We start from the raw sequence: 57,671 nt of genomic DNA, 5'->3' as shown, positions 1-57,671 counted from the left end.
CTCTGGAATCCGCTGACGGAATTCCATGTCGAAGAGCACGATGACCGGCTTGTCACGACCATCGAGGACAGCGCGCTGCCGGAAGATCTGCGGGCGTTTATCGTCGACCGCGATCTGGGCATCTCCATCAGCTTCATGCGCGATCTCATCGGCACCACGCTGCCGGCGGTCAGCGTGGCGCTGCGTCGCCCCCAACCGGCCGACACCCGGCCTTACGAGGATATCTTCGGCTTGACGCCGGTTTTCGGGGCCGCGCAGAACAGGGTTGTGCGAAACGCGGCAGGGTATCTCGACCGGCCCCTGCCTGGCGCCAATACCGAAGTGGTTCGCCAGTGCGAGGCACAGTGCCAGGCCTTGCTCGCGAGATGGCCGGCGCGGGAGGGCCTGGCAGTCCAGTTGCGCAACAGGCTGGTCGCCCGGCCGGGCGCGTTGCCTGGCATGGAAACGCTGGCCGAGGAGTTCCACATGAGCCTGCGCACGCTGCGCCGCCGCCTTGCCGACGAAGGCACCAGTTTCCGGCAGTTGCAGGACGAGGTGCGCGAAGCCCTGGCCGGAGAGCTGCTCGCCGAAGGGCTGAAGCTGGAGCACGTGGCCGATACCCTGGGCTATGGGGAAGTGTCGAACTTCATCCGTGCATACCGGCGCTGGAAGGGCGTGACACCGCACGACGATCGCGGGCGGCTCAGATTGCATATCAGCTCGCACTAAAGGCATCGGCCGGCATCGCCCGGCTTCGACCCCGCCGCCAATACAGTCCATGTATCGGCCAACATATCGAAAGTATTTTCCAGCTTGTCATCCTTGCTCGTAGCATCGGGTGGCCTTGGCGCAGCCACGGCACCGGCTGGGACTCCGCTGTACCCATCCACGCGTTCCAGCTTGCCAGGGTCGCCCGTAAGCGCGAGCGCTTCAAGGCAGCCGGCATCCTGGTGGATTGCGCTCCCGGGAAGCCCGAAATACAAAGGATCACAATGGAACAGGAAGTCAGGAAGGGGCCGCTTGCGGGCATCCGCATCATCGAACTGGCCGGCATCGGCCCCGGCCCGCTGGCGGGCATGATGCTGGCCGACATGGGCGCCGAGGTGCTGCGCATCGAGCGCCCCGGCGAGACCGACCTCGGCGTGAAACGCGAGCGCCGGCATGACCTGATGCTGCGCGGCCGCAAGCCGATCACGCTCGACCTGAAGGATCCGCAGGCCGTGGCAGTGGTGCTGGATCTGGTTGCCTCGGCCGACGCGCTGATCGAAGGCTATCGGCCCGGCGTCACCGAACGCCTGGGCCTCGGCCCGGATATCTGCCTGGCGCGCAACCCGCGCCTGGTCTATGGCCGGATCACCGGCTGGGGACAGACCGGGCCGCTGGCGCATACCGCCGGCCACGACATCAACTACATCTCGCTCACCGGCGCGCTCAACGCCATCGGCCGGCGCGGCCAGCCGCCGTCGGTGCCGCTGGCCTACCTGGGCGATTTCGCGGGCGGCGGCATGTTTCTGCTTGCGGGCGTGCTCGCCGCGCTGCTCGAGGCGGGCAAGTCCGGCAAGGGACAGGTGGTGGACGCCGCCATCGTGGACGGCGTTGCCGCGCTCGGCAGCGTGTTCCACGGCATGGTCGCCGCCGGCCAGTGGCGCGCCGAGCGCGGCACCAACGTACTGGACTCGGGCGCGCACTACTACGACGTGTACCAGTGCAAGGATGGCGGCTGGATCTCGGTGGGCCCGATCGAGGCGCGCTTCTATCGCGACCTGCTTGCCCGCCTCGACATCGACCCGGCCTGCCTCGGCGAACAGGGTGACCAGACCGGATGGGAAGCCGCGGGCGAGCGCCTGGCCGAGGTTTTCCGCACACGCACGCGCGGCGAATGGTGCGATCTGCTCGAAGGCACCGACGTCTGCTTCGCCCCGGTGCTCAGCTACGAGGACGCGCCGCACCACCCGCACCTGAAGGCCCGCGGGACCTTCGTGGAGATCGACGGTGTCATGCAGCCCGCGCCCGCGCCGCGCTTCTGCCGCACGCCGTCGGCACTGCCCGCATCGCCGCGCAATGCCGATGTGCGCGACTACGAGCAGACCCTGGCTGGCTGGCTGCCGCCGGAGCGGATCGAGGCTGTCCGCGCCCTGTCCGAGCGGGCGGCTTCGGCAACGGCGAGCGGCCTCGCTGCTCCACCTCGTTGAGCATTCGGCATACCTGAACACGCAGAGGCCTGCCGGGGAGTAATACCGCCTGAGTCTGACGACGGCTGGCGCCTCACCTATTGCACAAGTCGGAAGGAATGGGGACAAGCGCGGACCCGACGCTGTCCCCGACCCGCTTCTGCACACTGGCGGCCGCGACATCCTTGCCGGTCACCGGCGCTCGCATAAGGACCGGCAGCCATAAGCCCCTCCGTGGTTTACCCTCTCCCACCCATTCCCTCCGTTGCGCGCGCGCTGACCGCAGACAAATAATGGTGCGCAGTCATTTGGACACGAATCACAGGGACACCATGAAGCGTTCATCACGCGGGCATCGCAACTGCGATCCAGAGACCCTTCGCATCGCATGACGTCCAGCCGCTGAGCGGCACGCGCACGGATACCGCTGCGCGCCACCACCAATTCCGACGTATCGGAAAAGTTCCAGACAGGCACACCCTGCGTGCGGGACCGCGTTCGTCCCTGCTGCGCGGAGATCTGCTGCACCAGTACCGCATTCCAACACCTCAAGAGGAGACAGCAAGATGGGCACATCCCCGAATATCAACCCGAATATCGACGTGAAGCAGTTCATTGACGAACAGCGCTTTTCCCCCTACCAGTGGTGCATCCTTGTGGTCTGTTTCGTGGTGATCGCCATCGACGCCTACGATGCCCTGACCGTCGGATTCGTGGTGCCGGCGCTGATGCAGGCATGGCATATGGACAAGGCCGTGTTCGGCCCGGTCATGAGCGCTTCGATCGTTGGCATGGCCGTCGGCGCGATGATCTCGGGCCCGTTGTACGACCGCTCCACGCCGAAGACCGTGATGGTCGTCTCCATGATCATGTTCGGCCTGTGCAGCCTCGGCAGCATCTTCTCTGAAACACCGCTGTCGCTCGGCATCTGGCGGCTGCTGACCGGCCTCGGCATCGGTGCGGCGGTGCCCGGCGTCAACACGCTGATGTACGAATATGCGCCTTCGCGGCGCAGCTCGCTGGTGATCAACACGATCGCCTGCGGCGGGATGCTCGGCGCCGCGGCCTGCGGTGTCGCGGCCGGGCTGCTGGTGCCACAGTATGGCTGGAAGTGCCTGTTCGTCGTAGGCGCGGTGCTGCCGATCATGCTGGCGCTCGTGGTGCACTTCGCCATGCCCGAACCGCTGCGCTTCATGGTCATGCGCAACTGGCCGGCCGAGCGGATCACCGCGGTGCTGCGCCGCGTCGCCCCGAAGCACGACTTCAATGGCGCCCGCTTCGTCGTCGCCGAAGAACAGGCCGAGGACCGCAAGTCAGGCATGGGCGTCTTGCTTTCCCGTCGCCTGCGCACCGGCACCCTGATGCTCTGGCTCGCCTACTTCAGCGGCACCTTCGCCTATTACCTGCTGATGGGCTGGTTGCCCACGCTGCTTCAGGAAGCCGGCGCATCGCTGCGCCACGCCACGCTAGCCACCAGTGTGCTCTCCGTGGGCGGCATCGCCGGCGCACTCTGCTTCGGCTGGCTGATGGACCGCTTCGACCGCAATACCGTGATCGCACTGGCCTTCGCCGCGGGCGGCGCGTCGATCTGGACGCTCGGACACCAGGCCGGCAATCCGGAACTGCTGCCGGTCATCCTCTTCATCGCCGGCGCCGGCCTCAGCGGTGCGATGTTCTCACTGCCCGGCCTGGCGGCCGCGTACTACCCGACCAACGGCCGTTCGGCGGGCATCGCCTGGATGTATGGCGTCGGACGCCTCGGCGGCATCCTGGGGCCCGTCGCGGGCGGCATGCTGCTGCATACCAGCGGCGGGGCCGCCACGTTCTACGCGGTCGTTACCGCGACCATCCTGGTGCCGGGATTCGCGCTGTGGATCAAGCGGCGAGCCACTTCGCGCAATGCGGACGTCGAGGGTGTCGGTGTCATGCGCGACGCTTGAGAAGTCATAGCGCCCGCTCAAGTTGAGGAGGACAGAAAATCCGGGCGCGTTGCCCGGGCCCTCCCCCGATCGTTATCAAGCTTCGATTCCTAAGGACATTCACGATGAAACTCATTCTGGCTTGCACGCTCTCAGTCCTCAGCGCTGCGGCAGCCGTCATGCCCGCCCACGCCCAGAGCAATGCGCCCATCTCTCACGCGGCTCCGATGCTCGCCGTCACGCTGGACAACTACATCCGCGCGGAGAGCGACAGGAGCCTTGAGTCCGTGGTGCGGCGGGGCGGGTTCGGTAAATTCTTCCACCAGCGCGAGCTCGCGCCGATCGACCGGCAGGTTGTGGTGCGCCCCAATCGCGATACGCTCTATTCGCTGGGGGTTGTCGACCTTGACGCAGGCCCGGTAACCATCACGATGCCGGATGCAGGCAAGCGCTTTATGTCGCTACAGGTGATCGACGAAGACCACTACACGCATGCCGATATCTATGGCGCTGGTACCTATACCTTCACGCGCGATCGCATCGGGACGCGCTATGCGCTGATGGCTGTCCGGACACTGCTCGATCCGGATAGCCCCAGCGATGTGGCGCAGGCTCATGCGCTGCAGGATGCGCTGAGGCTGACACAGAAGCATCCTGGCAGCTTCGAGATCCCCAACTGGGACCAGGCTCAGCTGACGAAGCTGCGCGAGGCCCTGCTTGTGCTGGGGACCACCGTCCAGGACACGAGGGGCATGTTTGGCGGCCCGCGCCAGGTAGATCCGGTGCGCCGTCTGGTTGGCACCGCACTGGCCTGGGGAGGCAGCCCTGAGAAGGACGCCTATTACCTGCCGATCACGCCGGCGAAGAACGACGGCGCGACCATCTACAAGCTCAGCATTGGAGAGGTGCCGGTCGATGGCTTCTGGTCGGTCAGCGTCTACAACGCCAAAGGCCTGTTCGAGCCGAATAAGCTCGGCTCGTATTCGCTCAACAATCTCACGGCGAAGAAGAATGCCAACGGCGAGGTGATGATCCAGTTCGGCGGCTGCGACTCCAATACGGTGAACTGCCTGCCAACCATGCCGGGCTGGAACTACCTGGTACGACTCTATCGCGCGCACCCGGACGTCCTGAGTGGCAAGTGGAAGTTCCCGCAGGCGCAGGCCGTCAACTAGGAATCGGCTTCTCAATGAGGCAGGGGCGCACGGATCCAGCCGATGCGCCCCTTCTACCCGAACTCGCTCCTGCGGAGCGACGACGGACTACTGACGCACCAGATCCGGCAGCTTCCAGGTCCTGTCAGTCAGGGCCTTGTCCGGCCCGTAGAAGCGGAACGCTGCAAACCAGTCCTTGCCAGGCGTTGTGTAGATCCACTTTGCCTCCTTGCCCGCCGGTGCCTTCGGACCGAAATAGATATCGACCGAGCCGTCAGCGTTGCGCTGCATGTCGTGGCTGTAGGAATCCAGGTTGATCCGCGGCGAGCCGCGCATGAAGCCACCCGTCTCGACGTCATAGATCGTCACCGCCCAGAACTGCCTGGCCGGAACGTTGGGCGGAACGTGCAGGACATAGCTGTGGTTGCCGCCCAAGGCCTCCCCGGTGGCGTCGTACCACGACGTCAGATAGGCGGTCGCCTTGCCGAGCCTGGCAGGGGGAGCATAGGCGAGGAAATAGAAGACGCCGCGGGCATCCGTCTCCAGGTGGCCGTCCGTCCGGAAGCTGAACCCTGTCTTTGCACCAACCGTGCTTGGCAGATTGCCCCCCCAGCGCGAACCCGGCCACCAGGGTCTGGCACCAGCGCGCCAGGTACTGATAAACGCTGCATGGGCTTGCTGTACGCCGGCGCGCAAGGCCGCGCGCGTGGCCGGATCGGGATCGAAAGGCTTGCCGCGCCCGATGCCCAGCCCGCTGATGCGGGCCGTGATTGCGGCGTCCCCTGGCGACTCCGGCTCCTCACTCACCATCCTTGCCAGGCGCGCATAGAAGCTCTCATCGTACCTGACGATGCCATCGAAGACTTTGCCGTCCATATCGATAAATCGCTGACGTGGTGGCTTGCCGGCGTGCGCAAGCGGATAGAGCCGGAGTCGCTTCAGCAGTCCGATGGTCCTGGCAACATCAGCTGCAGACGACGAGGCTGGCGAGAAGCGCAGCAGCGCGTAGCCGTTGTACGTCGAGGACGGGATTGCGATATAGCCCGGGGGAGCGTCGCCCTTGAAGCCTGGCGGCAATAGCAGGTACTTTCCCCCCTTCCCCTCATCCTCCCCGGCCGGGCCGACATCGGCCAGTGGCACCTGCGATGCGTCGAGCACGCTGCCGAAGATGCCGGCGCCTTCGGCAGCCGGCAGATCGAGCGCCACCGGCCCGTCCTTCAGATTGAAGTTGAAGTAGACGTACAGGGACGACGAATTTGGCGTCGTGGTCTGGTTCTTCCAGTCGGCCGGCCTGGACCAGAACACGATGTCGTTGTATGCCGCTCCCGCGTCGCGGAAGAACGCCTCGCGCATCGCATCCACGCTGACAATCGGCATGCCCCAGACGGCCGCTTCGGCCGCGAGCTGTTGCCGTGAATCGACGGTGGCCCCGGCAGGCAGGGTGGCGGCACTGGCCGCGGCTGGCGCTGTGATGAAACTTCCCGCCGCGAAGAGATGGCCGACGATGAGGACGACAGCGGTGAGCCCCGTATTGCATCGTTTCATATCAATCCTGTGTGTTGGTTTGACCGTCCCTTGCCGACAGGAGATGGCATCGGCATCCGGGGTCATGCAGATGGTGACCGCCGCGGCATCTGTTGTCGCTTCTCCTCGCTGCTGCAGAGGGACATGCCCCGGGGCGGAGCTCATACTGGTCTCGGCCCGCGGTCCTGTCGCCTCCCCATCTTGGGGGCCGAGCCCTGCCGTGTCGCGCGAAGAGCCCGAGGCAGCCTCTTAAGCTCCGGTATGCCTGCCAGGAATACCCCGGAAAAATAGGAATTGGACATCGTCAAACCGAGCGGGGGATCATCCACGACACACGCTTTACCCCTGAATCCAGGAGAGCACGATGAAGCTCAGCAAGAAGGTAGCGATTGTCACCGGCGGCGGAAGTGGCATTGGCGAAGCCACCGTACGGAGGTTCGTGGCCGAAGGCGCGAAGGTCGTGGTGGCGGATATCACTGATCGTGGCGCGGCACTTTGTGGCGAGTTGAACGAGGCGGGACACGAAGCGCTGTTCTGCAGAGCCGATGTCGCGCAGGAAGGCGACATCCGTCACCTGATCGAGCAGACCGTCAGCCGCTTCGGCCGGCTGGACATCGTCGTCGCCAATGCAGGGATCGGGCAAGCAGCGGTTCCGTTGGAGCAGACCGAACTGGATAGCTGGCAACAGATGATCGATACCAATCTGACCGGCGTATTCCTGACCAACAAGCACGCGATCGTGCAGATGAAGCGACAACAGTCCGGGGGAGCCGTGGTGAACGTCGCCTCGATCCTGGGGCATGTCGGCATGGCCGGCGCCACGGCTTACAACGCCGCCAAGGGCGGCGTGGCGAATCTAACCCGTTCGATCGGGGTGGCTTGCGCCCAGGACGGGATACGTGTCAACGCGGTATGTCCGGGATTTGTCGACACCCCGATTCTCGATGCCGCAGGCGAGGAGAAGAAGGCGCGGATCGCAGCGATGCACCCGATCGGCCGTCTCGGGCGGAGTGAGGAGATTGCCGCTGCGATCCTCTTCCTGGCCAGCGATGACGCCTCCTTCATGGTTGGCGCCAATCTGATCGTCGATGGCGGTTATACCGCGCAATAGGATTAGCCGGATGGACGGTGTACCCGTCTCACAGAGATCTGGAGGTGAAGACATGCGTATGCAGGACAAGGTCGTGCTCATCACGGGCAGTGGCACGGGAATCGGCAAAGCGACGGCGTTGCGCCTTGCGCGCGAAGGCGCAACGATCGTGGCAACGGATATCGACCCCGCAGGCGCCAGGGCCACTGCCCAGGCTGTGGAGGCGCTGGGTGCCAGGGCCATGGCGTTGCCGCTCGATGTCACCAGTGAAGCCCAATGGAAGCAGGTCGTCGAGGCAACACTCGCGGCCTTCGGCCGCTTCGATGTCCTGTTCAACAATGCAGGCATCTGGATCATCAAGGCCCTGGCCGACACCACGCTGGAGGAATGGAACCGGCTTATGTCGATCAACGTGACGGGGACCTTCCTCGGCATGAAGCACGTGATGCCGCAGATGGCCAGGCAAGGCAAGGGCTCCGTCATCAATGCCTCGTCGGTCGCCGGCCTGGTCGGGGCCGCGGGCAACGCACTCTATGGCGCCAGCAAGGGCGCCGTCCGCTTGCTGACCAAGGATGCGGCAATCGAGTACGCGAGCCGTGGCGTGCGTGCCAACTCGATCCATCCTGGCCTGATCCAGACCGCCATGGCCGACTACGCGTCGGTGACCATGGGAGCGAGCCAGGAAGAGCTCGGGCAGCGGCTTGCCCCGATGGGCCGCGTCGGTAAGGCCGAAGAAGTCAGTGACCTGGTTCTGTTCCTGGCGTCGGATGAGTCGTCCTATATCACCGGTGCCGAGCTGGTCGTGGACGGCGGCCTGACTGCACGATAAGACCTTGCTGCCACGTTCCAGAGCACCGCGCGCATGGAATGGGCACCGTCAGGTCATGGCATGAGTTCACGGAATACCCCGGAGAACATTGAATTGGACAGTCCGGACAGTGCGAGCGAGCATTAAGAAAACAGAAGCAAGCGCGATCCGACAGAGGTGCCTCGCCCCCGTCGGCCGGATCCCATCAAGATGGCAAGGAGACATATGAAAGCCGCAGTGCTATACCAGACCAATTCCCCGTTTGTCATCGAAGACATCGGCATCTCGAAGCCGGGGCCGCATGAGGTCCTGGTGCGGACCGCCGCGGTCGGGGTGTGCCATTCCGACCTTCACTTCGTTGAGGGATCGCTGCCGTTCCCCCTGCCCGCGGTGCTGGGGCACGAGGCAGCCGGCATCGTCGAGCAGGTGGGCAGCGAGGTGCGCACGGTCAAGCCGGGCGATCACGTCATCAGCTGCCTGTCCGCCTATTGCGGGCATTGCGACCATTGCCTGACCGGGCATCTGTCACTGTGCATGTCGCCGGACACGAAGCGCCGCGATGACGAGGAGCCGCGCCTGCTCGCCAGGACCGGCAAGGCCATGCCGCAGTACATGAACCTGTCGGCGTTCGCCGAGCAGATGCTGGTCCACGAGCATGCGCTGGTGGCGGTCCGGCGCGACATGCCGATGGACCGTGCAGCCCTGATCGGCTGCGGGGTGGTGACGGGGGTCGGCGCGGTCATGCATACCGCAAAGGTGCAGCCGGGCGAGATCGTCGCCGTGATCGGCTGCGGTGGCATCGGGCTTGCCGCCATCAACGGCGCCGCGATTGCCGGGGCCGGCCGCATCATCGCCATCGACCGCCTGCCGGGCAAGCTGGAACTGGCGCGCAAGTTCGGGGCCACGGACGTGATCGATGCCAGCAGCACCGACCCCGTGCAGGCGGTGCGGGAACTGACCAGCGGCGGCGTCCATCATGCCCTCGAGGCCATCGGACTCAAGCAGACCGCGGAGCAGGCCTTCGGCATGCTGCGCCGTGGCGGCACCGCGACCGTGGTGGGCGTTGTCCCGCCCGGCGTCGAGATCGGCATCAAGGGCTTCGAGCTGATGGAAGAGAAGCGCCTGCAGGGCTGCCGCATGGGCTCGAACCGCTTCCCCGTCGACATGCCGCGCCTGGTGGACTTCTATCTGTCCGGCAAGCTCAAGCTGGACGACATGATCTCGCGGCGCATGCCTCTGGAGGGCATCAACGAGGCATTCGACGAACTGCGCCGTGGCGAACTGGCCCGCTCGGTGCTGATGTTCGAGCAGTAAGCCATCGCGCCTGCCGCCCGTGCGACGCGGGCATCTCCAACGATCAATGCGACCCGTGCCGCTGTCCCGCAAGGGGAAACGTTTGCCCTGCACCGGTACCGCCGCGCCCACAACAGGTGGTTCACATGGAAAGATTCGATGCAATCGTGGTGGGTGCGGGCTTCTCCGGCCTGTACATGCTGCACAAGCTGCGCGAGCAGCGCATGAGCGCCCGCGTCTATGAAGCCGGCGACAACGTCGGCGGCGTCTGGTACTGGAACCGCTATCCCGGTGCCAAGTGCGACGTCGAGAGCATCTACTACAACTACACGTTCTCTGAAGAGCTCTACAAGGAATGGACGTGGACCAGCCGGTATCCGGACCAGCCGTCTATCCTGCGCTATCTGAACCACGTAGCGGACCGGTTCGACCTGCGCCGCGACATCCAGTTCAAGACGCGCGTCACCGCTGCCCACTACGACGAGAAGGCGCGCGAATGGCGGGTGAAAACCGACGACGGCAAGACCGTGGCCGCCCGCTATTTCATCTCGGGCGCCGGCTGCCTGTCTGCGGCCAACCGGCCGGACATCAAGGGCCTCGAGAGCTTTCGCGGCGAAGTCTTCCACACCGGCACCTGGCCGCACCAGCCAGTGGAGTTCACCGGCAAGCGCGTCGGCGTGATCGGCACCGGCTCCAGCGGCATCCAGGCCATTCCGGTCATTGCCGGGCAGGCTGACCAACTCTACGTCTTCCAGCGCACGCCACAGTACAGTACGCCGGCGGCGGACCGTCCCTACGATGCCGAGCACATCCGCGAGGTCAAGGAAAACCTCGGCGAGATCCGGACCCGCGTGCGCAACTCCTGGTCCGGCGTGCCACGTTCGCCGATCGCGATGGAGCGCAGCGCGCTGGCCGAGCCCCCCTTGCAGCGCAGGCAGACCTACGAGGCCGCCTGGCAGCACGGCGGCTGGATCCATTCGTCGTATAGCGACCTGATCACCGACGCACAGGCCAACGAGAGCGTGGCGCAGTTCGTGCGCGACAAGATCCGCAGTATCGTGAAAGACCCGCAGGTTGCAGACAAGCTGACGCCGGGTTATCTCTTCGGCACCAAGCGCCCTGTCATCGACACAGACTACTTCCAGACCTACAACCGCGACAACGTCACGCTGGTCGACATCAGGCAGGATCCGATCACCGAGATCACGCCGGACGGCGTGCGCACGGCGCGCACCGGCTATGCGCTGGACGCGCTTGTGCTGGCCACCGGCTACGACGCCATCACGGGGCCGCTGTTCCGCATCGACATCCGCGGCAAGGACGGCATGTCTCTGCAGGACAAATGGGGGGGCGGCAAGGAGATCCACACCTACCTGGGCCTGGCCAACGCGGGCTTCCCCAACTTCTTCACGATCACCGGCCCGCAAAGTCCGTCTGTGCTCAGCAACATGGTGTGCTCCATCGAACAGCACGTCGAGTGGATCGCCGACTGCCTACGCCACCTGCGCGACCAGGGACTGGACACCATCGAAGCCACGGTGACCGCCGAGCAGGCATGGAGCAAGCACTGCGCCGAGGTGGCCCACACCACGCTGTTTCCGCGCGGAGAGTCCTGGTACACCGGCGCCAACATCCCGGGCAAGACCATGCCTTTCCCCATCTACGTGGCAGGCGTGAACGTCTACCGCGGCGTTTGCGACAAGGTCGCCGCCAACGGCTATGAAGGCTTCGCGCTGACCCGTTCCGCCACCGCACGCTGATCGTCGCTGCCGGCATTCGTCGCCGGCAGCCATTCTCCCCTTCCGTTCCGCTCTCCGGAGAATCTCAAGCACCATGGCCCTTGATCCCAAAGCCAGGCACATCCTCGACCTTGTGGCAGCCGCAGGCAATCCGCCGCTGCACCAGCGCACGCCGGAGCAGGCGCGCGCCACGCTGGTGACCCAGCCGCTTGCCGGCGAGCCCGAACCGGTCGCCAGCGTGGAAGACCGCACCGTGCCGGCCGGCGACGCCGCGCTGCCGGTGCGCATCTATCGGCCGGACGCCACCGGGCCGCTACCCGCGCTGGTGTACTACCACGGCGGCGGCTGGGTCGTTGGCAACCTCGACGCCGTGGACGTGCCCTGCCGCCGGCTGGCCAACCGGGCCGGCTGCGTGGTGGTGTCGGTGGATTACCGGCTCGCGCCCGAGCACAAGTTCCCGACGGCTGTCGAAGACGCCTACGCTGCCGCCCGCTGGGTGACGGCCAACGCCGGCGCGCTCGGCGTCGACCCGGCCCGCGTTGCCGTGGGCGGGGACAGTGCCGGCGCCAATCTCGCCGCCGTCGTGGCGCTGATGTCGCGCGACCGGGGCCACTTCCGCCTGTGCCACCAGACGCTGCTGTATCCCATCACGAACCACGCCTTCGACACGGCCTCTTACCGCGACAACGCCGAGGGCTACTACCTCACGCGCGACGGCATGGCCTGGTTCTGGAACCACTACCTGGGCGACGCGCAGGACGGCAGACATCCCTACGCGTCGCCACTGCTGGCGCCGGACCACACCGGCCTGCCCCCGGCGCTGGTCATTACCGCCGAATTCGACCCGCTGCGCGACGAGGGCGAAGCCTACGGACGCCAGCTGGCCGCCGCAGGCGTCCCCGTCGAGGTAACGCGGTACGACGGCATGATCCATGGCTTCTGCTGGATGCCCGGTGTACTGGCGCAGGGCGGACAAGCACTCGACCAGGCCGGCGACGCACTCAGGCGCGCATTCGCGGCAAGCGAGACACGCGAGGCAACCCCCAACAACCACTGACCCTACCCCCGGTAAGGAGACAATCATGAAGCGACTCGATACGTTCTACATCCACGGCGAATGGGTGCCGCCCGTCGGCGATGCCTTATTCACGGACATCGTCAATCCGGCGACCGAAGCGGTAATCGGCACGGTTGCGCTCGGGGGCGAGGCCGACGTTGACCGCGCCGTCGCGGCGGCACGCGCGGCGTTTCCAGCGTGGTCACGCTCCACCCGCGAAGCACGGATCGCCCTGCTGGAACGGGTGGCCGACATCTACAAGACCCGCATGCCCACGCTGGCAGACGCCGTCACGGCCGAAATGGGGTCGCCGCTCTGGTTCAGCCAACAGCGTCAGGTACCTGCTGGACTGGCGCAGATCCTCTCCACCCTTGCCGCGCTGAAGACGTTCCCCTTCAGCGTGCAACAGGGCACGACGCAAGTCCTGCGCGAGCCGGTTGGCGTGGTCGCGCTGGTGACGCCATGGAACTATCCGTTGAACCAGATTGCCGCCAAAGTGGCACCGGCCCTCGCGGCCGGCTGCACCGTCGTGCTCAAGCCGTCGGAAATCGCACCGCTCGATGCGCGCCTGTTCGCCGAGATCCTGCATGAGGCGGGCGTACCGGCCGGGGTCTTCAACATGCTCTACGGCGACGGCCAGCTGGTCGGCCGCGCCTTGTCGCGCCACCCGGACGTGGCCATGGTCTCCATCACGGGATCGACACGGGCCGGCGTCGATGTCGCCATCCATGCGGCGCCCACGGTCAAGCGCGTGGCGCAGGAACTGGGCGGCAAGTCGCCGTGCGTGATCCTGGATGACGCCGACCTGAAGACGGCCGTGACGACCACCGTGGTCGCCTGCATGATGAATTCCGGACAGACCTGCATCGCCCCGACCCGCATGCTGGTGCCGCGCAGCCGGCATGCCGAGGCGGTAGCCATCGCTGCTGCCGTCGCCAATGGCCTGCCGGTGGGCAACCCGCTGGACGACACCAGCAAGATCGGGCCGCTGTCCAGCCGCCGCCAGTACGAGCGGGTGCAGCAGATGATCGAAGCCGGTATCCGCGAAGGCGCACGGCTGGCGGCGGGCGGCCCCGGCCGGCCCGAAGGGTTGGACTGCGGCTACTTCGCCCGCCCCACGGTGTTCGCCGAAGTCAGCAACCAGATGGCGATCGCACGCGAAGAAATCTTCGGCCCGGTCATGAGCATGATTCCCTATGACGACGAAGACGAAGCCATCGCCATCGCGAACGACACCGACTATGGCCTGGCTGCCTACGTCTGGAGCGGATCGCCGGACCGTGCCGCGCGCGTGGCAGGTGCGATGCGTGCCGGCACGGTACAAGTCAACGGCGCGACCCTGGACTTCACCGCGCCGTTTGGCGGCTACAAGGCTTCCGGCAACGGACGGGAATTTGGCGAGTACGGACTGGCGGAGTTCCTGGAGTTCAAGGCCGTGCTGCGGACGGCCTGACCGTATCCCCGCGCGCCGGCGGGATCGGCACGGCCGGTCCCGCCGGGATATCGCCCGCGGGGGCAGCTATGTACGCGCCGTGGAGGTCGTCATACCGGGGCGCGGCATGTTGATGAGCCAGCATGCGGTTCCCCATGTCGCTGCTTGGCCGGCCGTCGGCGTGTATCGCCTGCAGCATCGCAATCAGGGCCTTCGCTGCCGCCTTCGGCTCCCATTGCTTGCGCACTGCGCAGTCGATGCGTACTGGCGGGATCTGGCAGACATCATGCAGCGTGACAAAGCGCTCGCGGAAGTATTCGGTCAGTGAGAAGCCGATATCCGCCAGCCCGATCGCATCGGAGCACTCCACCACCTTGCACGACAGGGCCAGGCTCTCGATCTTGTGGCAACGGCCGAGCCAGTCGTCGCCGCAGAGCCTGGACAGCGAAGGATACAGCGACGAATGCCAGATCTCCGAGGGCAGGATGAGAGGGAAATCCGTGAGCCGGGCATTCGCCGGCGGCTTGCCAGCCAGTAGCGGATGCCCGCGCCGGACAAATGCTTCCGGGCAGATTTCGGCGATGGGCTCGCACTGATACTGTGGCCGGTCACCGAACATGGATGCCATGCCAATGGCCACGTCCACGTCGCCGCGTTCGAGCATTTGCAGGCCGCGCTCCTTGGTGCACGAGCAGAGGTCGAGCCTGACCTCCGGGTAGCGCGCCAGCAGGCGCTCGATGCCACGGGTCAGCAGCCATTCCAGGGTGGGGGGAAACACGCCCACGCGCAGCGTTTCCTTGCCGGGTTCTGGCTTGGGCATGCCAAGCAGGTCAGCGGCATCTGCCAGCAGGCGCCGGGCGCGCTCAAGGAATACCTGCCCCTCCTCGGTCGGCACCACGCCCTTCGAGGTACGACGGAAGACCGGATATCCGAGCCGCCGTTCCAGTTCGGCAACGCTCTTGGTTGCCGCCGACTGCGTGATGCCGATCACGTCCGCAGCCTTCGAGAAAGAGCCGAAGCGGCCAACCGCGACCGCGTGCTTCAGGCGAGCGTCCATCTGGTATTCCCCCCGAAAGAGTTTGCGCGCGGGGCACCCGCCGCCGCGCGATTGCCAGTCAGTCCTTATAGGTGGGGTCCATGCGTTCCACCTGACGCAGCAAGGCGGGCCATTCGCGCTTGCCGAAGGTATTGTCGCGGGCGTCCATCACGGCACGCGTGTCGTCGATGGCCTGCTGGTCCGGCAGGGTCAGCCCGGCACCGCATGCCATGGCGTCTACCTGCGTGCGGCAGGCTATCTCCAGCCAGTACATGCGACTGAATGCCTCGGCCACGCCCGGCCCCACCGCAAGCAGACCGTGGTTGCGCAGAATCACCACCTCATGGTTGCCCAGGGAATTGACCAGGGGCGCCTGCTGGCCGAGCTGGAGCACCGGGCTGTCGAAGTCGTGGTAGCCGGTCTTGCCGTAGAAGCGCAGCGCGGTCTGCGTCATGGGCAACAGCCCCGACGCCAGCGCCGACAAGGCCATGCCGGCACGGGTGTGGGTGTGGATCACGCACGACACATCGGGCCGGGCCTTGTGGATGGCCGTGTGGATCACCATGCCGGCGCGGTTGACTTCATACCCGTGGGCGTTCTGCGGTGCCAGCAGGACGTTGCCGTCGAGGTCGATCCGGATCAGGTTGGATGCGCAAATCTCGGTGTACAGGTAGCCGTACGCGTTGATCAGCAGGTGTTCGGTACCAGGTATGCGCAGCGTGATGTGGTTGTAGATGAGGTCCGTCATGCCGTACCGGTCCATCAGACGGTAGCAGGCGGCGAGTTCCACGCGGGCGCGCCACTCGGCCTCGCTGACGAGGCCTCGCACGGCGTCCTGGGGAACGGAGGTTTGCTGGTTCATGTCAGGCTCCTCATTCCACCCGGATGTTTCCGGCCTTGATGACCTTGCTCCAGCGCTGGCTCTCCGCATCGAAATAGCGGTTGACCTGCGCCGGGGTCATGACATCGGCCTCCATGCCGTACTCGGCGATGCGCTTGCGTACGTCGTCCTCCCGCAGCACTTCAGTGGTCGTCTGCGCCAGCTTGTCGATGACCCGCTGTGGCGTCCTGGACGGTGCAACGATGGCCAGCCACGACATCGCCACGGCATCGGGATAGCCAGACTCCGCCAGCGTGGGGACATTGGGCAGCGCCGGCACTCGCTTCGCGCCGGTGAACGCGATCGCACGCAACTTGCCCGACTTGATGTACGGCCCAAGCAGTTGCAAGGTATCGACTGTCATCTCGACGCGCCCGGCGATCAGGTCCGGCAGGACGGCGGCGGCACCCTTATAGGGCACGTGATTCAGCTTGATGCCGGCGTGCATGGCAAACAGTTCGGCAGCCAGGTTCGCGGTAGAACCGGCACCCGAGGTGCCATAGCGCATCTGGTCCGGGTGTGCCTTGGCCCATGCCACCAGTTCTTGCACCGAGCGGACCGGCAGGTCGGCGTTTACCACCACCAGCAGCGGCACGCGGGCCATCATCGCCACCCCGGTCAGGTCCTTGAGCGGGTCGTAGGGCAGCTTGCTGTACAGCAGCGGATTGGTGACGTGGGCCGGCGATGTGGTCAGCAGGGTATAGCCATCCGGGTCCGACTTCACCACGTAATTGCTGCCAATCTGCACGTTGCCGCCCGGCTTGTTCTCGATGTAGAAGCTGGTGCCTAGGCGCGCGCCCAGCTTGTCGCTGACGAGGCGGGACACCGTATCGATCGGTCCGCCCGGAACGGACGGCACGACGACCTTGACCGGCCGCGCGGGGTAGGACGGCTCGGCCGCCCGGGATGCGTTGATGCCAGACACGGCGGCTGCCGCGATGGCCACCATGGGGGCGAGGCGCTGGAATGCGCGCATGGGTAGTCTCCTGCCTGTTGTCGTTATGTTGTGATGAAAGCCGCTGGCACGCAGTGCCGCGGCCTCATTCGGGCTGAACTGCCTTCAGTCGAGCAGCGCAACCTGTACGTCGCGCTTCCCCTCATAGGGATCGCGACCGTGCCATACCTGCAGGTTGTCGAGGATCATCAGATCGCCGTCGCACCACTGCCAGCTGTAGGTGTAGCGGTCGCACACTGCATTGATGTGCGCGACGTCTTCGTCGCTTAGCCGTTCTCCATTGGCGAGGAACATGCCGGTGGGGTATTTCCTGTTCTTGCGCATCTCCGGGTCCAGGACCTTCATCGCGGTGTGATCACGATGCAGGCCCGAGCGGTACAGCTTCTTGCCGGTGACGGGATGGTGCAGGAACGGGTCCAGCGTGGCGAAGACCGTCAGCGAGCCGTCGTCATGCCACAGCGGCTCCAGGCCGCGGCTGGCGCATCGCGCTTCGACCTCGGCGGGCTCTTCCGTGCCGAACGCATGGTTCCAGCCATGCCGGTCCTGGTCTTCGTACGACGACTCGACGGTGTCTGTCCTCGGGCCATAGTTCAGTGCCGAGCGGATGCCGATGGCGCTGATCTTCGCCACCAGTTCGGGGCCGATGCCCTCGACGAACTGGCGCGCGTCGGCAATTGTGGTGGCGCCGCCCACGGGAGCCGTCAGCCGGGAGAAGAAGGCGATGCGCTTCGGGTACTGCCGCCGGTACGCCATCTCCGAATGCACGCCGAGCTTGACGCCTGCATCCAGGCGGGTCGATTCCATGACCCGGCCGGCGATCTGCAGGCGGGGGGCGCGTCCACCCACATAGCCGTCCTGGAACGGCGGAAACTGGTCAACGACGTCGGCAAAGTCCTCAGTGTCAGGCGTAGGAAAGCCGCGCAGGACAATGCCGCCGTGGCGGACGATGAGTTGTTCGAGCGCGGGCTTCGCCTGTCGCGTCCAGGCGCGGAAGCGGTCGCGGTCCAGCAAGGCCTCGCCCTTCGGTTCGATGAAGAGCGGCGGCTGCCCCGGCGCGCGCTCGTGGCATCGGACGTCATTACCCAGGGCAGAGATCAGGCTCGGATCGAGCGATTCCGGGATCGTATTCATTGCAGTTTTTCCAGTTGTGTCGGTGGACGGGGCCCCGCTGCGCCTTGCTTCAGCCCAGACCATGCAGGTGTCGGAGGTCTACTGTACGGAGCGAGGCAGGCCTCGGTGATTCCCCGTCTGTTTGCGGTGATTCCAATCTGGAATACTGAGAGCCACCCAAACCATGGACGCGATATGCGATGCGAATAGATGACCTGCGAGCCTTCATGCTCGTTGCGCAACACGGCAGCCTGCATCGGGCGACGGAATATCTGGGGGTGACGCAGTCGGCGCTATCCAAGGCGCTCGGACGGCTGGAAGCGGATACCGGCATGCGCCTGTTCGAGCGCAGTTCACGCGGTGTAATGCTTACGCCGGTAGGAGAGTCAATGCTGGCCCGCGCGCGGCAGGTGGTACTGGCCGCACATGACTTCGAAAAGGAAATCGAAGCCCAGCGCGCGGCCCGTTCAGGAAAGATCCGGCTCGCGGCGACGCCCTATCTCGTTGCCACGCTCCTGACACCCGTGATCGCGCGGTTCCTCGCGCATCGCCCGTTGGCAAGCTTCGCCGTCGAGACGCGTCTCACGCGCGGGGCAATCCAGGCATTGCAATCTGGCGAGGCCGACTTCGCCTGTGGCGGCCTCACCGCCGACGTGCCGGGCGATTTTTGCCGCGCCCTGCTGCAACCGCTGCGGCTGAACATCGTCGCCCGGGAAGACCACCCCCGGAGACAGACGTTCAGGGCACTGCCCGACCTTATCAACGAGCGTTGGGCCCTGCCGCAGACCTCATCGAGCCTCTATCAGGTGATGGCCCACCAGTTCGCGGAAGTTGGCCTGCCACCACCGCACGTCGCGGTGGAATGGACTGGCTCGGGTGTCCCGATTGCTGAATTGCTGCGAAACACTGACTTGCTCGGGCTGCTGCCGCACCGCACGCTGACGGGACCGGATGGCCACGGCTTGTGCGTTATTGCGGATGGCGAAAAGCTACGCGAGCCCGACGTCGCCCTGTTGTGGCGCGATGATGGCTATCTTTCCCCGCTCTGCCTAGAATTCCGCGAGGCGCTGGTGGCGTTCAGCAGGGAAGGCGAAATGGGCACGACGCAAAAGTCCAAAGACTAACCTGGCTGATCACTGTTGCAGTCGATTATCAAAGCGCAATAGTCAAGGTGACGCGCACATCGGATGCACGCTTAGCGCGCCGCCGTTGTAGCTGGACGGCACGCTGAAGCCGAAATTGTCGCCGCGTATCAGCACGATGTTGGGGCGTTAGGCGGCGCCGGCAGGGCCCGCAAAGCAGCGCCGCGAACCCCGCCCGGCAAGGCGCGCGCGCAGGTGCGCCACTGCAGGCGATCTGCATTCAGGGTTGTTTCCGTGGGATGGGAAAGAATTGCGGCCGCGCTTGTGGGCCACTGCCGGGTGAGGACGGCGGCGCGCGACGCGGGAAAGAATCAGCTGGCGCGAACCGTCCGCGCGGTCAGGGCGGTGCCGCGGGTGGTTGGTATGGGTCCGGCGTGCCCATTGGAATCAGCGGGAACTTCTTCACGCTGGCCTCGAACGCTCCCATCATCTTGAGCATGGGCCCGAGTACCCAACTCGCGTAGGCGCGCTTTTGCTCATCTTCGCGCGGGTTGGTGTAGAGGTCGAACAGATATGGTACGGCGAGCTTGAGAGGCGGCGCTTCCATATTGTCCTGCTGGTAGAAGTGGGCCTTGAAATTCTGCCACTTAACCGCCTGCAGGCGGTTGTCGACCCAGATCAGGATGCCCTCGCGCGCGGACTTCGCGGTCTTGCCCTCGAAGAAGGTGGCCTGGTTCACGCCGTCGATGGGGCGGTCACCCGGTACGCGCGCGCCGGCCATACCGGCGATGGTCGGAAACAGGTCCACGCCGTGCACGATCTGGTTGCTCACGGCGCCGGCGGGAATTTTCCCCGGCCAGCGAATCATGAAGGGCACGCGGATGCCGCCCTCGTACGCGGTGAAATACTGACCGCGCCAGGGGCCAGCCCAACCGTCCCATGGCCTGAAGTATTCAGCGCCGTTATCGCTGGCGAAGATGACGACGGTGTTATTGCGCAGACCAAGCCGGTCGACTGTATCGAGCATCTTGCCGACGTTGTCATCCATTTCGGCCAGCATGTCGGCCCAGTCGCCGTTTCCGGTCTTGCCGGCGAAGCGCGGATTCGGCACCGTGGGCAAGTGCGGCTGTGTCAGGCTGGCGAAGGCGAAGAAGGGCTTCCCGGATTTTGCCTGCTGCTCCATGAAGGCGATCGAGCGGCGCGTGAGTTCCGCATCCATCAGACGGCGCTGCTCCATGTCGTAGACCTTCAGTTCGCGGCTCTTTTCTCCTTTGCGGCCTTCCAGGATGTATTCTGGCTTCATCCGCTCAGGCGAATAGCCGTTGGAGCCCGGCCACATGGCCTCGTTGGTAGTGCGCGGAATGCCATACCACTCGTCGAAGCCCTGGTCATTGGGCAGGCGCCCGTCATGGCTGCCCAAGTGCCACTTGCCGAAGAGCGCGGTGGCATAGCCGGCGTCAGATAGAGACTCGGCGAGGGTGACTTCCCACTGCGTCAGGCCATCGGCCACGCCGCCGATCGGCACCGCGTAGGTGCCCGAGCGGATGGCATAGCGGCCGGTCATCATGCTGGAGCGGCTCGGCGTGCACTGCGGCTCCATGTTCATGTTGGTCAGGCGCATGCCCTCGGCGGCTAGCTTGTCGATGCGCGGCGTGGGTGCGCCGCGCAGTTCTCCGCCGCCATAGACCCCCAGTTCGCCGTACCCGAGGTTGTCGGCAAGGATGAACAGGATGTTCGGCTTCTGCGACGCCTGCGCCGATGCAACCGAAGTGAGCACTGCCCCTGCGGCAAGCAGAGCGGCAGCGACGAGCCGAACTGCCCGCCGAGCGGGCGCTGACTGTATCGGATGGATGGGTTTCATGCCGGCGTTACCTGGATGGATTGGGAAGGAATGCATCAGCCGAGCAGCGTCCTGACCCGCACGGCCGCCCGGGAGCCGGCGCCGATCGCGCCGTCGATGAAGCCGCGCCAGCCTTCCCCGTGGTCGCCCTGGCCGAAGATGACGCGGCCGCGATCTTGCTGGAAGTGCGCGTAGTATTTCCCGAACCAGCCCGGCCGATAGTTGGCCCAGGTGCCGAGGCTGTAGGGGTCTTCGGTCCACGGGTAGAACTCGACCTGCTCCACCACTGCGTCGGGGAAGAAGTCCCGCAGGGCCTGCTGCACGGCGGCCTTGTCGCGATAGTCGATTCGCTTCGGATCAGGCCCGAACGTGACGAGAATGGTATGGTCGTCGGCCATGGCATAGGTCGACGTCAGCGAGAGCGGGTGCGTAGGCGATGCCAGGGCGGTCACGCGGCCCTCCGCAAGACGCCCCTTCACCTTCGTCAGCAGTTTGATGCCCACACCCGCGTGCCGCTCGCGCCCGGCGGCCGCCACCTTTTCATCCAGAGGCGGGAAGAACTGCACGCCGGGCAGCACATTCATCGGCAGCGCCACGATGACCCCGGCCGCGCTCAGTCGCTCGCCGGTGGCCGTGGTGACGACCACATGGCTGCCCCGGTCCTCGACCGAACGTACGGGCGTGCCCAGGCGGATTTCCGGCTTGCCGTCCGCCACCATCTTGTTGATCAGACTGACGGTGCCGTGCTTGAAGCGATAGCGCCCCGCCGCATCGCGCAGCGCCGGCAGATTGCCGCCAGGTAGCGCCCACCAGCGGTTCACATCCACCTGCGATGCCAATTCCGGCGGGCAATGCGCTAGCCCGGCCGCGTAGCATTCGAGGACCACCTGCTGGACCGGGGTCAGCTTCATGCCGCCGATGACATCCCGCGCGCTAAGCCGGTCGCTCCCAGTGATGGCTTTCCAGCCGTGGGATGCGTCGTACGGGCGCTCCCACATCTCGCCCGCCTTCGCAAAATACTGGTTGAACGCGCCGAAGACCGCACCCAGTTGCTCGGGCGACTTCAGGTATTCACGCCGGCCGTCCACCAGCACGACGGTCACCGCGCCGGCCGGTTCGACTTGAGCATCCGGCGTTTCCACCACTTCCAGCTTGTAACGTTGCACCTCCGACCAGACGAAGGGTTGCGACCAGTGGATCCAGGTGCCGCCCAGTTCGACCTGGTGGCCGGCGAAATCGCTGGTATGCGTACGGCCGCCCAGGCGATCGCGCGCTTCCAGCACCAGCGTGCGGTAACCGTTCTTGCAGCAGTCACGCGCTGCGGTGATGCCGGCGAAGCCACCGCCAAGGACGATGACGTCGTAGTCGACACCCTTTGCCTTTGCCTTGCGGCGCACCTCGCCGGCGCTGCCTGCCTGGGCCTGTGTCGAACTAATCGCGCTGCCGAGCGCCATCGCCCCCGCACCCGCACCGGTACGGCGCATGAAACCACGACGGTCGATCGACGCCGGAGCCTTGCCGGTGACGGGAAGCTTCTTTTCCATGGTGATTGATGTCCTGAGTCAAGTTCCGCTCAGCATAGGATTAAACTGACCGCAGGCGGTATCCAGCATTGGCAACCCATTCCTGAAGCCCTGTTACAAATTGGCGGCAGACCTTGGATGCATTGCATGACGCACAATCCGATGATTGGCGTAAGTCCCGATACCACCTCGCCGACCGCAACGGAGACAATGCTCGCGCCGGGCGGGCGGCGACCTGCCCCAGAGTTACCGTTGCAGGCTCTATATGTTCAATGCCGGACATTGCCATGCCTCGTCGACCACAGACCCCGACGATCACGCGCGTGGCCTTCCCGAATTCCACCAGCGCTATCTCCAGACCGGACCAGGACGCTTCGAGGGTACCCTCCAGCGCTTCGATCTGGCCGGGGATGTTGTCGTGTACCGTGAACAGGTCAACGTCCCGACAGCGCAGGAAGGCTGGTTGGCGAAGGGCTGGCGTACGTTCGGCATCTCCATGTCCGAGAGCAGTTCGACGCTCCAGGGGCGCGCCGTCGGCGCTACCATCGGGCATTTGCAGGGAGGGGGCGACTGGGCCGTCCAGACAGCGGGACGGACTGACCATGTAGGGATCGTGATTCGCGACGAGACCTTCGCCCAGTATGCCGAATACCTTGGCGGCGTCGATGGTATGTCGTGGGCCAGCCTGCCCTTGCTCGAAACCAGCCAGCCGGCACGCCAGCACGCCTCGGCCGGCATCGGCAATTGCCTATTGGCTGCCGCGGACAATCCTGGAGCCCTAACGCATCAGGCGGCGCGCACGGCGTTGCGCGATAGCATTCTCGAACACCTTTTCTGCCTGCTGATCGATGCACAACCAGCCCGGCGCCGCAATGACGTGACGCGGTTGACCTACAGCGAGATCGTCAATCGCAGCCGCGAACACTTGATGAAGAACCCGGGTTCGCCCGCAGGCCTCCTAGAGTTCTGCCAACTGCTGCGCATCAGCCGTCGGACGTTGCAGACTGCCTTCTTGGACGTCACAGGTGTTACTCCACAGGCATACATGCGTGCCGTGCGACTCTCATCGGTACACAAGGTGTTGCGACAGGCCGATGCGCCGGAGATCAATGTTGTGGCCGCCAGTTGGGGCTTTGTTAACATGGGCAGGTTCGCGGCGGACTACCGGCTCATGTTTGGCTATCTGCCGTCGGAGACAGCTCGAACCTGTGGAACGCTCCATTTGGCCCGCTGACCCTTATTTCGGCCGCCTCCTCGGGGGCCAGCAAGTCGACATTCCGCCTGCCGGCCGACATCACTCGGAATGTCCGCCCGACATGGTAGCCGGGCTCCTTCGTGTACCGCAGCAAAAGTGGGACCTCCGCAATTTGTGTGACGACGGCGAACTAGGTTGGAGGATGTTGTAGTCAGCGTGGAACGGCCGCCGCCCGCCGTAGAACAAGGGAAAGTTGTCACCGACTCCGAAGCACTGTCGTCAATTTGCGTGGGGCGCATTAAAAACCTTGGGGTTTGGCTTCAGCAATTCGCCCTAACCGGTCGAGGAACTCGGCCACTTCAGCGGGTAGCTCCGCCATGCGCCGTCGGAAGGCGGTGAGTCTTTCGCTTAGGTCGCCGTTGATGAACTCGCCTCGCTGGAACTTGTCCTGGCGCGCAGGGCAAAGTCCAAGCACCCGCCTTGCGACTTCCTGGCCGAACAGATCATTCGGAACTGCACCGGTAGTCGGCACGATCGGGACATTACAGGCTCGGAACCTGCCGAATTCTCTGGCGAGGATAAGTGAAAAGCGGGACAGCGTTGGGCGGACGGTCTTCCCGCCCGTCTGGCCAACAACTTGCGCTCATACCGCAATAATTATCGGCATTGCGTTTTGCTATGCATTTTCGGATGGTACGAACGGGAGCGCGGATAAAATTGTTAAGAATCAGTGGCTTATTGTGCCCTCACCTCCGTCCGCTAACCGGACATCTGCCGCAGCCGCGCTGATCTTAGATGGGGCGGCCCGCGCAACATCCACGTGCGCGGCGTGGCCAGCGTCCGTGGGCGCTTCAACAACCGCGGCAGGACGGATGCCTTAGGAAGTCAGCACACGGCAATAGGTGGAGCTGCCCGGCCCCAGTCGTGGGAAGAAAGTCATTCCACGTCGAGGATGGCGGCGTGGGCCTGCGTTGCCGTGGCGTCGACCAGGAATACTACTTACCATTATCCGAATAATGGTAAGTGATTAGCTGGATATAATGGATCACAGGGCCGAGAACCCGGCGCTGGCTTTGCCCGGTCTATGCGCTGGCCGCCCGGCCACCGTCGCCGGGCCCTGCCATTGACGCGGCCCAGACTACCCCTGCCCCAAGCCTCCCATGAATACGTCGCCCCTCACGCCGAACGCACTGCCTAGCCCAGTATTGCCGGGCGGGCTTTCCGACGCCGAGCTGGTGCGCGCATGGCTAGACGCCAAGGCCGCCGCGGGTCTCGGTCTGCGCGCCAGCACCTGCAGTCAGTACGAGCTCGAGGCGCGGCGCTTGCTTTGGTATGCGGACGCGCAGGGCCGGCCTCTGGCCACCTGGCAGGTGACTCATGCCAGCGACTACCTTACCTTCTTGCGTGACCCGCCCGCGCACGCGGTCAGCAACGGCCGAGTTCGCCGCGGCAGCGCGGCTTGGCGACCGCTGCGCGGCCCGCTTTCCGAAGCATCGCGACGCCAGAGCGCAGTCATCGTGGGTAGCCTGTTCGACTGGCTGGTACGGGTTGGGGCTCTGCGGATCAATCCGTTCGCGCCAGTGCCGCGAGAGCGCTCTGCCACAGGGCCCGGCTCCCAGCGGAGGTTCCTCGAACTGGAACAGGTGGCAGCGGTATTCGAAGCGATTGAAGCACGCCCGGCGCCGACGCGGTGGGCGCAGCTACACCACGCGCGCGACCGCCTGCTAGTTGCGCTGCTGTTCCAGACGGGGCTGCGCGCCTCCGAGGTAGCTGCACTAACTTGGGCGGATTTCGAACGCCATCCTGGCCGGTCCCGTGCGTTCTGGACCGTGCGCATCCGTCAAGCCAAGGGGGGCAACGATCAACTGGTGCCCTGCGACAACGCGATGGACGAACTGGCACGCTTTCGCCGTTTGGTAGGGCTGCCGCCCATGCCTAGCCCCACCGACACCGCAGCAGTCATCCCGGCGATCGCCGGTGGGCGTCAACGCGCTGTGCCGCCGGTCGATCCGTTTGAGCTACAGCGAAAGCTGAGCCGGCCGCTTCGTACGCGCCAGGGAATCTATGCCATCGTGCGTACAGCATTTGCGGAAGCGGCCGACCGTCTGGAGCGGGAGGACCGCAGCGAAGAGGCGGCCAGGCTCCGAGGTGCATCGACGCACTGGCTGCGGCATACGCATGCCACGCATCTGCTACGCGCCGGCGTGCCGGTAACCGACGTGCAGCGCGCCCTGCGACACCGCGACATCAACACCACGCGGCGGTACACCCACGAGGCGCTGGAAGATGTAGCTTTTGCGCTGGCCGGCAAAATCCCGGGCGCCGCGTAGCGTGTCAGACGCCAGCCATTCCTGCGCTCTCTCGCTGTGTGGGGCGGTTGCCTTCGGCTGGCCGTGGAAGGCGGTGAAGAACCGGGTGCGAGAACACTCTATGGCTCTGCCCGGTGAGCAATAAATTCCCTGCGGTTGGGTCGAAGTCAAGCTGACCTAGCATTGGCGCATGCGGTTATGTGGCCGGGGTACGTCCGCGCTTGCCATACCGTTGAGAGGCCGGCCGTCGCACCTGGATCGAGCCAATATTTTCCGGGGACTCCGCGGCGGAGGCACCAAGCGGACTCGAATGCCGGCGTCGCCCAACGCGGGAAGGTCGGTGAGCCGTGCGGGGCACCGTCCCAACTTGGGAAGGTCGGCGAGCCGCACTATGAGCGTCCCAGGTTAGGAAGACTAGCAGCCGTAGATGGGACCATCACAACTTGAGGTGGTCGTAAAGCGGGCCTAGCAGCGGATCAACTTGGAAGGTCTGCGCGCGCATATATCTGGCACCGTCCCAACTTGGGAAGGTTGGTGAGCTGTGCCGGGCAGCGTCTCAACTTGGGAAGACTGGCGAGCCGTGCCTGACACCGTCCCAATTTGGGAAGGTCGGTGAGCCGTGAGGGGCACCGTCCCAACTTGGGAAGGCTGGCGAGCCGTGCGTGACACCGTCCCAACTTGGGAAGGTCGGCGAGCCGTACGGGGCATCGTCCCAACTTGGAAAGCTTGGCGATCCGTGCGGGGCCGTCCCAACTTGGGAAGGTCGGCGAGCCGTGCGGGGCACCGTCCCAACCTGGGAAGGTCGGCGAGCTGTGCGGGGCACCGTCCCAACTTGGGAAGGTCGGTGAGCCGTGCGGACCGTCCCAACTTGGGAAGATCGGCAAGCCGCGCCGGGCACCGTCCCAACTTGGGAAGGTCGGCGAGCCGCACGGGCACCGTCCCAACTTGGGACGATTGGCGAGCCATGCCGGGCACCGTCCCAACTTGGGAAGGTCGGCGAGCCGTACGGGCACCGTCCCAACTTGGGACGATTGGCGAGCCATGCCGGGCACCGTCCCAACTAGGGAAGATCGGTGAGCCGTGCGGGGCACCGTCCCAACTTGGGAAGGCTGGCATCCGTGCGGGGCCGTCCCAATTTGGGAAGGTCGGTGAGCCATGCCGGGCACCGTCCCAACTTGGGAAGATCGGTGAGCCGTGCGGGGCACCGCCCCAACTTGGGAAGCTTGGCGAGCCGTGCGGGGCACCGTCCCAACTTGGGAAGGTCGGCGGGCGGTGCGGGGCACCGTCCCAATTTGGGAAGGTCGGCGAGCCGTGCGGGGCATCGTCCCAATTTGGGAAGGTCGGCGAGCCGTGCGGGGCACCGTCCCAATTTGGGAAGGTCGGCGAGCCGTGGGGGCGCCGTCCCAATTTGGGAAGGTCGGCGAGCCGTGGGGGCGCCGTCCCAACTTGGGAAGATCAATTGAACCGCGCCGGGCACCGTCCCAATTTGGGAAGGCTGGCGCGAGCCGTGCGGACCGTCCCAATTTGGGAAGATCGGTGAGCCGTGCGGGGCACCGTCCCAACTTGGAAAGGTTGGCGAACCGTGCGGGGCACCGTCCCAACTTGGGAAGGTTGGCGAGCCGTGAGGGGCACCGTCCAAATTTGGGAAGGTCGGCGAACCGTACGGGGCTCCGTCCCAACTTGGGAAGGTCGGCGAGCCGTGCGGGGCACCGTCCCAATTTGGGAAGATCGGTGAGCCGTGCGGACCGTCCCAACTTGGGAAGGTCGGCGAACCGTGCGGGGCACCGTCCCAACTTGGGAAGATCATTGAGCCGCGCCTGGCACCGCCCCAAACTGGGAAGATCACCAAGACGTGCCAGGGACCGACCCAACTTCGGAAGGTCAGCGAGCGTGGCCCATGCTGAGCGTTGGGCAAAAAAAAGCCCGCTCGAAGCGGGCGTGGTTACCTGAAGCTGTACTTACTTGGGCTGGTGGTGAAACGATTCGCTAATGAGCTGCCGGATTTGCGTCTCCAGGGCCTCGGACAGGACCCCAGCTCTGATTTTCACAGTGAAGCCGTTGACGTCCTTCGTAATGGAACCAGCCTGTTCCTTGCCGGAAAAAAACTTGTCAATGCTTCGCTCACTCGCGGAACTTGGCGCCGAAGCGCGCCGGGTTGCGAGTGCTTTGATAGCGCCAGCGACCTTACCTTGCTCCATCTTTCCCGATGCTACGAGCGGCCAAATCTCCTTCGCAGCATCGTTGCCGGCTTCTCCATACTTCCGAATCGTTGTGACAATGGCTTCGGCCGCGCTTCCGCCAAGCAGTCGCGGCTGAAGGTCGAGATCCTTCAACACGAAATCTGGCAACTGCGCGAAGCTAAGGAATCGATAGAGACCGCTCTTGGACAGGCCGAGCGCCTCCGCAAGTCGTACGCGGGACGGAAATTCCTTCTCTGTCCGCCGGACAGACAGCGCAATTTCATAGTCGGAAAGGTCGTCACGGCTGATATTCTCGACCATGGCGAGCACCGCCATATCAGCATCAGAACACTCCACGACGACGGCCTTGACGGTATCGAGCCCAAGCATTTTGTGGGCGCGCCAGCGGCGCTCCCCTGCCACAATCTGGTAGCCGGATTCAGCGCGGCGTACCACGATAGGCTGCATGAGCCCCACCTCACGAATGGACTCTGCAAGCTCTGACAGCTTGAGTTCATTGAACACGCGCCGAGGCTGCCATGGGTTCGGCACAATATCGGCAACAGCCAGTTGCGACGCTACGCCGGTTGCCTCCAACTCCTGGACACGGAGTTGCGCAACGGCCAGTGCCCCAGTGAGGCCAGGCGCGGTCTGGGTTCGGTCGCTACGCTTGACTTCGTCCTGATTAATTGCCGAGGTCTTGCGGATGCCCGCCGTCTTAGCCAGCAGCTGTTCTCGCATATTGCTCATTGCGCGCTCCTCCATTTTTCTGCGTAGATCTCATCCAACCACCGGCAATAGTCCATGATCGGCTGACGCACGCGGGTCAGCGACTTGGCCGCGCTATGCGTGCTACTCACGTCGAACACCGTCGAGAATGCCAGCGCCCCAGTGCTCATCACCGAACTCGCCGGCACTTCGATCGAATGCAGCCACTTCTCATAAGCGCTCTGCGCCCAGGCACGCACGATGGGTGCCGACGAGGTGCGCCCATAATCGACCTTGGAGAGCAACAACGAGACGAAGTCGTATTTCTTGTCGGCTTCATACTTGATGAAGCTTTTGGAGACGTCTGAAAACAAGCGCCAGAAAGACAGCGAGCTGATGAAGTCCAGGTTCTCAGGAACCATCGGCATGACCATCGCGTCTGCCGCAAGCAAGGCGTTCAGGTTCATGTAGGAAAGCGAGGGAGACGTATCCATGAGGATATAGTCATAGTGCTTGCGCAATGGCTCCAACCCTTCCCTCAGCACCGTCCAGAAGCGAAAGCCAGGCTTGATTTTCTGCATCGCGGGCAGATGGAACTCTGCCCCAATCAGTTCGGTGTGCGCCGGAATCAAGTCAAGGCCATCCCAATAGGTTGACTGGATGCTTCCCTGTAGTCCCCCTTCGATTTGCTGATCATAGATATAGGGCAAGACCGTGTCTTCCGGCGTGACATCCTTCTCGGCATACAAACCACATAGTTCCGAGAGCGAGGCCTGAGGATCCAGGTCGACAACCAGGACTTTTCGGCCACGCAATGTCAGCCCCTGAGCCAGACACATAGTCGTGGTAGTCTTGGCCGAGCCGCCCTTGAGCTGGGCGGTGATAATGATTTTTCCTTCAGGCTCTCTCGTGCCTGTGACGAGCGGCGTCTGATAAATGTCGGAGACCTTCTGCACCCAGATGCGTGCCTCCTCCAGCGTGAAGGTCCGGGTACGCCCAGTACCGGCGGCCTTTCCTGGCGGCAATTCTCCATCTCCCTTGGTCGCGAGGTACTGAACTTGCGAGTGGGAGATGTTGCATAGGTCTGCAATCTCCCCCGTCTTAAAAATCGGGGCGGTTTTTCGCGGCCGCGGTGCGAGAATCGTCTCGCGAAGTTCGTCCGTAAAAATGGTGACCCTTTCCGCGAACTGAGATATCTGCTCTAGCGGTACAGTTCGGTCGACTGCTGGAAGTTGGCTCGTTTTCACCATTCTGAGGTTTATCCGGAAAATTCGAGAAAGCTCAGAATACAGGAAATCCATGAGCAACGGCTCATAAATCGCTGATTTTGAATAAGAGTTTCTTTGAAAACAACGATTTTGCCTAAGCTTTAGGCAGTTTTGGGACGTCGTGGGGTTCACATGAGGTACCCGATAAGCGCTGGGAGATCCCTCGACTTATTGGCGGACCCAAAGCGTGACACAAATGACCTCACCTTCAATGGCTACATCGCCTTTCGGGCGCCGGCAAGGTGAGGTCATTTGTGCCGTTCGGCAAAACCGGAGAAGTGAACTCGCCGAAATCCGGCACAATGAAACTCACCTTCGTTCCCGTCCAGCCAAAGTCTTGCCCAGGGCTTGGTATGGGGAGGGCACCTGCTCGGCGTTTCCGCACAATTGACCTCACCTTTACACGGCCCAGACAAAGAAGTCCGTCAGGCAAGAACAGTGATGGTGAGGTTATTTGTGCTGCTCTGCAGCATGGTCTAGTGCTGGAGCAGCATCTCGTCGCAATGACACACCCCTTTTCAGGGCTGGGAGTCAGGGAGCGAGGGTGCACGTGCCAGCCGATGCACAATCAACCTCACCATCCTTTGAGCGGCCAGACCCTTTCATCGGACGGTGAGGTTCATTGTGCAAGGTTTAACCTCGGCAATCGCCAGCACAAAAAACCTCACCTTCATCTCATGCACAAAGAACCTCACCATGAGGCTGAGCGCGGGTCATTACAGGACTTCCAGCGATCCTCTTGCCAGCTCCGTAGCGTCGGACAGGTCAGTCGATCCTATTGCTTCGGCGCAATCCCGGTTAAATCACATCAATCGGCACGCAGAAATGGGTACGCACGTGTGCAGAACTCGAAGGGTCCCGACGCGCACCGTTCGCATCGTGACTGCCGGGGTTATGTTGGTTGGATGTTTTTGAAGTAAACCACCCAACTTACAAACAGAGAATTGCGAAATCCTTGTTGATCAAGGACTTAACCTTTCAAAGGTGAGGTTAGCTGTGTCAAAGGTGAGGTTCCGTGTGTCGCTAAGGTGCGGTTTACTGTGTGATCACGGTGAGGTCTATTCCCCGACAAGGTGAGGCTCATTGTGCAAACACCCCGAAGGTGAGATGTATTGTGCGTCACCTGTGGACAAGTCCGCTTTGCCCAGACTGGTCCTAGGCTTGAACGATTCGCGTGACGGAGATCGGTGAGGTTGGTTGTGCATCAGGTGAGATTCATTGTGCGCATTGACCCACGCTGACCCGACAGCCCGACGGATCAACCTGAAGGTGAGGTTTGTTGTGTTGACAGGACCTCACCATCACATGCTAGAGTCGCCCGAGCAATAAAACGAGCGGGAAGACGCGTATGGAGACGGACAATCCGGTGGAGGTCAAAGCGAGGACGACGCCTCGCCAAATGGCGCTGGCATTGTTTGAGGACATGTTTGACCTCGGGATGCCCATCAACGAGGCCAACCGTGAAATCGGCTATCAGCGCAACAATTTCTTCACGGAAATTGTCAACATGGGATTGGCGGCACGACGGTTCCTGGATGCCGCGTATTTCATCGTGGCACAAGAGCCGGAGGTTCCTGACCAATACGATGTCGAGCTGAACTACTTTAAGTGGTTGATGCGCTATGACAGCCGGAACCTGAAGCACCTGCGTACTATCGCGGACGAGGCGCAGAACGCCAAGGTTCGCGTGACCAATACACCGTCAGACCGGGAGCCAGATGAGAACGATATCTGGGTCCAGGTCCAGTTGATCGGCATGGTGGCGATGCATCGCGGCCGCGTCCGGTTCGATGTGCATCACAGTTTGATCCCGCATATTCGAGATCCCCGCAAGTCTCATTGGCTCAGCCTTCGCATCTCAACGGCATTTACCCGCAGTCTCGCGCGTGCGATCTATGACAAGGTCTTGCCGAATGTGCCCAACGGGCGTACGGACTGGATCAAACTTGATGAGATGCGGACCTGGCCGGGAAAGATGGGCGCGAATGCCAACATCTTCAAATACTTCAAGCGCGACTGGCTGGAGCCTGCGGTCCGCGAAATCAATGAGATCTCGGACATCGAGCTGTCCTACGAGACCAAGACCGAGTCCACTTCCTCGAAGAAGGTTGACCGGATTCGCTTTCTCCTCAAGCGTAAGGACACGGCCGACGCTGTCATGGCAAGCCTGTCCGATGCCAGCCAGATCTATAAGATTCTTAAGGAAGAGTTCAACCTCTCAACCCGGCAGTTCGGCGAGCTCTCCGAGAACCGCGAGACATGGAATGATGATCGCATCCTGCAGGCGATCGAGTACACGCGCTTCAAGCTCAATCGCGGTCAGGTCAAGAAGAGTCCCGCAGGCTATTTGATGAAGGCCTTGCGTGACAACTGGCGCATGTCAGAGGCTGAGCGCACGATGGTCCAGGTCCAGACCAAGCTGCTTGTCGAGGAAGAACAGAAGGACGCCGCGAAGATCGCCGTCAAGACCAGCGTGGAGCGCAGTGTTGCCTCGCGTGAAGACGAGACCCGCACTCGCATGAATGAAGAATCGCGGCAAGGGCGCGAGCACTTCGGGGCAGCGGATACCAAAGCGCGAGGGGATTTTGTCCGGGCATGGTTGGCCTCGCGCGAGGGCAAGCTTGTGTTGAAGCGGATGAGGCTGGAGGCATCGTCCGTATCCGAAGACATCATCCTGGCGAATTCAGAGTTGGCATGGTACCTGGGCCAATTCGTGTTTGGGCGTATGGCCTCCTTGCGCGCCTGAAGGCCGCAGCTTTCCTGCCTGGCTGATCGTGTTTTACCCCAGATCCTGTTGTGACGAACCGGCTCTTTCCTTTCGGGGTGGCATAGGAGCCGGTTCGGCTTCCATATATTCAGCGGGCAGGAGTCGGAGGTATGTCCGGGCCTTCTCAGGATCTCGACACGTCAGCCAATCGTCCCATTCGCTGCTAGACACGGAGTGTCCGCTCTTCGGTGAGGCTGTTTGAAAACTCGTGTCAGAGGGGCGTCAGCAAGCCAGACCGCTCAGATCACGGTAGGATCGCAACCTCTGGCTTGCCAGGAGAAGCAGCAGACCGCAACCTCACAAAAGCCTGAGCCTCAACGCCAGACAGGCTTCCGCGAAGATCCGTAGCTGGAGAACAACGTGTACACGGAATTGGCATCGACGCAATTCTCAAGCAATGAGCGAAAGTGCCGGTCGCAGAAGCTCTGGGCCACGCTGGCCAGCATGTGCAGGTGTGTGTAAATATCCCAGTCCGGGAAGAGCAGGACGACGAGATCTCCTACCGGCTCCCCGTCTGGCGCATTGAACGATATCGGCTTCAAGAGTCGGACGTAGAAAGCTATTGCCCGCGGTATCGCCGCAATGCGGCCGTGGGGGACGGCCACACCTTGACCTAGGCCGGTCGATCCCAACGCTTCACGCGCGGTAAGAGCGGCGGCGACCACTTCGGCGCTCAGTCCATACCGTTCGGCAGCAAGCGCACCGAGGCTGTGAAACAGCGACGGCTGGTCCGGAGCGTCGAGTCGGAGCACGACATTCGCTTCGCACAGGAGGTTTCCGATCGACTGCGCCAGAGGCCGAGTTTGGCAGCCAGAATCAGGGCTTTGTACCCCGCCGCCTCGCATCAAGTCCCTCCAGGCATCAGTCGGTTCAGCTGGGACTTCGACAAGTTGCCCCACAACCGCCCCTGGTGCAGCCTCTACGATTTGAAGCATGGCGTCGCTGACAGCCGCTTTGGGGAGGGTCAACGAAAGGCGCATACGTGCGCCTCCCGGCAATATGGCCAGGCGGATTGACCAGGACTGATCGGTGCATTCCCGAATCAAGGCATGCCGCAGCGGGGCGGCGTGCTTTGCATCGATGGTGATATGCATTGTCACGCAACGGCCTGCACGGACAGGTGCGTCGTTGACATCCGACCCGGTTCGGAGGATAGGCCGTTGAATGATCGAGGCGCGTGTCACGCTATCCATGCCGCGTGAGCGGTGCCGTAGTCGTGCCGGGCGATCTCGTTGCCATCGCGATCGAATGTGACGAGGATCGCACCATCGCGCCTGGCCTGGACGGTCGCAGCCACCACCGCGGCCTCGCGGGTAGGATGGTGTGACTCTGCATTCCGCGCGCGCTCGTAGATGACATCCCATCCGTTACCGTAGGGGACGACTTGGAGTTCGGCGGACATGGGGCTCCTTTTGCCGACCAACGCATTTCACTTACGAGTGTCGATCGCGCATTGTTAGCTGGACCTGCTTTTGGGCTGCCTTCATGGAGAGCGCCGAGCTAGCAGGCCCTGAGGGGGGCACTCAGTGGGCAAGCCTGTCAACGCATCGAGGCAAGGATGCAGACGGATAGACGACAAGCGCAGGGGGTGCATGACTGGTGCGTGGCCGGTGCACCGTGAACTCGGATGGGACCTGCGCGTGCGGGGCATTGACCAGCGTGACGGGTACGCGGGAGCGTCGCATGACCTTGGCCGGAGTACCGGCACCTGCAAGGGCCAAGACCCGCGCCCAGGCTGACAGACCCAACACGATACCGTCGCATTGGCACGCCTGTGCGGCATTCAATATCGTATTCGCGGGCGAGCCGATGCCGATCTGCGCCACGTAATCCACACCGGAATCGTCAAGGATTTCGGCTGCACGTGCCAGTGCGGCTTCCCCTTCCTTGCGTTCTCGCTCTCGCAGCTCGGCGAGGGAGTGGTAGGCGCTGGCCTTTCCATGCTCAATTGGAGCTTGCACGTTGAGCAGCACAATCTGCGAAACGCTGACCTCTCTATAGAGGAACGCTGCGTGCCGGACGGCACATAACGAACTATCTGAGTCGTCAACAGCGACGAGGAGCTTGATCATGGTGGTTCAACACTGGTAGCGGCACCGCGCTAGCGAAGATTTGTCGGCGCGGAAGTCCTATGCAACCAGCGTATGCGAGATCGCGTTTACCTTGCATCAATAAATGGCATCAGCGCATAAAGATCCGATAAAGAAGCACCGGCCCGATCTGGCAGTTCCTTGCTCGATGACGGTGGGCAACCAGCCAGCGCATTGGAACGGGCAGTCCTGGAGTCATCTCAGGTGTGAATCTGCCGCTGTTGATCAGGCCGCCAACAGGCAGCGAGGTGATGTTCTGTTCGCTCGCCTGGGCCGTTTGGGCTGATCTTTATGCGTTCTTTATACATACCGATCACCTTTCTACCCAGTTTTTACGACCCCGTCGCTAAGCTCCAAGCGGAAACCACGCAAGGGTGTTTTGTCATGGACGGGATCTTTCTGATCGTATTGATTGGCTTTGCCGTGCTGAGCGCGGCCCTGCTGGGGCTGTGCGTCGTGCTGGCCCCGCAATCTTCGGCGGGCACCGGGCACGGCGGTCCGCATAACCAGACGCGGGTAAAAGACAGCGCGTCGGACAGGGGGCTGTGATGAGCTGGACCGATCTGCTGAGCGGCGCGCTGGCAGCCGCCATTTTTGTTTACCTCCTCGTTGCGCTGTTCCGGCCGGAGAAATTCTGATGTTCTCGCAATTCGTGGGCCTGCTGCTCCTGTATCTCGCCATCCTCCTGGCGTGCGCACCGTTCCTTGGGCGCTATCTCCGGCGTGCCGTGGAGGATGGCCGCTACGCGCTGACCGCGTGGGGGCGCCCCCTGGAGCGACTGCTGTATCGCCTGGGCGGCGTGCGCGCCGACGCCGAGATGGGGTGGAAGCAATACACCATCGCGCTCCTCGCCTTCAACCTGCTTGGCGTGGTGGCCGTCTATGTGCTGCAGCGCCTGCAGGGCATGCTGCCGCTGAATCCGCAAGGCTTCGGTGCCGTCACGCCGGACTCGGCCTTCAACACGGCGATCAGCTTTGTCACCAATACCAACTGGCAGGGTTATGCCGGTGAGTCGACCATGGGCTATCTGACGCAGATGCTCGCGCTTACCGTGCAGAACTTCCTGTCCGCGGCCACCGGCATCGCCGTGGTGTTTGCGCTGATTCGCGGCTTCGCGCGCCAGAGCGCGGCCACCATCGGCAACTTCTGGGTCGATATGACCCGGATCACGCTGTATGTACTGGCGCCGATTGCCACGGTGATCGCGCTGGCGCTGGTGAGCCAGGGCGTGATCCAGAATTTCGATGCTTACAAGGAAGTCAGCCTGGTCACGCCAGTCGAATACAGCCAGCCCAAGGTCGATGCGGCCGGGCAGCCGGTGCTCGATGCGCAGGGCAAGCCGGTGACGGAAGACCTGAAGACGGACAAGCAGACGCTGGCGATGGGGCCGGTCGCCTCGCAAGAGGCCATCAAGATGCTTGGCACCAACGGGGGTGGCTTCTTCAATGCCAACTCGGCGCATCCGTTCGAGAACCCGAATGCCCTGGCCAACTTCATCCAGATGCTCGCGATCTTCCTGATCCCGGCGGCTCTGTGCTTTACCTTCGGCGAGATGGTGGGGGACAGGCGACAGGGGGTGGCGGTGCTGGCTTCCATGACGGTGATCTTTGTCGCCATGGCTTGCGTCGCCGCGATGTCCGAACAAATGGCCAATGCTGCGTTGTCCGGCCTGCCAGTCGACCATGCCAGCTCCCTGTTGCAGGCCGGCGGCAATATGGAAGGCAAGGAAACGCGCTTCGGCATGGCGGCATCGGCGCTGTTCGCCACCATCACGACGGCGGCATCATGTGGCGCGGTCAATGCGATGCATGACTCGTTCACCGCCATCGGCGGGCTGGTGCCGATGCTGCTGATCCAACTGGGCGAAGTGGTGTTTGGCGGCGTCGGCTCGGGGCTGTATGGCATGCTGGTCTATGCAGTGCTCGCTGTGTTCATCGCCGGTCTGATGATCGGCCGCACGCCTGAGTACCTCGGCAAGAAGATCGAAGCCTACGAAATGAAGATGACCGCCGTGGCGATCCTGGTCACGCCGCTGCTGGTGCTGCTCGGCACCTCGGTGGCGGTCATGGCCGAAGCAGGGCGAGCGGGCGTGTTCAATCCCGGCACGCACGGCTTCTCGGAGATCCTCTACGCGCTCTCGTCGGCGGCCAACAACAACGGCAGCGCCTTTGCGGGCCTCTCTGCCAATACGCCGTTCTACAACACGCTGCTGGCAGCGGCCATGTGGTTCGGCCGGTTCTGGATCATCATCCCGGTCCTCGCGCTGGCGGGCTCGCTCGCGGCCAAGAAGCGCGTGCCGCCCAGCGGCGGCACGATGCCGACGCACGGCCCGCTGTTTGTCGTCCTGCTGGTGGGGACGGTACTGATGGTCGGCGCGCTGACCTATGTGCCGGCCCTGGCGCTCGGGCCGGTTGCCGAGCAGCTGCAGGGCGCGGTGACGGCCACCGCGGCGAAGTAAGACGACCACTGACGAAGAGATATCGAGCATTCCGACACGTCCGGTACCTGCACTGCGATGCAGACGCGGGTGCCGGGTGTCTCCAGCGGATTGCGGAGAAACCATGCAACATGATTCGACGGCCCCAGCGGCCAAGCGCAGCGGCAAGACGTCCGAAGCTTCTTCTTCCGACACGCCCCAAGCGAAGGGCGCGCCGGTGTCCGGGCGGCAACGCGATCCCCACCATCCCCACCATCATCGCCCCGCGCCGCGCAGCATGTTCGCGCCGGAGCTGGTGAAGCCCGCGCTCGTTGCGGCCTTCCGGAAGCTGTCGCCGCGCGACCAGCTGCGCAACCCGGTGATGTTTGTCGTCTACGTGGGCAGTATTCTGACGACCATCCTGTTCCTGCGCGCTTTGTTCGCGCCCACCGCTGTCCATGGCGGAGAAAGCGCGGGCTTTATCCTCGCGGTCTCGGTCTGGCTGTGGTTCACCGTGCTGTTCGCCAACTTTGCCGAAGCGCTGGCCGAAGGGCGCAGCAAGCAGCAGGCCGAAGCGCTGCGCGGCCTCAAGACCACGGTCACCGCGCGCGTGCTGAAGGATGGCAAGCGTGGCGGTGCCACGGAGAGCCGTGCCGCCACGGCGCTGCGGCGTGGTGACGTTGTCCTGGTGCAAGCCGGCGACATGATCCCCGGGGACGGCGAAGTGATCGACGGCGTAGCCTCGGTTGACGAGAGCGCCATCACGGGCGAATCGGCGCCGGTGATCCGGGAATCCGGCGGCGATTTCTCGTCCGTGACCGGTGGCACGCGGGTGCTGTCCGACTGGATCGTGGTACGCATCACGACCAACCCGGGCGAGAGCTTCATCGACCGCATGATCACGATGGTCGAAGGCGCCAAGCGGCAGAAGACCCCGAACGAGCTGGCCCTGACTATCCTGCTGGTCGGCCTGACCCTGGTGCTGCTGCTGGCCACCGCCACGCTGCAGCCGTTCTCGCTCTACAGCGTCCTGGTGACAAAGGCTGGCGTGCCGGTGACGATCACTGTGCTGGTGGCGCTGCTGGTCTGCCTGATCCCGACCACGATTGGCGGCCTGCTGTCGGCCATCGGCGTCGCTGGCATGAGCCGGATGATGGAAGCCAACGTGATCGCCACGTCGGGCCGTGCCGTCGAAGCCGCCGGTGACGTGGATGTGCTGCTGCTCGACAAGACCGGCACGATCACCCACGGCAACCGCCAGGCATCGCGCTTTATCCCGGCGCCGGGCGTTTCACTGTTGCAGCTCGCGGAAGCGGCCTGGCTGTCGTCGCTGGCCGACGAGACCCCGGAAGGCCGCAGCATCGTCACGCTGGCCCGCCAGCAGCCGGGGCTGGCGGCGCCGGAGATGGCCAGCCTGAAGCCGGAGTTCGTGCCGTTCAGCGCCCAGACCCGCATGAGCGGCGTCGATCTAGGCGATGGCGGCGGCGAGCGTCACGTGCGCAAGGGTGCAGCAGATTCCGTGCGCCGCTACGTGACCGAGCGCGGCGGCAAGTTCCCTGATGCCGTACTGCAGGCCGTGGACGAGGTAGCGCGCGTCGGCAGCACACCGCTGGTGGTGGCCGACGCCAGGGGCGATGCGGTGCGCGTGCTGGGCGTGATCGAACTGAAGGACATCGTCAAGACCGGCATCCGCGAGCGCTTCGGCGAGCTGCGCAAGATGGGCATCAGGACCGTGATGATCACCGGCGACAACCGGCTGACGGCGGCCACGATTGCGGCTGAGGCGGGCGTTGACGACTTCCTGGCCGAGGCCACGCCGGAAGCCAAGCTGAAGCTGATCCGCCAGTACCAGACCGAAGGGCGGCTGGTCGCGATGACCGGCGACGGCACCAACGATGCCCCGGCACTCGCCCAGGCCGATGTGGCCGTGGCGATGAACAGCGGGACGCAGGCGGCCAAGGAAGCCGGCAACATGGTGGACCTGGACAGCAACCCGACCAAGCTGATCGAGATCGTCGAGATCGGCAAGCAGATGCTGATGACGCGCGGCTCGCTGACGACCTTCAGCGTGGCCAACGACATCGCCAAGTACTTTGCGATCATCCCGGCGGCGTTTGCCACCACATATCCGCAGCTCAACCTGTTGAACGTGATGGCCCTCGCGACGCCGGCTTCGGCGATCATGTCGGCGGTGATCTTCAACGCGCTGATCATCGTGGTGCTGATTCCGCTCGCGCTCAAGGGCGTGGTCTACCGGCCGCTGGGCGCCGCGGTGCTGCTGCGCCGCAACCTGCTGATCTACGGGCTTGGCGGCATCCTGGTGCCGTTTGCCGGCATCAAGCTGATCGACATGATCCTTACCCTGTTTGGCTGGGTCTGATTTCCCCTATCGGAGCATTCATGAATACGCAAGTGCAGTCCCCGCAGCCGTCGCCGCCGCCCGTGCAGGGGGGGCTTGTCAGGCCGATGCTCGCGGTGTTCATTGCCCTGTCGCTGATTACCGGCCTGTTGTATCCTGGCATGATCACCGCGATCTCGAAAGCCGTGTTTCCGCATCAGGCAGGCGGCTCGCTGATCGAGAAGGACGGGAAGGGGGTCGGATCGGAACTGATCGGCCAGCCGTTCTCCGACCCGAAGTACTTCTGGGGCCGGTTGTCGGCGACGGCGCCCATGCCATATAACCCCGCGGCTTCGGCCGGGTCGAACCTGGGCCCCACCAATCCGGCGCTGACCGACGCGGCCCGTGCGCGCATCGACGCGCTGCATGCCGCGGATCCCGACAACCAGGCGCGGGTACCCGTGGACCTGGTCACGGCATCCGGAAGCGGGCTGGATCCGCATATCAGTCCTGCCGCGGCCGAATATCAGGCGGCGCGCGTCGCCCGGATCAGGGGGATTTCGACCGAACAGGTGAAGCAGCTGATCGCCGCGAGTACCGAAGCGCCTCTGCTGCCGGTACTGGGTGACCCAGGCGTCAATGTCCTGAAGCTGAACCTTGCATTGGATGGCATTGCGCCGAAGCAATGAAGTCCCCGAAGGTTGGGCGATGCTGCGGGGCCCCACGCCGGCCACATCGGCGGCGGTACCCCGACGCGGTGCCGAATGGTTCTGCTTCTGCCAGGATTGTGGGTGAGCCATCCTATGTCTGATGCCGAATTTCGCGATGCCGACGCACGCCCCGACCCCGATGCGCTCCTTCAGAGGGTTCAGGCCGAAGGTGAGCGGGCATCGCGCGGCAAGCTCAGGGTCTACTTTGGCGCTTCGGCCGGGGTGGGCAAGACCTTTGCCATGCTCACCGCGGCCCGGGCGGCGTCCATGCAGGGCACGGACGTCGTCATTGGTATCGTCGAGACCCACGGCCGCGCAGAGACCGAAGCGCTAATCTCCGATGTCGAGCGGCTGCCAATGAAGGATGTGCCATACCGTGAGCGGGTGCTCAAGGAGTTCGACCTGGACGCGGCGCTGGCCCGCCATCCTTCGCTGATCCTGGTTGACGAACTCGCACATTCCAACGCGCCGGGCAGCCGCCATCCCAAGCGGTGGCAGGACATCCAGGAACTGCAGGCCGCCGGCATTGACGTCTGGACCACGGTCAATGTGCAGCACCTCGACAGCCTGAACGAGGCTGTTGGGGCATCACAGGAATCCGCGTGTGGGAAACGGTGCCGGACACTGTCTTCGACAGTGCAGATGAAGTCGTGCTAGTCGACCTGCCCGCCGATGAGCTGCTGCGTCGGCTGAAGGAAGGCAAGGTGTATCTGCCGGAGCAGGCGCGACATGCGGCGCGCAATTTCTTCCGCAAAGGCAACCTGATTGCCCTGCGCGAGTTGGCGCTGCGCCGGACCGCCGACCGCGTGGACTACGATGTCCGGGCATGGCGCCAGTCCGAAGCCGTGCAGTCGGTCTGGCGCACCCGGGAAGCGGTGCTTGCCTGCATCGGCAGCGGCGATGATGCGGAGCAGGTCGTCAAGAGCGCCCGCCGGCTTGCCGGCCAGCTCGATTGCGACTGGCATGTGGTGACGATCGCCACGCCGAGGCTGGCGCCGCCCTCCAATGTCGCCAGGGTGCGCCTGCAGACGGCCATGCGCCTGGCCGAGGAGCTGGGCGCGCGCACCGAGACCCTGGCGGGCAATGACATGGTGCAGGCGGTGGTCGGCTACGTTCGCCGCCACAACCTGACCAAGGTGGTGATCGGCCGCGCGCCGGCGGACTGGCGCCGGGGTGGCACCTCCCTTGCAGAGCGGGCGCGCTCGCTGCTTGGGCTGGCCTTGTCGCCCTTCGTGAACGCGCCTGCGTGGCTGTTCGGCCGCCGCAGTTTTGCCGATGCGCTGGCGCTCGGGTGCCCGGAGATCGATATCATCCGCGTGGCGGCCGACACCACCCGGGCCGACATTCGCCCGCGCCACGGCGCCGACGAGCCGGAGGCCCCCGAGGCCATCGACGGGGCGACCCGCAAGGACTACGTGTGGGCCGTCGTATGGTGCGCGGGTGCCACGGCACTGTCGGCGCTGGCGTTTCCCTGGTTCGACGTCGTCAACATCGCCATGCTGTTCCTCGCGGCGGTGGTCGGGGTCGCGCTGCGTCATGGCCGCGGGCCGGCAGCGCTGGCCTCGGTGCTGGCCGTAGCCGCTTTCGATTTCTTCTTCGTGCCGCCGCGGCTGTCCTTTGCCGTCAGCGACGTGCAGTATCTGCTGACCTTCCTGGTGCTGCTCTCCGTCGGACTGGTCATCGGGCAACTGACGGCCGGCTTGCGCGAACAGGCGCAACTGGCCGTGCAGCGCGAAGAAGACGCGCGCACGCTGTACGAGCTGGCGCGCGAACTGTCGGCCGCGCTGATGCCGGAACAGATCGTTTCGATCGGCAGCCGCTTCCTGCGCGCCGCCTTCGATGCCAACTCGGCCTTCTTCCTGGTTTCGCCGCAAGGGCGCCTGCTGCCGCCGGTGTCCGATGCCGGTCAGCAAGACACGGCGGCGCGCACCGACTCGATCGACCGTGTGTTGGCGAAGTGGGTCTTCGATCACGGCGAGCCGGCCGGCACCGGCACGCATACGCTGCCGGGCAGTACCGTGCTGTACCTGCCGTTGAAGGCGCCGATGCAGACCCGCGGCGTGCTGGCGGTGGAGCCCGCGGTGGCGCGCGCCTTTGCGCAACCCGCGCTGCGGCGTCAGGTCGACGTGTTCTGCACACTGATCGCGATCGCGATCGAACGGCTGCACTACGTCGAGGTGGCGCAGCAGGCCTTGCTGTCGATGGAGTCGGAGCGCTTGCGCAGCTCATTGCTGGCCGCCGTCTCCCATGACCTGCGCACCCCGCTGACCAGCCTGATCGGCATGGCCGAAACCATGCAGCGCAGCGAGCCTGCGTTGGCCCCGCCGCTGGACGAGAACGTATCCGCCATGCTGGAGCAGGCCAGGCGGATGCGGACGATGGTGGTGAACCTGCTTGACATGGCCAAGCTGCAGAGCCGCGATGTCCGGACCAACATGGAGTGGCAGTCGGTGGAGGAACTGGTTGGCGCCAGCCTTGCCGCCATGCGCGATGCGCTCGCCCGCCATCGTGTGGTCGTCGCCGACTTGTCCAGGGTGCCCCTGGTCGAATGCGATGCGGTGCTGATGGAGCGCGTGCTGCAACCTTCTGGAAAACGCGGCTAAATACACGCCCGCGGGCACTGAGATCCGGTTGTCCGCCGCAGCGGTCGATGATGAAATCAGGATTGCGGTCGAGGACGATGGCCCGGGCGTGCCCAAAGGCATGGAGCGGCAGATCTTCGAGAAATTCACGCGCGGCGAGCGCGAGTCGGCGACCGCAGGCGTGGGCCTCGGCCTCGCCGTCTGCGAGGCAATCGTCCAGGCGCATGGCGGGCGCATCTGGGTGGAACCGGCGCTGCGGCCAGACCGGCCCGGCGAGCAAGCCGGCGCGCGCTTCATGGTCGCGTTGCCTCGCGGGAAACCGCCGGCAGTGGAACCGGAGCCGGCTGATGCCTAGTGCGTCGCCAGTCAGGAAGGAGAGGGAGTTAATGCCATTCGATTTTTCCCCAACCGTTTTGCTCATTGAGGATGAGCGGCATATCCGGCGCTTTGTTCGCGCGACGCTGGAGTCTGAAGGCTGCACGGTGTACGAGGCAGAATCGCTCAAGCGCGGATTGGTTGAGGCAGGTACCCGGCAGCCTGACCTGGTCATACTCGACCTGGGGTTGCCGGACGGTGATGGGGTGCAATTGATCAACGAGATGCGTACGTGGACTGACGTACCGATCCTTGTCCTATCGGCACGTAGTGGAGAGGCCGACAAGATTGGTGCGTTGGATGCCGGCGCCGACGACTATTTGACCAAGCCATTTGGCGTCGGAGAACTGGTTGCACGCCTGCGCGTGCTGCTGCGCCGGCATGCCAGGGCCAGCCCGCAAGGCTCCCACCAGATTCTGTTCGGTGACGTACAAGTTGACCTGGCCAGCCGTCTGGTCACCCGTGCCGGACAGGCCGTGCACCTGACCCCGATCGAGTACCGTCTCCTGGCGGTTCTGATCGCCCACCGCGGCAAGGTCATGACGCACCGGGAATTGCTGCGGGAAGTGTGGGGGCCTTCTCAGGCAGAGAGCAGCCAGTATCTGCGCGTCTACATGGGACATCTGCGGCACAAACTCGAAGCGGACCCGGCGCAGCCCGCCCACCTGCTGACGGAAATCGGTTTGGGCTATCGGTTTGCCGGATAACGCTGAATCCCAGCCGTCTTTATTGGATTTGTACGCAGGCATTGCGGCTTTTGATACCTTTTTTAGGCGTCAGGCCATATCGTGGCGAGGCTCCCTGCAATGGGGATTTTTTCAACTTTTCGCCACAAAAAAATGACTGACCTGCGCCATACGGCAGCCGCGCTGCTTGCATGTTCCGTACCTTCCATCCTCTTGTTCGCCGCCGTGCCCGCCATGGCGCAATCCCAGCCAGACGCCGAGGCGGCTGCCGCGGCTCCGGCTGCTGCCGCTGCTGAGCCGGCATCGCCGCATACGTTCACGGCCAACGTTTCGCTGGTTTCGGACTACCGCTATCGCGGCATCAGCCAGACCAACCTGCGCCCGGCGATCCAGGGTGGCTTCGACTACGCGCATGAGAGCGGCTTCTACGTGGGCAACTGGAACTCGAGCATCAGCTGGCTCGAAGATGCCAACTCGTCGGTGTCGGCACCGGTCGAAATGGATTTCTACGGAGGCTTCAAGAACACCTTCAAGGTGTCTGGTCTCGAGTTCAACTACGACCTGGGCGTGCTCGAATACTACTACCCGGGCGGCTACAACAACCCGCGACCGTACACCACGGAACTGTACGCCGGCATCGGCTGGGGCCCGGTGTTCCTGAAGTACTCGCATGCCGTGACAAACCTGTTCGGTTTCAACGACAGCAAGAACAGCTACTACGTCGACCTGACGGCCAACGTGCCGCTGAATTTCTGGGACCTGACGCTGAATGCGCATGTGGGTTACCAGGGCGTGACGCACAACAGCGACGCCTCGTACACCGACTGGAAGATCGGCCTGACCAAGGACCTGGGCAAGGGCTTTGCGCTGGCGGTGGCCTACGTGGACACCAACGCCAAGGAATCGGTCTACACCAGCGCCAACCGGGGCCGCTACCTCGGCAAGGCCGCGGCCTGGGCTTCGCTGACGAAGACGTTCTGAGCGCGAGCGCTTTGCCAGTGTCGCCGATTTTGATGCGGATTTAATACATTAGCCCAACATCCTTGCATCAAATTTAGACGGTGCTGGCTAGCATAAAGCCATGTCCAACACGCGACCCGCTACCGCGCGGGTCTATCCAATCATGCGACAGTCAAGCCTGGCCGTTGACACCGTTCCCCGACGTACCGCCTCGCGCAGCAGCGAAGGCACCATGCCCGCGCTGCGCGCGGTTTCCCAGCCGGCACCGGCCTGGATCCGCATGCGTCTTGCGGTGACATCCACCGAGGTGTTCGAGCTGCGGCAGACCATCCACAGGGCGCTCGGTGAGCTGGCCCGCGCCTATGTGGTAAACGTTGACTACCGGCACGGCGAAACTTTGATGCACGTGGAGATGGCCCGCACGGACCGCGACGCGGCCATGCATGCCATCATGATGGCATTTCCGGCTGCGGAGTTCGGGGTCACGACAGCCCTGGGAGACGACTATGTGGCGCACTGAGGAAGAGAGCTTCTCCGGTGCCGCCGTTCGCGCCTGCACCGGTATCGCAGCGATCTCCCGCGAGTCACCGTGGGGCATTTGGGTGCCCATGGTCACGCCGATGCGTGCCGGCTCGCTGGACTTGTCAGGTGCGGCCAGGCTGGCCGAGCGCTACGCCGAGGCAGGCGTGAATGGCTTGATCATATTGGGCACGACGGGCGAGGGAAGCCTGCTTTCCACACGCGAGCGGCAAGTATTCGCGGCGGCAGTCCTAGAAGCCGTCCATGGCGAGCTACCGGTGATGGCTGGCGTGGGTGCGGTCGATACACGCGCGGTGTGCGCGCAAATTGCGGAACTGGACGCCTTTGACCTTGCCGGCTACCTGGTGCCACCGCCATACTATCTGCGGCCCTCCGATGAGGGCATCGTGTGGCATTTCAACGAGGTGGCGCGTGCAACCGATCGCCCCCTGATGCTGTACAACGTTCCCAAGCGGACGGGGTGTGCGATGTCGCCGCCGCTCATACGATCCCTGCTTGCCCATCCGCAGATCGCGGCGGTCAAAGAGTGCGACAGCGGCAATCTTGGCGCGCTTTCCGGCGATCTGCACACCACCGTGCTGTGCGGTGAGGACGCCGCCATGCTGGATCACCTGCTTGCCGGCGGTGCCGGCGTTATCGCAGCGTCGTCGCATATTCGTCCGGATCTCTTCGTCCGTCTGCTGCATCTGGCGCAGACCGGCCATTTCGGTGCGGCTCGCGCATTGTTTGCCAGACTCGCCCGGTTGATTTCCCTCATGTTCTCAGAGCCGAATCCCGCACCAGTGAAGGCGGCTTTGGCACTTTCCGGCGCGATCTCCCCGGAAACCCGCCTGCCATTGCAACCGGCAAGTTCCCTGTTGGTCCAGCGGCTGGAGGAGGCCATGGCCCTTCTTCCTCCGCCTTCTGTGGCACGGGATGAGCATCTGGCGGCCTGAAAGGCTAGCCATCGTTGCCCCCGCTTCACCGTCGGCAGGCCAGCGATGTCTGGGGATCGGTTTTATGCGTTGTTTATGCCGTGAGCCCAGGTCTTTACACAATTTTTTCGATGGCATTTGTACATTGATATCAGGGCTTGGTCGCGTGAGATTCCACACAAGTCGGTCCGGAGCGTAGACCCAGCCCTTGCCGAACTATCCGGCGACCGATCCGTCGAGGCGACAATGAAACCTCCTGTCCCACTCTTCTTCACCTGCACGGCGTGCGGGCACGTTCACTCTGAGACCCTGCAGGATATGGTCTCGAGAAAACTCCCGCTGCCGCTGACTTGTCCCGCTTGCCACCGCGAGCTGAGCGTCGACTGGGACTGGATCACTGACCAGGCCGAGCAGATGGGACTCATCTTCACGGAGCGATAAGGCGTTCGTCGACCTCACTGACCCGGGCAAACGAGTGCCAACGTGGCGGTCTCACTTGAAGCCTGACACCACTAAACTTCGTCATAAGCCGCACCCACCACTCGAACTGCTCGGGGAAACCCGCCTGTCCGGGGAAGCGCCCCCTGTCCGGGCAACGCTGACGATGTCGCTGGCGGCCCTGGGTATTGTCTTTGGCGATCTGGGTACCAGCCCGCTATATGCACTGCAGGAAGCCTTCCACGGCGAGCGGGGCGTTTCACCCACGCCGGAGAACGTGATCGGTTGCCTGTCGTTGTTCCTGTGGTCGCTGATCGTCATGGTCAGCCTTAAATATGTCCTCCTCCTGATGCGGGCTGACAACCAGGGGGAAGGTGGCATCCTTGCGCTGCTAGCCTTGCTGGTCGGCGACTTGTCGCGGTCGTCGATGAAGGGAAGGCAAGGCTTCTTGTGGGTTTCGCTGGCCCTGGTGGGCACTGCGATGCTGTATGGCGACGGCGTTATCACGCCCGCCATCTCGGTGCTCAGTGCGGTAGAGGGCCTTTCCGTGGCGACACCGGCGTTCGATCCCTATATCGTACCGCTGACGGTCATTATCCTGCTCGGCCTGTTCAGCGCGCAGGCCAAGGGGTCGGGCAAGGTCGGCATGGCGTTCGGTCCCATCCTCGCGACGTGGTTCGTAGTGATCCTGGTCCTCGGGCTTGCCAACCTGGTCCAGACGCCGCAGGCCTTGGCGGCTTTCAACCCGATGGCTGCCTTCAGCTTCTTCCAGCAGAACGGCTTCCGGGGATTCGTGGCCTTGGGCGCGGTCGTGCTATGCCTGACCGGTGGTGAGGCGCTCTATGCTGACATGGGGCATTTCGGTCGCAGGCCGATCCGGCTGGCATGGTACGGTCTCGCGTTGCCGGCGCTTGCCGTGAACTATCTCGGGCAAGCGGCATTGCTGCTGCGCGATCCCGCCGCCGCAGATCGCCCATTCTATGCGATGGTGCCGCAATGGGCACTCTATCCGATGGTGGTGCTGGCGACGCTCGCCACCATTGTCGCGGCGCAGGCATTGATCACTGCCGTCTTCTCCCTCACCAGCCAGGCCATGCAACTCGGCCTGAGCCCGCGGTTCCAAGTTATCAACACGTCCGCGGCAACGCGCGGACAGATCTACCTGCCTGCGCTCAACTGGTTGCTGATGGGCGCCACCATTGCGGTTGTGCTGGGCTTCCGCTCCTCGGCAAGTCTTGCTGCCGCGTTTGGCCTGGCGGTGTCCGCCACCATGGCCATCACGACCGTGCTTTTCTCGGCGCTCGCGCGCCAGCGGTGGGGTTGGGGAGTGCCCCGGGTTGTTGTGGTCGCGGGGGTCTTTATGTTGGCAGACCTGGCATTTTTCGGCGCCAATGCGCTGAAAGTCACGGAAGGCGGCTGGCTGCCGCTGCTACTCGGCGCCGCGACTTTCCTGGTGATGTTTGCCTGGCGCTATGGCCGCTTGCAGTTGGCCGCAGCGCGCCGTGGCAGCGGCATGACACCGCAAGCCTTGATCAGCGTATTGCGAAGAGGGCCGCCACACCGCGTGGAAGGCAATGCGGTATTCATGTGCGAGCGCAGTCAGGAAGCGCCCGCCGCGCTGATGCACCACCTCAAGCACAACCAGGTGCTGCACGAGCACGTCATCCTCCTGACGCTGGAAACGGTCGACGCACCGCGTGTCAGTGCCGACAAGCGGCTGACATGCGAAGACCTCGGCCTGGGCTTCTTGCGTATTGTCGCGCAGTTCGGCTTCATGGAATCGCCGAATGTGCCGGCTGTACTCGAGCAGGCGGAGCGGGTCTGCGGGGAGGCTCCTTACGATCCGATGCGGACCTCCTATTACCTTGGGCGCGACGTACTGACTGTGCCTCGAGGCCGCCGCTTTCTGAGGCATGCTTTACTAACGGCCTTTATCTGGCAGCGCCGGAATGAAGTCGACGCAACGGCCCATTTTGGGATACCGGCCAACCGGGTCGTCGAGCTGGGTGGCAGGCTGGAGCTTCCACCTGATGGCTAAGCGCTGCCTCTGAACTGGGAGCCAGCAATGCCGAAGTCTAGGCCCCGATAGAAATGGATTTCTACGGCGGCTACAAGAATACGTTCGGTGCCGGCTGGAGCTACGACATCGGCGTGCTGCAGTACTCTACCTGGGGGCCGCGACAATGTCGGCCGGCTGGTCTTCGCCGCACCGGAAAAAGGAAGGCTCAAAGGTTCTCCCGATCAATCCACCTGAGCACTATGGACATTGTCAATTCAGCTCACGCCGCTCCAGCACTGCAAATTTTCGATGTCCATACCGTGTTAATCGGTACGCCGGAATCAAGCAGAGCTGTCCCCTCTTCCATGCACCGGAGAAGGGTTGACGTAAGCCAGTGGATGGGTCAAGAAATCGGCGAGGCGGCCGTCAATACGGGACGCCCACTCTGCGCCATACGTTACATCCCGATCCGAGACCAGCACCTCGCTATCCTAGCCCGCGACCGCGATGCCTGGAGGGATCGGGCGGAACGACGCTTTGACGTCGAAAGTCTCATTTGGGCCTGCGTCCCGGATGCCGCCACTTGCGATCCAGGGGTGGTGGCCGACGCTATCCGGGAGTGGTTCGATAGTTTCGACGAAGGCATTCCGACATGGCGGCTGGCTTCGCAAGATCGATAAAAAAGCCCGCACCAGCGGGCTACCGCACTTGGCCAGCCGCGGCGACCGAGACTGCCTGACTGCCGTCGGCGTCGACAACCGGCCAGTTTGAGAGGAGACGATCGCCAACCTCGGCTTGGATGACGGCTCGTCGCCCCTTACCGGACACCCGGCGACCAGAGCCCGGACGCCCGTCAATTGGCAGCCATTGCGGATATGGCAGACCAGCAATCGCAGGACCAACTTTAGCGAAGACTCCGTGATGGTCTTTTGCCAACACAGGTGGTACCGCAGCAATTCACTCAGTGGTGCTGGGGCTCCAGAAGGCCTGACTGACAGCACTTGACTCTGCCAGTCGCTCGACAACGTTATCGAGCTTCTCCCCATCGACCGAGGTCGCCATCAGCACGGCCTCGATCTCCACGTCGTCCGAGCCAAAAGCGTGAACTACCAGGTCGCGCGTGGGATAATTACTGCTTTCCAGGGCCTCATCCAACATGCGCATTGCTTCCTTCTGGCGCTCCCGCGGTGCGATGACGTAGACGGTATTGGTCACCTCCACGGCGGGAGTATCGATGGGCTGGCGGTTGATGCGGTCGACCATGGGGCGAAGCAGCGTATTTGCAGCCAGCACGAATAGACAACCGACCGTAGCCTCCAGAAGCAGATCCGCGCCGGCACACGCGCCTATGGCTGCCGAGCCCCACAAGGTGGCAGCGGTATTGAGTCCGCGCACGTTTCCCTCTTCCCGCATGATCACGCCGGCGCCAAGGAAGCCGATTCCCGAGACCACATAGGCGACGACGCGCACGGCACCATCGTGCCCTGCCAGCCGGTTGGCCATATCCACGAAGATGGCCGCGCCGACCGCCACCAGCACATTCGTGCGCAGGCCGGCGGTACGTTGGCGGTACTGTCGTTCGTAACCGATCACCGCGCCCAGCACGAATGCCGCGGCCACACTGATGCTGGTATCGAATAGAGAATCCAGATTGATGTTTTGGATGGCTTCAATGGTCATGTTTCACTCGAACTGGTCAGAGTCGGGCTCAAGGTGACTGCGTCAGGTTGAGGACAGACAAGTTGCATTAGCTTTCAAGCGAAAACCGCTCCGTATGGTCATCGTACGAGAAGATCTCCGCATAACGTCCCCATTCAATGATCGCCTCCAGCGTCTGCCTGGCCAGTTCATCGCTCAGAAAATCCTCTAACTTCTGCTCAAACCGGACGCGCGGGGCTTGCTGGTCTTTCCGCTCCGCCAGCACCGTACGGATATAGCCGGCCATCGGCACACGTCGCACCAGATGCTCGGCGAAGAGGGCTTTGCGTTCCTGCGTGCCATGTTCATTGAAGACCAGCCCTGCCGCGGTCAGCACAATGTCGCCCTCGCGCAGTTCGGCAAAGCCGAGATGTCCTAGCATCTCGGCGACTGGAAAAAGATCGTCCACCTCCAGATGCATGGTCGCTGCGATCTCCGGCAGATCGGCCTGGCCCCGATACGGCTCGGCAGCCACAGTTTCGATCAGACCCGCCATCAGGTTTGTGGAAACCGGCTGCAGCGGGCTGCCGATGTCCAGGCCGTTCCTTGGTGCAACTCCCTTGGTTGGCCGGGCTGTCATCTTGGCGTAGATCTCGTCGACAAGTTCGCGGAATGCCGGCTCAAGGCGGTCACGCCGATGCTTGAACGGTACTTCGAACTCGGCGACGACAGCCCCCGGGTTGGATGACAGCAGCAGGATACGGTCGCACATGAAGACCGCCTCCTCGATGTTGTGGGTCACGATCAGCATCGACTTGATCGGCAACATGCGCTCCGTCCACAGATCGAGCAGGTCGGTACGCAGGGTTTCGGCCGTTAGCACGCCGAGCGCCGAGAATGGTTCGTCCATCAGCAGCAACGTCGGATTGACGACGAGAGCGCGAGCAAAGCCCACACGCTGGCGCATGCCACCCGACAACTCGCGTGGGAAGGCATTCTCAAAGCCGTCCAGCCCTATCAGGTCGATGGCCGCAAGCGCGCGCTCACGCCGCTCCGCCGGCGGCACGCCCAGGGCTTCCAGGCCAGCTTCGACGTTGTCCAGCACGGTCAGCCAGGGGAATAGCGCAAAGGTCTGGAAGACCATGGCGACGCCTTCGGCTGGGCCCTTGATAGGAACACCGCAGTAGTCGAGCTGGCCCGATGTAGGGGAAATCAGCCCGACAATCATCCGCAGCAGCGTGGACTTGCCAGAGCCCGACCGGCCAAGCAGGCCGACGATCTCGCCTTCGCGCAGATCGAGGTTCACGCCGTCCAGCACTAGGCGCTTGCCTTGCTCGCGGCCATAGCCGTGGCTCAGGTCGCGAATGCTCAGGATGTTCCGGGAAGGGGTCAGAATTTCGTTTTGCATTGTGCTTGCCCTCTCAGTTCATGCGCAGCTTGTTTTCGGCGATGGCATACAGCGGACGCCACAGGAAACGGTTGAAACAGACCACCATAATCGACATGACCGCAATACCAAGGACGATCTTGGGATAGTCCCCGGCGGCGGTGGCTTGGGCGATGTAGGAGCCAAGGCCGTGCGCCGACAGGCTGGTAGATCCCCATGACACCGCCTCGGACACGATGCTCGCGTTCCATGCCCCGCCCGACGCGGTGATGGCGCCGGTCACGTAGTAGGGAAAAATCCCGGGCAGCATGATCTTTCTCCACCACTGCCAGCCGTGAATGCGGAAATTGGTGGCCGCTTCGCGGAAATCGTTCGGAAATGCGGTTGCCCCGGCGATGACATTGAAGAGGATGTACCACTGCACCCCCAACACAATCAGCGGACTCAGCCAGATGTCCGGATTGAGATGAAAATGGACAATGCCGAACACAAATACCGGGAACAGCAGGTTGGCTGGAAAGGCCGCCAGGAACTGGGCCAGCGGCTGGATTTTTTCGGCAAGCCGGGGCCGCAGGCCAATCATGACCCCGACCGGCACCCAGATCAGGGAGGCGAGGACGATCAGCACCAGCACGCGCAGCAGCGTCAGCAGCCCCAGCCCGATAACTTTCACAACTTCGTCCAGCCCGGCTTCAGTGTGGACATAGCTGATCGTCCGCAACAGCAGATAGCCGGCAAGCACTGCCACCAAAAAGCTCCAGACGAGGTCGACGACTCGGGTCAGGCCTGCCCGTTGGACGCCTGGGGCCACGGGCAGGCGGACCGCGAAGCGGGCCCGCGCCAGCTTGCGCAGCAGGCGGCCGAAGGGACGCAGCAGGCTCTGGATCAAGTGGGTACGGTGCACGAGGTTTAGCACCCAGGACTCCGGTGCGGTTTGTGCGCTCGTGCTTTCCAGCCGGAAGCGATCTGCCCAGGCCACCATCGGACGAAATAGGAACTGGTCGTACAGGACGATCACTGCGATCATGGTCAGGATGACCCAACCCACCGCTGCCATATTGCTGTCGGCAATGGCGGTGGTCAGGTAGGCCCCGACCCCAGGCAGGGTGATCGACTTGTCGCCGACCGTGATGGCTTCCGAGGCGACGACAAAGAACCAGCCGCCCGACATGCTCATCATCATGTTCCAGATCAGCCCCGGCATGGCAAACGGCACCTCCAGCTTCCAGAACTTCTGCCAGGGCGTCAGGCGCATGCTGCTCGACACCTCGATCAGGTCAGGCGGTAGCGTTCGCAATGACTGGTAGAAGCTGAACGTCATGTTCCAGGCCTGGCTGGTGAAGATCGCGAAGATCGCTGCGAGCTCGGCGCCCAGCATGCGGCCCGGAAAGAGCGCGAGGAAAAAGACCACGGTAAAGGAGATATAGCCCAGCACCGGCACCGACTGCAGGATGTCGAGAATGGGGACCAGTACCTTCTCTGCCCGGCGGCTCTTGGCTGCCAGCGTGCCGTACGTGAAGGTGAACAGCAGCGACACCGCCAGTGCGGCCAGCACGCGCAGCGTGGTCCGCAGGGCGTATTCGGGCAGCATGGCGGGATCTAGCGAGATCGCCTCGGCGCTGGGGCCCGCGAGCGGTGCCAGCGTTTCACGGATGCCCGACGCGGCCACTACCAGCAGACCGATAATCAGCGGAAGTGCGACGAAATCCCAGCGGTTCGGAAGCAGACGCCGAGCCGTGCCGGGGGGGTGCGGAAGGAATTCGTTTGCCATGGGGCCTCCTTGGCCGACAGCATGGTTAAACGGGAACCCACGGAGCTTGTGCTGGCAGCTTCGTCAGAACAGGCTCGCGAGCCATTGGATTTACCACCCTGCCAGCCGGGCACGAGCAGTTGGTAGGCGCAGCGCAGCGATAGGGTCGTCGTCCATGATGGCCCCTCCTGTTCACTGGAAGGTTATCGCCTTGCTCCTCAGAATTCGGCGTGGAACCGGACGCCATAGAACATTGCAGGCCCCCGATCCCGGTTGTAGCCGGGGTTGCGGATGTACTGGAAACTCGGGCTGATGCTGAAGTACTTCAACAGTTCCAGGCTGTAATAGATTTCGAGCACTTGTTCCGGCCGACCTGCTTGCCGATTTCGGTAAAGGCATAGGTTTCCGTCTTGTCGTCCGACATATTGGCGCGGAAGAACACGCCCAGCGAATCATTGACCTCCTGCAGCAACGTAATGCCCACGCCTACCTTGGCATGTTCCGCGCGCACGTCGGCGACGTCGGGCGTCACGTTGTTGGCCTGCCCGAATGCGATGGCATCGCTAAACTTGCCCATCTTCGCTTTATTGCGCCAGAGCAGCAGGCGCGCCGCACCGGGACGGCCAGCCAGGTTATAGCGCTTTTCCAGCTCGAGGATGTCGCCGTAGTGCTCAAACATCCGTGTGTCGAGCTTCAGCCCATTGGATTCCAGTGGTTGCAGGAAATGGCCAAAGCGCGCCGACCAGCCATCGCCAACGTACTCCAGCGCCAAGCCCCAGTTGTAGCCGCGCGCATCGGCGGGATAGTCGAACGAGCCATGCGTCAGTGAGGACCAGTTCATGAACTGCGTGCGCGGGTCGGAGCCGTAGGGGTTCAGATCGAAGATGTCGAGCACGCCAAAGTTGCCGGCGGTCAGCATGACGCGCTGCTTGTCGACGGTTCGGGCGAACTGGTTGAAGTCGGCATCGAGCTTCTCCTCGCCGCCACCCAGGCCCCACGTCTGGCGCACGAAGGCCCGGGCCCGGTAGAACGTGGGATTGGTGCCCGACGACTTGGCCAGTTCTCCGTTGGTCAGGCCGCCCAGGCCGTGCAGGCCGGAGAACGGCACGCCCTGCGAGACCTCGGGATTGAAGTGGAACTCTGCCCCTTGCCACAGGCGCAGGCCCAAATCGAGCGTGCTGGTGAACGAATAACTCTTGGCCCGTTCCGTGCCGAGGCTGTGCTCGCCCGAATAGGCCGCGCCAAACGATGGCTTGCGCTGCCAGATGTAGGTGGCCTGCCCGTGGAAGGCAAAGCGGTCCTCCATCGGATCCGACGCCGTATTGCCAGGGGCAGCGCCCGGAGCCGGCTGGCTTTCACCGGCGTCCTGGGCATGCGCCGGTGCGAGGCCAATGCCAAGCAGCGCCAGGGTCAGCGCCACAAGCGAGCGGTGCGACCAACGGGAGCCCTTCAAAAAAGTAAGGGCGGAGAAGGCAAACTGGAAACAGGTAAGGAACGACATGAGACCTCCCTCACGCGTTTCTATGGCGCGTGTAGGCTCGGTGCGACTGCTCGCGAAGGTCAAAGAGTGAGGGCGATGTTGCCCGCGACTGCCTTCTCGGTACAGAACGCTAACAAAAAAAATCGGGAGGTGGCCACACAGAGAATCTGTATGGTTGCCACTACCCGCCGGTAACGGCTAGGCAGTGGCGAGATGTCGCCTTGACTGACTAGCCGTTCAGAGATCGGCGTGACGCCGACTAGAACAACAGTCCATGGGGAGAACCCTTAGTGATGACGGAGCGGAGGATACCAGAAGGTTTCATCGGCCCACAAATGGTTTTTTCCAGCCTCTCGGCCGCTCGCAGCATTTCTGCTACAACGCATTTCCGGCGGTCAAACGAAGGTTGAGGAAGGCGCGACGTAGCAGGCGGAATGGCAGTTGTCCAGACCGCAGTCGCGCCAAGAAAGGCGGCTATGCGCCACTTTCATGGTCCGGGCTTATCCCGGTCAGTTGGGTTCCGCGGCGGTCCGCACCGCCGCTATGCGGTGAACGCTTTTTCGCAGAATCCCTGCAAAGGTTTTCAGTTGGCCTTTTGCTCCTGCTTGCCCGCCGAATCCGGCCGCGTTTGCTGCCTTGTTTCTTCCCGCTCCCTTCTCCGCTCGCGCTTGCGGCCCTCGTAATGTGAGATAGGCTTGGTGCCTTGTGCTGCGGAAGCCTCAGGGCGCGGGCTTGTGGGCGTTGTCGGGGTCGCCATGACAGCGCACGGGGACGCGGCCTGCCACGCGGCCAGGATGCACAACAATAAGTTGCGCATGGCGATTCCTGTTTGCATTCATCAACTCTTTCAACGCGCGGCGAAAAGGGGGGTGTGTTAGGGCCGTGCCACGCATCAACCTGCACCCTTGCTTGAGGAAAGCGGCCCTGCCGCTCGCTGTCGGCATGGTCCTGACATGCCTCCGCACCTGCCCCGAGGACAACATATACCAACAACATTATCAGAATCGCCGCCTTGCGCGCCCAGCCGCCACTAGGCACACGCGACGGCAACCGCAGCAGGTACAGTCCGCCACAATGGCCGGACGGCGCGAGCAGCGGATCACGGAAACCCATACAAACTCTCGAGGAAGCTGGAACGTACCCGGTAGCACGTTTCGTGGCGGAAGAGCGCGCTGTGGCAGCGAGCGCGCGGTGCTGCGAGAAATCAATCCGGAGCGCATGCTGCGTCATCGAGCAGCCACCAAAGGTACCGAATGGCCGGTGAACGGCCAGGAGCTGTCTTCCAAGCCGAGGCCAAGACCGTCACTTCATCGGCCGATGCGGCCGCCCAAGGCATGCTGATAGAGCGGCTGTGAAGGGGAGCCAGCGGGCACGCGGCCCCCCCATCAGTAAGCATCCCGAACTCGATTTCCTGCCCGGGATACGCGTCTTGGTGTGCGTAAGCCAGTGCAGTGCCGATCCCTCGCCGCCGATGCCCTTCGCTCACTTCGATAAAGGAGATCTTCGGGACGCCCTGGAAGCAGGAGTAATCAAGATGTCCGGCACATACGTCGCCCATGCGTGCTTCAAGCATGTAGTCGTCCTGGCCGTGGTGCGCGCCGCGGTGGATAGCGCGAATCTGCAGCACTGATTTCGCCATGGTTCGCGACTCAGGAATGGCGCATACGGGATGCCGCCCGATCCGCCGGCGAATCCTCTGCCTGGCGTCTTCGTCATGCTGCTCGTCAACAGCCTTCCAGCCTTGCACGGTCGCCCGCTGTCTGCTCTCTACACCATCACCGAAATCCGCAGCTTGGCTCGGCGTTGGCTCGGATGCTGCAGCATCCAGGGCTCTCGCTGACTTTGACGGGCGTCACTTCGGGCGTTTCCCCCCGAAAGCTCAAATTGTTCAAGTCCCTTGTGTCTATCGATTTCACCACTCAGGCCTAGCGCGAAGCGCTGGACCTTACGATTTCCTTCTACCGGCGCCTAGTTGGCTCCTGACCGCTGGTCAAGCCATGAAGCCACTGCGTGGCTGCTCGCAAACCGTTGCCGCAATTGGCCTTTTGCCTTGGTGTTGTGAGAGAGAAAGCTTGACGAAACAGCATCACAATAACGCGGGCCGCCCGCGAATCACGCCGAATGAAGCACACGTCGCAAGCGGCTGCGGGCAAAGGTCTGCTCGTCTCTTTGATATTGACTAAAACGTCAGGATGACGATAATGTCGTCAAAACATCGGGTGCCACCTATGGCGGCGCCCGGCCATTGGAGACGCCATGACCCGTCCGCCCCGCAGCGTGCTGCGCACGCCGCCGGCTTTCCCCGAAAGTGCGCTGCCTGCCTTCGTCCAGAAGCTCGACCGGCCCGAA

General features: G+C 63.5%; 41 protein-coding genes and 3 pseudogenes (2 of these 44 only partly in view). 27 read left to right on the top strand and 17 right to left on the bottom strand.

Going from position 1 to position 57,671, the window contains the following annotated elements; translation table 11 throughout:
* From AC1Q7H_RS10190 to AC1Q7H_RS10175, 4 genes are all read left to right on the top strand, one after another.
* Positions 1-708, top strand: the 3' portion of a protein-coding gene (locus AC1Q7H_RS10190) for an AraC family transcriptional regulator (protein ID WP_492381242.1). Its footprint begins 330 nt before the window's first position; the window shows 708 of its 1,038 coding nt (coding positions 331-1,038); its start codon lies off the left edge, out of view; the stop codon is at positions 706-708.
* Positions 709-971: 263 nt separating this feature from the next.
* On the top strand, positions 972-2,171 hold the full coding sequence (locus tag AC1Q7H_RS10185) for a CaiB/BaiF CoA transferase family protein (protein WP_492381241.1): 1,200 nt from the start codon (positions 972-974) through the stop codon (positions 2,169-2,171).
* A 545-nt stretch (positions 2,172-2,716) separates the two neighbouring features.
* Complete coding sequence (locus AC1Q7H_RS10180; RefSeq protein WP_492381240.1) at positions 2,717-4,090, top strand: MFS transporter; 1,374 nt, start codon at positions 2,717-2,719, stop codon at positions 4,088-4,090.
* Positions 4,091-4,194: 104 nt separating this feature from the next.
* Positions 4,195-5,244 (top strand): DUF1254 domain-containing protein, encoded by a 1,050-nt coding sequence (locus AC1Q7H_RS10175; RefSeq protein WP_492381239.1) that lies wholly within the window; start codon positions 4,195-4,197, stop codon positions 5,242-5,244.
* Between the two features lie 87 nt (positions 5,245-5,331).
* Here AC1Q7H_RS10175 and AC1Q7H_RS10170 read toward each other — a convergent pair whose 3' ends face one another.
* Positions 5,332-6,912 carry a DUF1254 domain-containing protein gene (locus tag AC1Q7H_RS10170; RefSeq protein ID WP_492381238.1) on the bottom strand — a complete coding sequence of 527 codons (1,581 nt, stop codon included), beginning with the start codon at positions 6,910-6,912 and terminating at the stop codon, positions 5,332-5,334.
* Between the two features lie 199 nt (positions 6,913-7,111).
* On the opposite strand from AC1Q7H_RS10170, the gene AC1Q7H_RS10165 reads away from it, so the two are divergent.
* The 6 genes from AC1Q7H_RS10165 to AC1Q7H_RS10140 all read left to right on the top strand — a co-directional run bounded on the left by AC1Q7H_RS10165 (position 7,112) and on the right by AC1Q7H_RS10140 (position 14,187).
* Positions 7,112-7,858 (top strand): SDR family NAD(P)-dependent oxidoreductase, encoded by a 747-nt coding sequence (locus AC1Q7H_RS10165; protein WP_492381237.1) that lies wholly within the window; start codon positions 7,112-7,114, stop codon positions 7,856-7,858.
* A 52-nt stretch (positions 7,859-7,910) separates the two neighbouring features.
* Positions 7,911-8,666, top strand: a complete 756-nt coding sequence (locus AC1Q7H_RS10160) for an SDR family NAD(P)-dependent oxidoreductase (protein ID WP_492381236.1) — start codon at positions 7,911-7,913, stop codon at positions 8,664-8,666.
* 204 nt (positions 8,667-8,870) lie between these two features.
* On the top strand, positions 8,871-9,959 hold the full coding sequence (locus AC1Q7H_RS10155) for a Zn-dependent alcohol dehydrogenase (RefSeq protein WP_492381235.1): 1,089 nt from the start codon (positions 8,871-8,873) through the stop codon (positions 9,957-9,959).
* 125 nt (positions 9,960-10,084) lie between these two features.
* A complete protein-coding gene (locus AC1Q7H_RS10150; protein WP_492381234.1) occupies positions 10,085-11,698 on the top strand; it encodes a flavin-containing monooxygenase in 1,614 nt (537 codons plus the stop codon).
* A gap of 73 nt (positions 11,699-11,771) precedes the next feature.
* Complete coding sequence (gene lipP1 / locus AC1Q7H_RS10145; RefSeq protein ID WP_492381233.1) at positions 11,772-12,734, top strand: LipP1 family hormone-sensitive lipase; 963 nt, start codon at positions 11,772-11,774, stop codon at positions 12,732-12,734.
* 25 nt (positions 12,735-12,759) lie between these two features.
* On the top strand, positions 12,760-14,187 hold the full coding sequence (locus tag AC1Q7H_RS10140) for an aldehyde dehydrogenase family protein (protein WP_492381232.1): 1,428 nt from the start codon (positions 12,760-12,762) through the stop codon (positions 14,185-14,187).
* Here AC1Q7H_RS10140 and AC1Q7H_RS10135 read toward each other — a convergent pair.
* From AC1Q7H_RS10135 to AC1Q7H_RS10120, 4 genes are all read right to left on the bottom strand, one after another.
* Positions 14,162-15,223: a LysR family transcriptional regulator gene (locus AC1Q7H_RS10135; protein WP_492381231.1), complete on the bottom strand. Its 1,062-nt coding sequence runs from the start codon at positions 15,221-15,223 to the stop codon at positions 14,162-14,164. The two genes, AC1Q7H_RS10140 and AC1Q7H_RS10135, sit on opposite strands and share 26 nt — an antisense overlap.
* Before the next feature lie 58 nt (positions 15,224-15,281).
* Positions 15,282-16,064: a class II aldolase/adducin family protein gene (locus tag AC1Q7H_RS10130; RefSeq protein WP_492381230.1), complete on the bottom strand. Its 783-nt coding sequence runs from the start codon at positions 16,062-16,064 to the stop codon at positions 15,282-15,284.
* Between the two features lie 10 nt (positions 16,065-16,074).
* On the bottom strand, positions 16,075-17,058 hold the full coding sequence (locus AC1Q7H_RS10125) for a Bug family tripartite tricarboxylate transporter substrate binding protein (protein WP_492381229.1): 984 nt from the start codon (positions 17,056-17,058) through the stop codon (positions 16,075-16,077).
* An 84-nt stretch (positions 17,059-17,142) separates the two neighbouring features.
* Entirely contained in the window at positions 17,143-18,168 is a 1,026-nt protein-coding gene (locus tag AC1Q7H_RS10120; protein ID WP_211982412.1) for a TauD/TfdA family dioxygenase, read from the bottom strand.
* 179 nt (positions 18,169-18,347) lie between these two features.
* On the opposite strand from AC1Q7H_RS10120, the gene AC1Q7H_RS10115 reads away from it, so the two are divergent.
* Positions 18,348-19,271 (top strand): LysR family transcriptional regulator, encoded by a 924-nt coding sequence (locus tag AC1Q7H_RS10115; protein WP_492381228.1) that lies wholly within the window; start codon positions 18,348-18,350, stop codon positions 19,269-19,271.
* 355 nt (positions 19,272-19,626) lie between these two features.
* On the opposite strand, the gene AC1Q7H_RS10110 is transcribed toward AC1Q7H_RS10115, so the two are convergent.
* Both AC1Q7H_RS10110 and AC1Q7H_RS10105 read right to left on the bottom strand, forming a co-directional pair.
* A complete protein-coding gene (locus AC1Q7H_RS10110) occupies positions 19,627-21,006 on the bottom strand; it encodes an arylsulfatase (protein ID WP_492381227.1) in 1,380 nt (459 codons plus the stop codon).
* Between the two features lie 119 nt (positions 21,007-21,125).
* Positions 21,126-22,613: a flavin monoamine oxidase family protein gene (locus AC1Q7H_RS10105; protein ID WP_492381226.1), complete on the bottom strand. Its 1,488-nt coding sequence runs from the start codon at positions 22,611-22,613 to the stop codon at positions 21,126-21,128.
* A 244-nt stretch (positions 22,614-22,857) separates the two neighbouring features.
* On the opposite strand from AC1Q7H_RS10105, the gene AC1Q7H_RS10100 reads away from it, so the two are divergent.
* Both AC1Q7H_RS10100 and AC1Q7H_RS10095 read left to right on the top strand, forming a co-directional pair.
* Entirely contained in the window at positions 22,858-23,826 is a 969-nt protein-coding gene (locus tag AC1Q7H_RS10100; RefSeq protein ID WP_492381225.1) for a helix-turn-helix domain-containing protein, read from the top strand.
* Between the two features lie 1,121 nt (positions 23,827-24,947).
* Positions 24,948-26,117 (top strand): tyrosine-type recombinase/integrase, encoded by a 1,170-nt coding sequence (locus AC1Q7H_RS10095; RefSeq protein ID WP_492381224.1) that lies wholly within the window; start codon positions 24,948-24,950, stop codon positions 26,115-26,117.
* 1,937 nt (positions 26,118-28,054) lie between these two features.
* Here AC1Q7H_RS10095 and AC1Q7H_RS10090 read toward each other — a convergent pair.
* Positions 28,055-29,026: a ParB/RepB/Spo0J family partition protein gene (locus AC1Q7H_RS10090; RefSeq protein WP_035817758.1), complete on the bottom strand. Its 972-nt coding sequence runs from the start codon at positions 29,024-29,026 to the stop codon at positions 28,055-28,057.
* The gene (locus tag AC1Q7H_RS10085; RefSeq protein WP_013958495.1) at positions 29,023-30,234 is read right to left on the bottom strand and encodes a ParA family protein; all 1,212 of its coding nucleotides are present in this window, start codon (positions 30,232-30,234) and stop codon (positions 29,023-29,025) included. The genes AC1Q7H_RS10090 and AC1Q7H_RS10085 overlap by 4 nt, the downstream gene beginning before the upstream one ends.
* A 1,366-nt stretch (positions 30,235-31,600) precedes the next feature.
* Here AC1Q7H_RS10085 and AC1Q7H_RS10080 point away from each other — a divergent pair.
* Positions 31,601-32,998 carry a replication initiation protein gene (locus AC1Q7H_RS10080; protein ID WP_492381223.1) on the top strand — a complete coding sequence of 466 codons (1,398 nt, stop codon included), beginning with the start codon at positions 31,601-31,603 and terminating at the stop codon, positions 32,996-32,998.
* A 335-nt stretch (positions 32,999-33,333) separates the two neighbouring features.
* On the opposite strand, the gene AC1Q7H_RS10075 is transcribed toward AC1Q7H_RS10080, so the two are convergent.
* The 3 genes from AC1Q7H_RS10075 to AC1Q7H_RS10065 all read right to left on the bottom strand — a co-directional run bounded on the left by AC1Q7H_RS10075 (position 33,334) and on the right by AC1Q7H_RS10065 (position 35,091).
* Positions 33,334-34,113: a PTS sugar transporter subunit IIA gene (locus AC1Q7H_RS10075; RefSeq protein WP_492381222.1), complete on the bottom strand. Its 780-nt coding sequence runs from the start codon at positions 34,111-34,113 to the stop codon at positions 33,334-33,336.
* Positions 34,114-34,199: 86 nt separating this feature from the next.
* Positions 34,200-34,421, bottom strand: coding sequence for a DUF2188 domain-containing protein (locus tag AC1Q7H_RS10070; RefSeq protein WP_211982428.1), 222 nt, complete (start codon positions 34,419-34,421; stop codon positions 34,200-34,202).
* A 121-nt stretch (positions 34,422-34,542) separates the two neighbouring features.
* Complete coding sequence (locus AC1Q7H_RS10065; protein ID WP_492381221.1) at positions 34,543-35,091, bottom strand: universal stress protein; 549 nt, start codon at positions 35,089-35,091, stop codon at positions 34,543-34,545.
* 402 nt (positions 35,092-35,493) lie between these two features.
* Between AC1Q7H_RS10065 and AC1Q7H_RS10060 the strand changes: the two genes are divergently transcribed.
* From AC1Q7H_RS10060 to AC1Q7H_RS10005, 12 genes and pseudogenes are all read left to right on the top strand, one after another.
* The gene (locus AC1Q7H_RS10060) at positions 35,494-35,658 is read left to right on the top strand and encodes a hypothetical protein (RefSeq protein ID WP_492381220.1); all 165 of its coding nucleotides are present in this window, start codon (positions 35,494-35,496) and stop codon (positions 35,656-35,658) included.
* The gene (kdpF, locus tag AC1Q7H_RS10055) at positions 35,658-35,747 is read left to right on the top strand and encodes a K(+)-transporting ATPase subunit F (RefSeq protein ID WP_078199188.1); all 90 of its coding nucleotides are present in this window, start codon (positions 35,658-35,660) and stop codon (positions 35,745-35,747) included. Before AC1Q7H_RS10060 ends, kdpF begins: the two co-directional genes overlap by 1 nt.
* Entirely contained in the window at positions 35,747-37,567 is a 1,821-nt protein-coding gene (kdpA, locus tag AC1Q7H_RS10050; RefSeq protein WP_492381219.1) for a potassium-transporting ATPase subunit KdpA, read from the top strand. The genes kdpF and kdpA overlap by 1 nt, the downstream gene beginning before the upstream one ends.
* Positions 37,568-37,670: 103 nt before the next feature.
* Positions 37,671-39,905, top strand: coding sequence for a potassium-transporting ATPase subunit KdpB (gene kdpB, locus AC1Q7H_RS10045; protein WP_492381218.1), 2,235 nt, complete (start codon positions 37,671-37,673; stop codon positions 39,903-39,905).
* Positions 39,906-39,925: 20 nt separating this feature from the next.
* The gene (gene kdpC / locus AC1Q7H_RS10040; protein WP_492381217.1) at positions 39,926-40,552 is read left to right on the top strand and encodes a potassium-transporting ATPase subunit KdpC; all 627 of its coding nucleotides are present in this window, start codon (positions 39,926-39,928) and stop codon (positions 40,550-40,552) included.
* Positions 40,553-40,666: 114 nt separating this feature from the next.
* Positions 40,667-43,510, top strand: a pseudogene (locus AC1Q7H_RS10035) (DUF4118 domain-containing protein).
* A gap of 31 nt (positions 43,511-43,541) precedes the next feature.
* The gene (gene kdpE / locus AC1Q7H_RS10030) at positions 43,542-44,237 is read left to right on the top strand and encodes a two-component system response regulator KdpE (protein ID WP_492381216.1); all 696 of its coding nucleotides are present in this window, start codon (positions 43,542-43,544) and stop codon (positions 44,235-44,237) included.
* Positions 44,238-44,369: 132 nt separating this feature from the next.
* Entirely contained in the window at positions 44,370-45,197 is an 828-nt protein-coding gene (locus AC1Q7H_RS10025) for a TorF family putative porin (RefSeq protein ID WP_211982445.1), read from the top strand.
* 142 nt (positions 45,198-45,339) lie between these two features.
* Entirely contained in the window at positions 45,340-45,696 is a 357-nt protein-coding gene (locus AC1Q7H_RS10020; RefSeq protein ID WP_211984459.1) for a hypothetical protein, read from the top strand.
* Entirely contained in the window at positions 45,683-46,651 is a 969-nt protein-coding gene (dapA, locus tag AC1Q7H_RS10015; RefSeq protein ID WP_492381215.1) for a 4-hydroxy-tetrahydrodipicolinate synthase, read from the top strand. Before AC1Q7H_RS10020 ends, dapA begins: the two co-directional genes overlap by 14 nt.
* Positions 46,652-47,126: 475 nt before the next feature.
* Positions 47,127-49,106: a potassium transporter Kup gene (locus AC1Q7H_RS10010; RefSeq protein ID WP_492381214.1), complete on the top strand. Its 1,980-nt coding sequence runs from the start codon at positions 47,127-47,129 to the stop codon at positions 49,104-49,106.
* 41 nt (positions 49,107-49,147) lie between these two features.
* Positions 49,148-49,231: pseudogene (locus AC1Q7H_RS10005) on the top strand (TorF family putative porin); the annotation flags it as partial.
* Between the two features lie 793 nt (positions 49,232-50,024).
* Here the strand turns inward: AC1Q7H_RS10005 and AC1Q7H_RS10000 are convergent.
* The 5 genes and pseudogenes from AC1Q7H_RS10000 to AC1Q7H_RS09980 form a co-directional block, all read right to left on the bottom strand.
* Positions 50,025-50,747, bottom strand: a complete 723-nt coding sequence (locus tag AC1Q7H_RS10000; RefSeq protein WP_492381213.1) for an MgtC/SapB family protein — start codon at positions 50,745-50,747, stop codon at positions 50,025-50,027.
* Between the two features lie 67 nt (positions 50,748-50,814).
* Entirely contained in the window at positions 50,815-52,113 is a 1,299-nt protein-coding gene (locus AC1Q7H_RS09995) for an ABC transporter ATP-binding protein (protein ID WP_492381212.1), read from the bottom strand.
* 13 nt (positions 52,114-52,126) lie between these two features.
* Positions 52,127-53,863 (bottom strand): ABC transporter permease, encoded by a 1,737-nt coding sequence (locus tag AC1Q7H_RS09990; RefSeq protein WP_492381211.1) that lies wholly within the window; start codon positions 53,861-53,863, stop codon positions 52,127-52,129.
* Positions 53,864-54,060: 197 nt separating this feature from the next.
* Positions 54,061-55,343 (bottom strand): annotated as a pseudogene (locus AC1Q7H_RS09985) (carbohydrate porin).
* 1,183 nt (positions 55,344-56,526) lie between these two features.
* Positions 56,527-57,069, bottom strand: a complete 543-nt coding sequence (locus tag AC1Q7H_RS09980) for a hypothetical protein (RefSeq protein WP_492381210.1) — start codon at positions 57,067-57,069, stop codon at positions 56,527-56,529.
* 530 nt (positions 57,070-57,599) lie between these two features.
* Between AC1Q7H_RS09980 and AC1Q7H_RS09975 the strand changes: the two genes are divergently transcribed.
* Positions 57,600-57,671, top strand: partial view of a VOC family protein gene (locus tag AC1Q7H_RS09975; protein ID WP_442877091.1) — the 5' end (the start) only. 1,050 nt of this gene lie beyond the right edge of the window; 72 of the gene's 1,122 nt are visible here — the first part of the coding sequence; its start codon is at positions 57,600-57,602; the stop codon falls past the right edge of the window.

This window comes from Cupriavidus sp. GW823-FHT06D04 (genome assembly GCF_058795055.1).
This window is presented reverse-complemented; position numbering and strand designations above follow the sequence as displayed.

What these genes read in the sequence shown, in the direction of transcription:
- AC1Q7H_RS10120 (WP_211982412.1), bottom strand. Translation starts at nt 18,168, where the DNA reads ATGAATACGATCCCGGAATCGCTCGATCCGAGCCTGATCTCTGCCCTG.
- AC1Q7H_RS09990 (WP_492381211.1), bottom strand. Translation starts at nt 53,863, where the DNA reads ATGGCAAACGAATTCCTTCCGCACCCCCCCGGCACGGCTCGGCGTCTG.
- kdpE (WP_492381216.1), top strand. Translation starts at nt 43,542, where the DNA reads ATGCCATTCGATTTTTCCCCAACCGTTTTGCTCATTGAGGATGAGCGG.
- kdpB (WP_492381218.1), top strand. Translation starts at nt 37,671, where the DNA reads ATGCAACATGATTCGACGGCCCCAGCGGCCAAGCGCAGCGGCAAGACG.
- AC1Q7H_RS10075 (WP_492381222.1), bottom strand. Translation starts at nt 34,113, where the DNA reads ATGCATATCACCATCGATGCAAAGCACGCCGCCCCGCTGCGGCATGCC.
- AC1Q7H_RS10135 (WP_492381231.1), bottom strand. Translation starts at nt 15,223, where the DNA reads ATGGACGCTCGCCTGAAGCACGCGGTCGCGGTTGGCCGCTTCGGCTCT.
- AC1Q7H_RS10155 (WP_492381235.1), top strand. Translation starts at nt 8,871, where the DNA reads ATGAAAGCCGCAGTGCTATACCAGACCAATTCCCCGTTTGTCATCGAA.
- AC1Q7H_RS10140 (WP_492381232.1), top strand. Translation starts at nt 12,760, where the DNA reads ATGAAGCGACTCGATACGTTCTACATCCACGGCGAATGGGTGCCGCCC.
- AC1Q7H_RS10150 (WP_492381234.1), top strand. Translation starts at nt 10,085, where the DNA reads ATGGAAAGATTCGATGCAATCGTGGTGGGTGCGGGCTTCTCCGGCCTG.
- AC1Q7H_RS10165 (WP_492381237.1), top strand. Translation starts at nt 7,112, where the DNA reads ATGAAGCTCAGCAAGAAGGTAGCGATTGTCACCGGCGGCGGAAGTGGC.
- dapA (WP_492381215.1), top strand. Translation starts at nt 45,683, where the DNA reads ATGTGGCGCACTGAGGAAGAGAGCTTCTCCGGTGCCGCCGTTCGCGCC.
- AC1Q7H_RS10090 (WP_035817758.1), bottom strand. Translation starts at nt 29,026, where the DNA reads ATGAGCAATATGCGAGAACAGCTGCTGGCTAAGACGGCGGGCATCCGC.
- AC1Q7H_RS10105 (WP_492381226.1), bottom strand. Translation starts at nt 22,613, where the DNA reads ATGGAAAAGAAGCTTCCCGTCACCGGCAAGGCTCCGGCGTCGATCGAC.
- AC1Q7H_RS10060 (WP_492381220.1), top strand. Translation starts at nt 35,494, where the DNA reads ATGGACGGGATCTTTCTGATCGTATTGATTGGCTTTGCCGTGCTGAGC.
- AC1Q7H_RS10000 (WP_492381213.1), bottom strand. Translation starts at nt 50,747, where the DNA reads ATGACCATTGAAGCCATCCAAAACATCAATCTGGATTCTCTATTCGAT.
- AC1Q7H_RS10085 (WP_013958495.1), bottom strand. Translation starts at nt 30,234, where the DNA reads ATGGTGAAAACGAGCCAACTTCCAGCAGTCGACCGAACTGTACCGCTA.
- kdpF (WP_078199188.1), top strand. Translation starts at nt 35,658, where the DNA reads ATGAGCTGGACCGATCTGCTGAGCGGCGCGCTGGCAGCCGCCATTTTT.
- AC1Q7H_RS10175 (WP_492381239.1), top strand. Translation starts at nt 4,195, where the DNA reads ATGAAACTCATTCTGGCTTGCACGCTCTCAGTCCTCAGCGCTGCGGCA.
- AC1Q7H_RS10095 (WP_492381224.1), top strand. Translation starts at nt 24,948, where the DNA reads ATGAATACGTCGCCCCTCACGCCGAACGCACTGCCTAGCCCAGTATTG.
- lipP1 (WP_492381233.1), top strand. Translation starts at nt 11,772, where the DNA reads ATGGCCCTTGATCCCAAAGCCAGGCACATCCTCGACCTTGTGGCAGCC.
- AC1Q7H_RS10080 (WP_492381223.1), top strand. Translation starts at nt 31,601, where the DNA reads ATGGAGACGGACAATCCGGTGGAGGTCAAAGCGAGGACGACGCCTCGC.
- AC1Q7H_RS10130 (WP_492381230.1), bottom strand. Translation starts at nt 16,064, where the DNA reads ATGAACCAGCAAACCTCCGTTCCCCAGGACGCCGTGCGAGGCCTCGTC.
- AC1Q7H_RS10180 (WP_492381240.1), top strand. Translation starts at nt 2,717, where the DNA reads ATGGGCACATCCCCGAATATCAACCCGAATATCGACGTGAAGCAGTTC.
- AC1Q7H_RS10160 (WP_492381236.1), top strand. Translation starts at nt 7,911, where the DNA reads ATGCGTATGCAGGACAAGGTCGTGCTCATCACGGGCAGTGGCACGGGA.
- AC1Q7H_RS10020 (WP_211984459.1), top strand. Translation starts at nt 45,340, where the DNA reads ATGCGACAGTCAAGCCTGGCCGTTGACACCGTTCCCCGACGTACCGCC.
- kdpC (WP_492381217.1), top strand. Translation starts at nt 39,926, where the DNA reads ATGAATACGCAAGTGCAGTCCCCGCAGCCGTCGCCGCCGCCCGTGCAG.
- AC1Q7H_RS10185 (WP_492381241.1), top strand. Translation starts at nt 972, where the DNA reads ATGGAACAGGAAGTCAGGAAGGGGCCGCTTGCGGGCATCCGCATCATC.
- AC1Q7H_RS10065 (WP_492381221.1), bottom strand. Translation starts at nt 35,091, where the DNA reads ATGATCAAGCTCCTCGTCGCTGTTGACGACTCAGATAGTTCGTTATGT.
- AC1Q7H_RS10115 (WP_492381228.1), top strand. Translation starts at nt 18,348, where the DNA reads ATGCGAATAGATGACCTGCGAGCCTTCATGCTCGTTGCGCAACACGGC.
- AC1Q7H_RS10125 (WP_492381229.1), bottom strand. Translation starts at nt 17,058, where the DNA reads ATGCGCGCATTCCAGCGCCTCGCCCCCATGGTGGCCATCGCGGCAGCC.
- AC1Q7H_RS10100 (WP_492381225.1), top strand. Translation starts at nt 22,858, where the DNA reads ATGTTCAATGCCGGACATTGCCATGCCTCGTCGACCACAGACCCCGAC.
- AC1Q7H_RS09995 (WP_492381212.1), bottom strand. Translation starts at nt 52,113, where the DNA reads ATGCAAAACGAAATTCTGACCCCTTCCCGGAACATCCTGAGCATTCGC.
- kdpA (WP_492381219.1), top strand. Translation starts at nt 35,747, where the DNA reads ATGTTCTCGCAATTCGTGGGCCTGCTGCTCCTGTATCTCGCCATCCTC.
- AC1Q7H_RS10170 (WP_492381238.1), bottom strand. Translation starts at nt 6,912, where the DNA reads ATGAGCTCCGCCCCGGGGCATGTCCCTCTGCAGCAGCGAGGAGAAGCG.
- AC1Q7H_RS10070 (WP_211982428.1), bottom strand. Translation starts at nt 34,421, where the DNA reads ATGTCCGCCGAACTCCAAGTCGTCCCCTACGGTAACGGATGGGATGTC.
- AC1Q7H_RS10025 (WP_211982445.1), top strand. Translation starts at nt 44,370, where the DNA reads ATGACTGACCTGCGCCATACGGCAGCCGCGCTGCTTGCATGTTCCGTA.